Origin of the sequence: Enterobacter soli (genome assembly GCF_964208575.1) — a bacterium.
GTDB lineage: Bacteria > Pseudomonadota > Gammaproteobacteria > Enterobacterales > Enterobacteriaceae > Enterobacter > Enterobacter soli_A.
On the sequence record NZ_CAXOFU010000020.1, the window covers coordinates 56,953 to 98,591 of the forward strand.

Genomic DNA, 41,639 nt, shown 5'->3' on the forward strand with positions numbered 1-41,639 from the left:
CCCTACGGTCTGCCACCACAGAGTCTTCATCGGTTACTGTTCTCTTTTTTCACAAGGAGGTTGCACATGCTAACAGTGCCTGGCTTGTGCTGGCTATGCCGAATGCCGCTCGCCCTGAGCGGATGGGGGATCTGTTCGGTGTGTACGCGGGCGCTGGTCACGCCCGCCGTCGGGTGTCCGCAGTGCGGTTTATCCGCCATCCACCGCGCGGTGCCCTGCGGGCGCTGCCTGCAAAAGCCGCCGCCGTGGAGTGCGCTGGTGGCGGTGGCGGACTATGTGCCCCCGCTCAGCGGGCTGGTGCATCAGCTTAAGTTTTCCCATCAGAGCGCCCTGGCCACTCCGCTAGCCCGCGCCCTGCTGCTGGCGGTGCTGCAGGCGCGCCGCACAAGCCAATTGCCCCGCGTCGACAGGCTGGTGAGCGTGCCGCTCTATCGGCGTCGCCACTGGCGGCGCGGCTATAATCAGAGCGATGTGCTGTGCAGCCCGCTTGCGCGCTGGCTCGGCTGTGATTATCAGGCCAGCGCCGTGACGCGCGTGCGGCCCACCGCCGTTCAGCATCGGCTCAGCGCGCGGCTGCGCAAAAAGAACCTAAAAAACGCCTTTCGTCTTGAATTGCCGGTGAAAGGCCTCCATATCGCCATCGTGGATGATGTCGTCACCACGGGCAGTACCGTTGCTGAACTTTCCCGACTGCTTTTGCGAAGCGGCGCCGCGTCGGTTCAGGTATGGTGTCTGTGCCGTACCTTGTAGCCCTTCTTCAATGGGCGTATGATTATACCCAGGTAATTTAGTCAACTATTAGGCCAAAGCTATGATCCGTATTTCCGATTCTGCACAAGCGCACTTTGCCAAACTGCTGGCAAATCAGGAAGAAGGGACGCAGATCCGCGTGTTTGTGATCAATCCAGGCACTCCGAATGCAGAATGTGGTGTCTCTTATTGTCCTCCGGACGCGGTGGAAGCAACCGACACTGCCCTTAAGTTTGAACAGCTCACCGCCTATGTTGATGAGCTGAGCGCACCGTATCTTGAAGATGCGGAAATCGATTTTGTGACGGACCAGCTCGGCTCACAGCTGACGCTGAAGGCGCCAAACGCCAAAATGCGTAAAGTGTCTGACGATGCGCCGCTGATGGAGCGCGTTGAGTATCTGCTCCAATCCCAGATCAACCCGCAGCTGGCCGGTCACGGCGGTCGCGTTTCCCTGATGGAAATCACCGAAGACGGTCTGGCTATTCTGCAGTTCGGCGGCGGCTGTAACGGCTGTTCCATGGTCGACGTGACCCTGAAAGAAGGGATCGAGAAGCAGCTGCTGAACGAATTCCCTGAGCTGAAAGGGGTTCGCGATCTGACCGAACACCAGCGCGGCGAGCACTCTTACTACTAAGTGCCCGTCTGCTTTTACAACAAAAGCAATGCGGTCTGGTGCCCTCACCCCGGCCCTCTCCCACAGGGAGAGGGAGAAAACGCTTTAAACGGTAACCCTCGGGTTACCGTTTTGCTTTTATTGCCCTCCTCCCCAGATGTTGACCTGTGTCTCATAATTCAAATTTTGCCATCCAGGGTGATTCTCAATCGCTCTATGTTACCCGTATCATTCTCATGGGCACTAAGCACACTCATAACAGCCGACTAAACTTAATCGTTTCTAAGGCATCAGTATTAGTGCCGTTATCGCTCTGTTCCCAGTTGGGACAACCGGAATTTGTCGTTGAAACAATGACGTTACCCATAACAATTCAAAGGCCAGGTAAATCATGCCATTAGTCATCGTCGCTATCGGTGTAGTCTTATTACTGCTCTTGATGATCCGTTTCAAAATGAACGGATTTATCGCTCTGGTTCTGGTGGCACTTGCAGTCGGTCTGATGCAAGGGATGCCGCTGGTAAAAGTTATCAGCTCCATTAAAGCAGGTGTTGGCGGCACGCTCGGCAGCCTGGCGCTGATCATGGGCTTCGGCGCTATGCTCGGCAAAATGCTGGCAGACTGCGGCGGTGCGCAGCGTATCGCGACCACGCTGATTGCCAAATTCGGCAAAAAGCACATCCAGTGGGCCGTGGTGTTAACCGGTTTTACCGTCGGTTTCGCGCTGTTCTATGAAGTGGGCTTCGTGCTGATGCTGCCGCTGGTATTCACCATCGCTGCTGCGGCAAACATCCCGCTGCTGTACGTCGGTGTGCCAATGGCTGCCGCGCTGTCCGTGACCCACGGCTTCCTGCCGCCGCACCCTGGCCCAACCGCTATCGCCACCATTTTCCACGCCGACATGGGTAAAACCCTGCTGTTCGGTACGATTCTGGCGATCCCAACCGTTATCCTGGCAGGCCCGGTATTTGCCCGCACGCTGAAAAGCATCGATAAGCCGATCCCGGAAGGCCTGTACAACGCGAAAACCTTCACCGAAGAAGAGATGCCGGGCTTTGGCGTCAGCGTCTGGACCTCTCTGGTGCCGGTGGTGCTGATGGCGATGCGCGCCGTTGCTGAGATGGTGCTGCCAAAAGGCCACGCGTTCCTCTCCGTTGCCGAATTCCTCGGCGACCCGGTGATGGCAACCCTGATTGCCGTGCTGATTGCGATGTTCACCTTCGGTCTGAACCGGGGTCGTTCAATGGATCAGATTAACGATACCCTGACCTCGTCCATCAAAATTATTGCCATGATGCTGTTGATCATCGGCGGCGGCGGCGCGTTCAAGCAGGTTCTGGTCGACAGCGGCGTGGATAAATACATCGCGTCCATGATGCACGAAACCAACCTGTCCCCAATCTTTATGGCGTGGTCTATCGCTGCGGTACTGCGTATCGCGCTGGGCTCTGCGACCGTGGCGGCGATCACCGCGGGCGGTATCGTTGCGCCGCTGATTGCGACCACCGGCGTCAGCCCTGAGCTGATGGTTATCGCGGTAGGTTCCGGCAGCGTGATTTTCTCTCACGTTAACGATCCGGGCTTCTGGCTGTTCAAGGAGTACTTCAACCTGACTATCGGTGAAACCATCAAGTCCTGGTCCATGCTGGAAACCATTATTTCCGTGTGCGGCCTGGTCGGGTGTCTGCTGCTGAATATGGCGCTCTGATGTAAAAAAGCCGGGTGGCGCTGACGCTTACCCGGCCTACATTCTATTCCCTCTCCCCCCGGGAGAGGGTTAGGGTGAGGGAAAATTACCGCTTCTTACCCACCGCCCTTCTACGCTTATCCAAATCCTTAATCAGCTTATTCACCTCAGCATCTGCGAACATCTTCTCAAGGGTGGTGGACAGCTTGCGGCGCCAGTTCTTGTACTGGTAGCTTGTGCCCGGAATGTTCACCGGGTCGGCCATATCCAGCCAGTCTTCCGGCTGCAGCCCCAGCAGCGCGCTGTTGCTGTCGGCGATATAGCGCTGCATCCCGCGGTTGAGCGTCGGGGTCATCGACATCAGCGACGCCTTGTGCCCGGCGCGTTTCGGCAGGCAGCCGTGCTTGTGCAGCGCGTCCAGCAGCCCCTGCTTGGACAGCTCGCGATCCTGATACAGCCCGCGCAACACCTCTTCGTCCGGATACAGGCCGAGGGTTTTGCCGAGGGTCAGGTCGCCGCTTTCCCAGTAGCCGCGCAGTACAGGAAGGTCATGCGTCGTCGCGACAGCCATTGATTGTTCCGGGTACGCCTGCGGCGCACGGAAGATCTTCTCGTGGTCGTTTTCAAAATAGAGCACTTTGTAAGAGTAAACGCCGCTGTCGCGCAGCTTGCTGACGATCTCAACCGGCACCGTCCCCAGATCTTCACCGATGACCATGCACTGATGGCGCTTGCTCTCCAGCGCCAGAATCGACAGCAGATCGTCCACCGGGTATTGCACGTAGGCACCGTGATCGGCCGTTTCGCCGTAGGGTATCCACCACAGGCGCAGCACCGACATCACGTGGTCGATACGCAGCGCGCCGCAGTTCTGCATGTTGGCGCGCAGCAGGTCGATGAACGGCTCGTAGGCGCGGGCGGCCATCACGTGCGGATCCATCGGCGGTAGCCCCCAGTTCTGACCGAGCGGGCCAAGAATATCCGGCGGCGCGCCCACGGAGGCTTTCAGGCAGTAAAGCTCGCGGTCGCACCAGGTCTCCGACCCGCCTTCCGCCACCCCAACGGCCAGATCGCGGTACAGGCCAATCGGCATGTTATAGCCCTGGCTCACCTGCCAGCAGGCGGCAAACTGGCTGTAGGCCAGCCACTGTAGCCACAGGTAGAACTCCACCTCGTCGGCATGTTCTTGACAGAAGGCCTTTACTTCCGGGCTATCGACGGACTGATAGGCTTCCGGCCATACCGGCCAGCCCCAGCGCATCTCGTCTTCTTTAACCTGCCAGGCATGCAGCGCGTCAAAGGCGGCCTGCCAGTAGAGGCTCTCCCCTTCCCGCAGCACAAACTCGCGGAAGGCCGTCATCTGCTCGTCGTCCCGCGTCGAGAAGCCTTTCCAGGCCAGACGCAGCCCGGCCATTTTCAGGGAGGTGACGGTGGAGTAATCCACCCAGTCGGCCTCGCGGGCGCGCCTGAGCATTTGCTGCGTGGTCGGCATCGCCCACCACGCCTGCGCCTCTTTGCTGTTTTTGAAATCGTCCAGCGCGGTAACGTCGATATAAATCACGTTCAGCCAGCGGCGTGAAGACGGGCTGTACGGGCTGGCGCTTTCCGGGTTCGCCGGATAGAGCGCGTGAATAGGGTTAAGGCCGATAAACGCGCCGCCGCGCTCGCCCACCTCGGCAAGCATCTTTTTCAGATCGCCGAAATCGCCGATGCCCCAGTTGTTGTCGGAGCGCAGCGTATAGAGCTGCACGCACGCGCCCCACAGCTTTTTGCCTTCGAGCAGCGCCTGCGGCTCGTAGCAGCGCTGCGGCGCCACGATCACCCGGCAGTGATAGCGCTTATCGTCCTGAGTCAGGGTTAAGGTGTGGTAGCCCTCCGGCAGCTTTGCCGGAAGGTTAACGGTTTTGCCAGCGGTGGCGTGGCCTTTGTGCTGATGCCCCTCTTCGGTGGTGAGCATCCAGGTAAACTCGCCGCGCCCCTCCACCGCCAGCGGCATCTTTTTGCCCGCGGTGAACAGTTTCACGTTCGGCACCGGGGCAGCCGACGCTTTCGCGTCGGACTTATGCATGGCATCCAGCAAACGTCTTTTGGTGTCAGCGCCAATTGACTGTGGTTTGCCGTGAGCATTGATGTAACTGAGGCTGATACCCGCCGCCTGCGCGGCACTGTCCAGACGTTTGCTATCCATTGCGCTTCCTTAGCGTTTTGCCTGCCAGATACGAGTCTGATAATCACGGATGGAACGGTCAGAGCTGAACATCCCGCAGCGGGCGGTGTTCAGAATGCACGCGCGGGTCCAGGCTTCCTGGTCACGGTACAGCACATCCACCTGCTTCTGCGCCTCAACGTAGGCGGTGAAGTCGGCCATCACCAGATACGGGTCGCCGCCCTGCTTGCCCAGGCTGTGCAGCATCTGGTCAAACGCGTGCTTGTCGCCGTCGCTGTATTTACCGCTCTCCAGCTCTTTGAGCACCGCATCGAGCACTTTGTCTTTCTTGCGCCATTTCAGCGGATCGTAGCCTTTCGCTTTGATGGCTTTGACCTGCTCAACGGTATTGCCGAAGATAAAGATGTTCTCTTCGCCCACCTTCTCGGCGATTTCGACGTTGGCCCCGTCCAGCGTCCCCACCGTCAGCGCGCCGTTCAGCGCCAGCTTCATGTTGCCGGTGCCGGAGGCTTCTTTACCCGCCGTGGAGATCTGCTCAGAGATGTCCGCCGCCGGGATCAGCATTTCCGCCGCAGAGACGCAGTAATCCGGCAGGAATACTACCTTCAGCTTGTCGCCCACCTGCGGATCGTTGTTGATGGCTTCCGCCACTTTGTTGATCGCCAGAATGATGTTCTTCGCCAGGTAGTAGCCCGGCGCCGCTTTCGCGCCAAACAGGAACACGCGCGGAACGCGGTCGGCCTGCGGGTTCTCGCGGATCTCTTTGTACAGCGCCAGAATGTGCAGCAGGTTCAGGTGCTGACGCTTGTACTCGTGCAGGCGTTTGATCTGGATGTCGAAAATGGCGTTCGGGTTGATCTCAATCCCGGTGCGCACCTTCACGAATTCCGCCAGGCGGGCTTTGTTCTCCAGCTTGATGGCGCGGTACTGCTCGCGGAACTTCGCGCTGTCGGCCTGTTTTTCCAGGTTGATCAGCTGATCCAGATCGTTAGCCCACTCTTTCTTCAGCGTTTTATCGAGCAGGTCGGCCAGCAGCGGGTTGCACTGCTTGATCCAGCGACGCGGCGTGATGCCGTTGGTCACGTTGTGGAACTTGGTCGGCCACAGCTGGTGGTATTCCGGGAACAGATCTTTCACCACCAGATCCGAGTGCAGCGCCGCCACGCCGTTCACCGCGAAGCCGCTCACCACGCACATGTTCGCCATGCGCACCTGTTTGTCGTGAACAACCGCCAGCTTCGCCCACACCGCGTCGTCGCCCGGCCAGGTTTTCTCCACCAACTTTTTAAAGTTGTCGTTGATCGTGTTGATGATCTGCATGTGGCGCGGCAGCAGCGTTTTCACCAGCTTCTCGTCCCAGCACTCCAGCGCTTCCGGCATCAGGGTGTGGTTGGTGTAGGCGAAGGTGCGGCTGGTAATCGCCCATGCGTCATCCCAGCTCAGCTGATGCTCGTCAATCAGCACGCGCAGCAGTTCAGGAATGGCAATCGTCGGGTGGGTGTCGTTCAGCTGAATCACTTCGAAGTCCGGCAGCTGCGCCAGCTTGCGGCCCGCCAGATGATGGCGGCGCAGAATATCCGCCACGGAGCAGGCGCACTGGAAGTACTGCTGCATCAGGCGCAGCTTTTTGCCTGCCAGATGGTTGTCGTTCGGGTAGAGCACTTTGGTCAGCTTTTCGGCGTCGATACCCTGCTGCTCGGCGCGCAGGAAATCGCCGTCGTTGAATTTGGTCAGGTTGAACGGATGCGCGTGCTTGGCCTGCCACAGGCGCAGCGGCTGCGCCACGCCGTTACGGTAGCCGAGAACCGGCAGATCCCAGGCTTCACCGGTGAGGGTGAACGCTGGCTCCCACAGCCCCTGCTTCGTCACTTTGCCACCAATCCCCACCTGCACGTCGAGCTGCGCGTTGTGGCGGAACCACGGATAGGTGTTGCGGTGCCAGTCGTCCGGCGCCTCCATCTGATGGCCGTCGGCAAAGGACTGGCGGAACAGGCCGTACTGATAGTTCAGGCCATAGCCAATCGCCGACTGCCCGACGGTCGCCATGGAGTCCAGGAAACAGGCCGCCAGACGCCCCAGCCCGCCGTTGCCCAGCGCCGGATCGATCTCTTCTTCCAGCAGGTCGGTCAGGTTGATGTCATGCTCTTTCAGCACATCGCCCACCTCCTGATACCAGCCCAGGTTCAGCAGGTTGTTGCCGGTCAGACGGCCAATCAGGAATTCCATCGAAATGTAGTTTACGTGACGCTGGCCCTTCGCAGGCTTTGCCACAGGTTGAGCATCCAGCTGCTCGGCGAGCGCACCGCTCACGGCCTGCCACCACTGGTGAGGCGTCATCTCGTTTGCAGCATGTAAACCAAAACGCTGCCACTGACGCGTCAGGGCAGCCTGAAATTGAACTTTGTTGAAGGTAGGCTGTGACATAGGGAATCGGCATCCTGTAGAGAGAAAAAGAGATTTGCGTTAGTGTGCCTGGCTCATTTCTCCTCTTCCTCCTCCTGCCGGGGATTAGACAGGGAGGAGTAGCGGGGATGAGCGTAAAAGTGTGATCGAGGCCACTAAGTGAGCATAGCTGGAGTGTGCAGGGTTACCGGAAAGATAACCCGGAAGAGTGTCAAAAAAATGAAATGCGGTTTCGCGGGAAATTACTCCGCGCGGAAATGATTACTTACGTTGAATAATATTTTTGGAAATCAGGTTAGTCTCAGAACACTATTTAAGTGGGTCAACTTTACCGAAAGTTTATTAACTTTGAAGTCACAATAACTCACTGAAACCAGTTTCAGTTTAAGCGCACTAAATGCATACAATCCAGCATCCACGCGGCATGAACGCCATTTGAGAAAGTTCCAGCGACGATAAGAATGTTTTGTGACAGAGTGCAAATTCAGAGGCACAAAACCCAGACATAACTTGCAATAGTTCCCTTTCTGGCCGACCTTATATCTATTAATTACGAAGCGCAAAAAAAATAAATTCTCTCGTTCCCCACAGTGAAGTGAAAACTATGTTGATTCCGTCCAAATTAAGTCGCCCGGTTCGTCTTGACCACACGGTGGTTCGCGAGCGTCTGCTGGCTAAACTTTCCGGCGCGCATAATTTCCGACTGGCGCTGGTTACGAGCCCTGCAGGTTATGGAAAAACAACGCTCATTTCGCAATGGGCGGCAGGTAAAAGCGATCTGGGCTGGTACTCCCTTGACGAGGGCGATAACCAGCAGGAGCGTTTTGCCAGCTATTTGATTGCCGCTATTCAGCAGGCGACTAACGGGCATTGCGTCACCAGCGAGGTGATGGTGCAAAAGCGCCAGTATGCGAGCCTGTCCTCTCTTTTCTCACAGCTCTTTATTGAACTCGCCGAATGGCATCGCCCGCTGTACGTGGTGATTGATGATTACCATCTGATTACCAACCCGGTGATTCACGAGTCGATGCGCTTTTTCCTGCGCCACCAGCCCGAAAACCTCACGCTGGTGGTGCTGTCGCGCAACCTGCCGCAGCTCGGCATTGCTAACCTGCGCGTGCGCGATCAGCTTCTGGAAGTGGGCAGCCAGCAGCTCGCCTTTACCCATCAGGAAGCCAAGCAGTTCTTCGACTGCCGCCTGACGTCGCCTATTGAAGCCTCCGAAAGCAGCCGCCTGTGCGACGACGTTGCCGGTTGGGCGACCGCGCTGCAGCTCATTGCGTTATCCGCTCGCCAGAACAACAGCCCGGCGCACCAGTCGGCGCGTCGTTTGTCCGGCATTAACGCCAGCCATCTTTCCGATTACCTGGTGGATGAAGTGCTGGACAGCGTCGATCTCTCCACCCGCCATTTCCTGCTGAAAAGCTCTCTGCTGCGCTCCATGAATGACGCGCTGATTGTCCGCGTCACCGGCACCGAGAACGGCCAGCTGCAGCTTGAAGAGATTGAGCGTCAGGGTCTGTTCCTGACGCGTATGGACGATAACGGCGAGTGGTTTAGCTATCATCCGCTGTTCGGCAGTTTCCTGCGCCAGCGCTGCCAGTGGGAGCTGGCCGTCGAGCTGCCGGAGATCCACCGCGCCGCGGCGGAAAGCTGGATGGCGCAAGGCTTCCCGAGCGAGGCCATTCACCACGCCCTCGCGGCGGGCGACGCCAGTATGCTGCGCGATATTCTGCTTAACCACGCGTGGGGATTGTTCAACCATAGCGAGCTGACCCTGCTGGAAGAGTCCTTAAAGGCGCTGCCGTGGGAAAGCCTGCTGGAAAACCCGCGTCTGGTGCTGCTACAGGCCTGGCTAATGCAGAGCCAGCACCGCTACAGCGAAGTGAACACCCTGCTGGCGCGCGCCGAGCAGGAGATGGAAAGCGAAATGGATCCGACCCTGCACGGCGAGTTTAACGCGCTGCGTGCTCAGGTGGCGATCAACGACGGCGACCCGGACGAGGCCGAACGGCTGGCGATGGTGGCGCTCGACGAACTGCCGCTGGCGAATTTCTACAGCCGCATTGTGGCGACGTCGGTACACGGCGAGGTGCTGCACTGTAAAGGCGATCTCACCCGCTCGCTGGCGTTAATGCAGCAAACGGAACAGATGGCGCGCCGTCACGACGTCTGGCATTACGCCCTGTGGAGCCTGATCCAGCAAAGCGAAATCCTGTTTGCGCAGGGCTTCCTCCAGGCGGCCTGGGAAAACCAGGAGAAGGCCTTCCAGCTTATCCGCGATCAGCATCTGGAACAGCTGCCGATGCACGAGTTCCTGCTGCGCATTCGCGCCCAGCTGATGTGGGCCTGGTCGCGTCTGGATGAGGCAGAAAGTTCTGCGCGTCACGGCCTCGACGTGCTGTCCGGCTTCCAGCCGCAGCAGCAGCTTCAGTGTCTGGCGCTGCTGGTGCAGTGTTCGCTGGCGCGCGGCGATCTGGACAACGCCCGCAACCATCTCAACCGTCTGGAAAACCTGCTCGGTAACGGTCAGTACCACAGCGACTGGGTATCCAACGCCGATAAGGTTCGCGTCATTTACTGGCAGATGACCGGCGACAAGAAATCTGCCGCCAACTGGCTGCGCCACACGCCGAAGCCGGAATTCGCCAACAACCACTTCCTGCAAAGCCAGTGGCGCAACATCGCCCGCGTGCAGATCCTGCTCGGCGAGTTTGAGCCCGCGGAGATTGTGCTGGAAGAGTTAAACGAGAACGCGCGCAGCCTGCGGCTGATGAGCGATCTGAACCGCAACCTGCTGCTGTTGAACCAGCTTTACTGGCAGGCGGGGCGTAAAAACGATGCCCAGCGCGTGCTGCTGGAAGCGCTGCAGCTGGCGAACCGCACCGGGTTTATTAGCCACTTTGTGATTGAAGGTGAAGTGATGGCGCAGCAGCTGCGCCAGCTGATTCAGCTCAACACGCTGCCGGAGCTGGATCAGCATCGGGCCCAGCGCATTCTGCGGGAAATTAACCAGCACCACCGGCACAAGTTTGCCCACTTTGACGAGAATTTTGTCGAACGCCTGCTGAACCACCCGGAAGTGCCGGAACTTATCCGCACCAGCCCGCTCACCCAGCGTGAATGGCAGGTGCTGGGGCTGATCTATTCCGGTTACAGCAATGAGCAGATTGCGGGCGAGCTGGCGGTGGCGGCGACCACCATCAAAACGCACATTCGTAATTTGTATCAGAAACTCGGCGTGGCGCACCGTCAGGATGCGGTGCAGCACGCGCAGCAGCTGTTGAAGATGATGGGGTATGGGGTTTAAATCCTCTGCGGCCTGATGCCCTCACCCCGGCCCTCTCCCACGGGGAGAGGGAGAACGGCCTTTAGCACAGCTCTAGCTGCACCTTATTATCCTGGATCACCTGCATCACCCCCGCTGGCGGCATTACGTCGGTGTACACCGCATTCACCATGCTGATGCTACCCATGTTCACCATCGCGTTACGGCCAAACTTGGAGTGATCCACAACCAGCATCACGTGGCGCGAGTTCTCGATAATCGCGCGCTTGGTGCGCACCTCGTGGTAGTCAAACTCCAGCAGCGAGCCGTCGCTGTCGATGCCGCTGATCCCCAGGATGCCGAAGTCGAGGCGGAACTGAGAGATAAAATCGAGGGTCGCCTCACCGATAATCCCGCCGTCGCGGCTGCGCAGCTCGCCGCCCGCGAGGATGATGCGGAAATCATCCTTCTGCATCAGCGTGTTGGCAACGTTGAGGTTGTTGGTCACCACGCGAAGGTTTTCATGCTCCAGCAGCGCATGGGCCACCGCTTCCGGGGTGGTGCCGATATCGATAAACAGCGTTGCGCCGTTCGGGATCTGGCTTGCCACTTTACGGGCGATGCGCTCTTTTTCCGCCGTTTGCGTCGCTTTACGGTCGTGCCAGGAGGTGTTCACGGAGCTGGACGGCAGCGCCGCGCCGCCGTGGTGGCGCAAAATACGGTTCTGATCCGCGAGGTCGTTCAGGTCACGACGAATGGTTTGCGGGCTGACGGCAAACTGCTCCACCAGCTCCTCGGTACTGACGTATCCCTGCTTTTTTACCAGTTCGATAATGGCGTCATGACGCTGTGTTTGTTTCATGAAATATCCCTGGGAATTATGTTCGTTTTCGCGCATGGAGCGTGTCGGCAAAGGCCATTGCCAGCCCAACCGCCAGCCCGGTGACGTGCGCGCCGTTGGCGATGGACATACCAAACAGATCAAACCATCCGGCAATTAGCCATATTAATGCAAAGGTGATTAAACCGCGTTGCAGATAGATGCCGCTTTGCGGATCGCGCTCGCCCCTGAGCCAGACATATCCCATCAGGGCATAGACCACGCCGGACAGCCCGCCAAACCACGGGCCGCTGAACTTGTGCTGCACATAGCCGCTCAGCAGGGCGCTGATAATCGTGATGACCACCAGCTTCCCGGTGCCAAGCCGCTTCTCCACCGCGCCGCCGAGATACCACCACCACAGCAGGTTAAAGAGGATATGCATCACTGAGAAGTGCATCAGCGCGTGGGTGAAGTAGCGCCAGACGTCGAACTGCAGCGAGGGATCGTAAGGCCAGGCAAGCGCAATCATCACGCTCTGATCGCCCACCACGTTCATGATGATGAAGACGATAATACAGGCCGCCATCAGAAGCAGGGTAAATGGCCCCGCGCGCTCGCGGATGGTGGCAAGGAAAGGGAAACGGCTGTAGCGCAGCCCGCTGCCGGTATGCCCCGACTGCCAACTTGCGGCCAGATAGCGCGGATCGCCGGGATTTTCGAGAAAGCGCGCCAGCTCAGCGTTGACCCGATCGGCCTGGCTTTCGTCTGCCAGCCAGACATCGGTTTGCGTATGTTGCTGAATGGTCAGGATAACGCCCTGCGTCGCCATATAGTCGACAAACGCCTGGGCAACGCGCGGATTGGTAAAAGAGGTAATCATCAACATGGGCGGCGGTCGCTTATTTCCACACAAAAGGGGACAGTATAGAGCGAATGGTTTTAGCCGCCAAACGCGTGCTCAACTTCCGCCGGGAAATGACGATGCCAGGCGTCGAAGCCGCCGTCAACGCTGTAAACCGCATCGTAGCCCTGCTGGAGCAGGTACTGCGCGGCACCTTTGCTGCTGTTGCCGTGGTAGCACATCACCATCACCGGCGTGTCGAAGTCGTTATCGCGCATAAACGCGCCCAGCGTGTCGTTGGTCAGATGAAACGCGCCCGGCGTATGGCCCATCGCAAAACTCTGCGGATCGCGGATATCCACCAGCACCGCCGTTCCTTTGTGCATCTTCTGGTGGGCTTCTTCTACGTTAATACATTCAAAGTGTTCCATGGTGTTCTCATCTTAAATTCAGGTGTGGTGCGTTTTTCCCCTCACCCTACCCTCTCCCAGAGGGAGAGGGAAACAGATCCCCCTCTCCCCGTGGGAGAGGGCTGGGGTGAGGGCATCAGACCGCACTATTTTACCCCCTAGTGTACGTCCTGGCGGCGGGTAAACGCCATTATGTTATCCATATCACTCTAAATTGTTTTTTTGATGTTACCAAAAGCGCGATCGTTTGCTATTATGAGCGATATCGAACATTTCTGAGCTTTAACGAAAGTGCATGAGGGTGTTATGGAAACCAAAGATCTGATTGTGATAGGCGGTGGCATCAACGGTGCCGGTATTGCGGTCGATGCCGCAGGACGCGGATTGTCCGTGCTGATGCTGGAAGCTAACGATCTCGCCTGCGCGACGTCGTCCGCCAGCTCCAAGCTGATTCACGGTGGCCTGCGCTACCTGGAACACTACGAATTCCGCCTGGTCAGCGAAGCGCTGGCTGAACGCGAAGTGCTGCTGAAAATGGCCCCGCATCTGGCAATCCCGATGCGCTTCCGCCTGCCGCACCGCCCGCATCTGCGTCCGGCGTGGATGATTCGAATCGGTCTGTTTATGTACGATCACCTGGGTAAACGCACCAGTCTGCCGGGCTCCACCGGTTTGCGTTTTGGCTCAGAATCGGTTCTTAAGCCTGAAATCGTGCGCGGATTCGAATATTCCGACTGCTGGGTGGACGATGCGCGCCTGGTGCTGGCTAACGCCCAGATGGTGGCGAAGAAAGGCGGCGAGGTGAAAACCCGCACCCGCGCGACCTCTGCCCGTCGTGAAAACGGCCTGTGGATTGTCGAAGCGGAAGACGTGGATACCGGCGAGAAGTTCAGCTGGAAAGCGCGCGGCCTGGTGAACGCCACCGGCCCGTGGGTGAAGCAGTTCTTCGACGACGGCATGCAACTGAAATCCCCTTACGGCATCCGTCTGATCAAAGGCAGCCACATCGTGGTGCCGCGCGTGCATACCCAAAAGCAGGCGTACATCCTGCAAAACGAAGATAAGCGCATCGTGTTTGTTATCCCGTGGATGGACGAGTTTTCCATCATCGGCACCACCGACGTGGAGTACAAAGGCGATCCGAAAAACGTCGAGATCGACGAGAGCGAAGTGAACTACCTGCTGAAGGTCTACAACGCGCATTTCAAGAAACAGCTGGCGCGCGACGACGTGGTCTGGACCTACTCCGGCGTGCGTCCGCTGTGCGACGACGAGTCCGACTCTCCGCAGGCGATTACCCGCGATTACACCCTCGACATTCACGATGTCGACGGGCAGGCGCCGCTGCTGTCGGTGTTCGGCGGCAAGCTGACCACCTACCGCAAGCTCGCCGAGCACGCGCTGGAAAAACTGGCGCCGTACTACAAAGGCATTGGCCCGGCGTGGACGAAGGACGCCGTGCTGCCGGGTGGCGATATCGAAGGCAATCGCGACGATTTTGCCGCCAAGCTGCGCCGCCGCTACCCGTTCATCACCGAAGGGATGGCGCGCCACTACGCCCGCACCTACGGCAGCAACACGGATTTGATTCTGGGCGAGGCGAAAGCCCTGACGGATCTGGGCGAGAACTTCGGCCACGAGCTTTACGAAGCCGAGCTGCGCTATCTGGTCGAGCACGAGTGGGTTCGTCGTCTGGACGATGCGATCTGGCGTCGTACCAAAGAGGGCATGTGGCTGGATGCGGAACAGCAGTCCCGCGTGGCGCAGTGGCTGCTGCAAAACGCGGGAAAGCGTGAGCTGTCGCTGGCGTCGTAATTGTAAAAAGCCGGGTGGCGGCTCCGCCTTACCCGGCCTACAAAACTGGCGTCGTCCTGCCCCTCTCCCACAGGGAGAAGGAACAGATACTAAAAACGGCAACCTGGGTTGCCGTTTTGCTTTTATAACCGCACCGGATCGATATGCCAGATGGTGTCGGCATACTCCTTGATAGTCCTGTCCGACGAGAAATAGCCCATATTGGCGATGTTATACATCGCGGCGCTGGTCCACTTCTCCTGCTGGCGGTACAGCTCGTCAACCTTGTCCTGACAATCCACGTAGCTGCGGTAGTCCGCCAGCACCTGATAGTGATCGCCAAAGTTAATCAGCGAATCCACCAGGTCGCGGTAGCGGCTCGGCTCGTCCGGGTTAAACAGGCCGGTGGCGATCTGCGTCAGCACCTGGCGCAGCTCCTCATCCTGCTCGTAAAACTCGCGCGGCTTGTAGCCCTGCTTGCGCAGCTCTTCCACCTCTTCCGTGGTGTTGCCGAAGATAAAGATATTATCCGCCCCCACGTGCTCCAGCATTTCGACGTTCGCGCCGTCCAGCGTGCCGATGGTCAGCGCGCCGTTAAGGGCAAACTTCATGTTGCTGGTGCCGGACGCTTCCGTCCCTGCGGTGGAGATCTGCTCGGAGAGATCGGCCGCCGGGATGATCAGCTGCGCGAGGCTCACGCTGTAGTTCGGGATGAACACCACCTTCAGCTTATCGCCGATGTCCGGATCGTTGTTCACCACCTTCGCCACGTCGTTGATGAGGTGAATAATGTGCTTCGCCATGTAGTACGCGGAGGCCGCTTTCCCGGCGAAGATTTTCACGCGCGGCACCCACTCCGCCGTCGGATCGGCCTTGATGCGGTTGTAGTGGGTAATGACGTGCAGCACGTTCATCAGCTGGCGCTTGTACTCGTGGATACGCTTGATCTGCACGTCGAACAGCGCTTTCGGGTTGGCGACCACGTTAAGGTGCATGGCCAGCCACACCGACAGACGCTTTTTGTTCAGCAGCTTGGCTTCGCGCACGGCTTTATTCACCGTCGGGAAGTCAATGTGCTGCTCCAGCTCGGTCAGCTGGCTTAAGTCGGTACGCCAGGTGCGGCCGATGTTCTCATCCAGCACCTCGGACAGCGGCTGGTTCGCCAGCGCCAGCCAGCGGCGCGGCGTGACGCCGTTGGTCACGTTGCAGAAGCGGGTCGGGAAGATCTTCGCGAAGTCCGCAAACAGGGACTGCACCATCAGGTTCGAGTGCAGTTCCGACACGCCGTTGACCTTGTGGCTGATCACCACCGCCAGCCAGGCCATGCGCACGCGGCGCCCGTTGGATTCGTCGATGATCGACGCGCGGCTCAGCAGCCCGGTATCGTTCGGATACTGCTCCTGAAGGGTTTTCAGGAAGTAGTCGTTGATCTCGAAGATAATCTGCAGGTGGCGCGGCAGGATTTTACCGAGCATATCCACCGGCCAGGTTTCCAGCGCTTCGCTCATCAGCGTGTGGTTGGTGTACGAGAAGACCTGGCAGGTCACCTCAAAGGCGTCATCCCAGGTGAACTTATGCTCGTCAATCAACAGGCGCATCAGCTCAGGGATGGAGAGCACCGGGTGGGTGTCGTTGAGGTGAATCGCGGTTTTTTCCGCCAGGTTGCTGTAGGTTTTGTGCAGCTGATAGTGGCGGCTCAGGATGTCCTGCACCGTCGAGGAGACCAGGAAGTACTCCTGACGCAGGCGCAGCTCCCGGCCCGAGTAGGTCGAGTCGTCCGGGTAGAGCACGCGGGACACGTTCTCGGAGTGGTTTTTATCTTCCACCGCCGCGAAGTAGTCGCCCTGGTTAAACTTGCCGAGGTTGATTTCGCTACTCGCCTGCGCGCTCCACAGGCGCAGCGTGTTGGTGGCATCGGTGTCGTAGCCGGGGATGATCTGGTCATAGGCCACCGCCAGGATCTCTTCAGTTTCGACCCAGCGGGATTTTTTGCCTTCCTGCTGGATACGTCCGCCGAAGCGCACCTTGTAGCGGGTGTTGTGGCGTTTGAATTCCCACGGGTTGCCGTATTCCAGCCAGTAGTCCGGGGACTCTTTCTGACGCCCGTCGACGATGTTCTGTTTGAACATGCCGTAGTCGTAGCGAATGCCGTAGCCGCGCCCCGGCAGCGCCAGCGTGGCCAGCGAATCGAGGAAGCAGGCGGCAAGACGCCCCAGACCGCCGTTGCCGAGGCCCGGGTCGTTTTCTTCGTCAATCAGCTCTTCTAAATCCAGCCCCATCTCTTCCAGCGCGTTTTTGACGTCTTCGTAAATCCCGAGCGACAGCAGCGCGTTGGAAAGGGTACGGCCAATCAAAAACTCCATCGACAGGTAATAAACCTGGCGCGTTTCCTGCGAAAGCTGGGCGCGGTTCGAGCGCAGCCAGCGTTCCACCAGGCGGTCGCGCACCGCAAACAGCGTGGCATTCAGCCATTCGTGCTTGTTGGCGATGACCGGATCTTTCCCGATGGTGAACATCAGCTTATAGGCGATGGAGTGCTTTAACGCCTCAACGCTGAGGGTGGGTGAAGAGTAGCTAAATGGTGCATTCATATCAGTGACTCGCCTCGTTACATCAAGCGTTGATAGAGATCGCGGTATGACTGCGCCGCAACGTGCCAGCTAAAATCCATGGCCATCGCCTGGCGTTGAACGTAACGCCACAAAGAAGGACGGGACCACAATACGAAAGCACGCCGTATCGCCCGCAGCAGGGACCAGGCATTACTGTCTTCAAACGAAAAGCCGCTGGCGATTCCGTCTGCCAGGTTTTCCAGAGAGCTATCGGCCACCGTGTCCGCCAGCCCGCCCGTGCGGCGCACCAGCGGCAGGGTGCCGTATTTCAGGCCGTAGAGCTGGGTGAGCCCGCAGGGCTCGAAGCGGCTCGGCACCAGAATCACGTCTGCGCCGCCCATGATGCGGTGCGAGAAGGCTTCGTGATAGCCGATTTGCACCCCCACCTGCCCAGGATGTTCGGCGGCGGCGGCAAGGAAACCTTCCTGCAACACCGGGTCGCCCGCGCCGAGCAGCGCCAGCTGTCCGCCCTGCTCCAGCAGGCCCGGCAGCGCTTCCAGCACCAGATCCAGCCCTTTCTGGCTGGTCAGGCGGCTGACCACGGCAAACAGCGGCACTTTGTCGTTCACCTTCAGCCCCATCGCAATCTGCAGCTGACGTTTGTTTTCCGCTTTGTCCTCTACCGAATCACGGTTATAGCGGGACGCCAGCAGGAGGTCGGTCTCCGGGCTCCAGATTTTCTCGTCAACGCCGTTCAAAATGCCCGACAGGCGGCCTTCACGGTGACGCTGCTGCAGCAGCCCTTCCATGCCGTAGCCAAACTCCGGCTGGGTGATCTCCCGGGCGTAGGTCGGGCTGACCGCCGTAATGTGGTCGGCGTAGTACAGACCGGCCTTCAGGAAGGAGATCTGCCCGTTAAATTCCAGCCCGTGCATGTTAAAGAACGACCATGGCAGCCCGATGTCATTCATATGATGGGCGTAATACATCCCCTGATACGCCAGGTTGTGTACCGTAAAGACCGACTTGGCCGGGTGGCCGCGCGCGGCGAGGTACGCCGGGGCAAGCCCCGCGTGCCAGTCGTGCGCGTGAACCACTTCCGGGCGCCAAAACGGATCCAGCCCGGTGGCCATCTCCGCGCCAACCCAGCCGAGCAGCGCAAAGCGGTACACGTTGTCCGCGTAGGCGAACAGGTTCGTGTCGTGATACGGGCTCCCCGGTCGGTCGTACAGATGCGGGGCGTCGATCAGGTAAATCCCTACGCCGTTATAATGCCCAAACAGTAGCGTTATGCGTCCGGCGAAGGTTTCGCGGCGGGTCACCACCTGAGCATCAGGGATACCGCGCCGGATATCAGGAAAGGCGGGCAACAAGACTCGGGCATCCACACCGCCAGCAATTTGCGCCGCGGGTAACGCTCCCAGTACATCCGCCAGACCGCCCGTTTTTAACAACGGGAACATCTCTGAACACACATGTAAAACCTGCATTATCGCTCCTGTTTGACGTGCAATTTCCGTAGCATTTCCCGTGTCACTAACACGATCCCCTCTTCCGAGCGGTAGAAGCGGCGAGCATCCTCTTCCGCGTTTTCGCCAATCACCATCCCTTCAGGAATGACGCAGGCGCGGTCGATAACGCAACGACGTAAACGGCATGAACGCCCTACCCAGACGTCCGGCAATAAGACTGCCGAGTCGATATTACAGAATGAATTCACCCGCACGCGCGGGAACAGCACCGACTGCACCACCACCGAGCCGGAAATAATGCACCCGCCGGAGACCAGCGAGTTCAGCGTCATGCCGTGGCTGCCGGAGCGATCCTGCACGAATTTCGCCGGCGGCAGCGATTCCATATGGGTACGGATCGGCCAGTTCTGGTCGTACATATCCAGTTCAGGCGTCACGGAGGCCAGATCCAGGTTGGCTTTCCAGTACGCTTCCAGCGTCCCGACGTCGCGCCAGTACGGCTCTGAGTTCGGATCGGACTGCACGCAGGACAGCGGGAAAGGATGTGCATAAGCCATGCCAGCTTTGGTGATTTTTGGGATGATGTCTTTGCCGAAGTCGTGGCTGGAGCTTTCGTCTTTGTCGTCTTCTTCCAGCAGCTCGTAAAGGTAATCCGCATCAAAGACATAGATCCCCATGCTGGCGAGCGACTTGGTGTCATCCCCCGGCATGGTCGGCGGGTTAGCCGGTTTTTCCACGAAGTCGATAATCTTGTCGTCTGCGTCAACGTGCATCACGCCGAACGCCGTCGCCTCGGCAACGGGCACCGGCAGACACGCCACGGTGCAGCGCGCCTCTTTTTCGACGTGGTCGATCAGCATGTGGGAGTAGTCTTGCTTGTAGATATGGTCGCCCGCAAGAATGACGATATATTCCGCGTTGTAGCGGCGAATGATGTCGAGGTTCTGGGTAACCGCATCGGCGGTGCCGCGATACCAGTTTTCACCGTGCACGCGCTGCTGGGCAGGGAGCAGATCGACAAACTCGTTCATCTCTTCGCTGAAGAATGACCAGCCGCGCTGAATGTGCTGCACCAGCGTGTGCGACTGATACTGAGTAATGACGCCAATGCGACGAATGCCGGAGTTAAGGCAGTTAGACAGCGCAAAGTCGATAATACGGAACTTACCACCAAAGTGAACGGCCGGTTTGGCGCGCTTGATGGTCAAATCTTTCAGGCGGGTGCCGCGTCCACCCGCAAGGATCAGGGCAACTGTTTTTAATGGTAGCTGGCGGGCCAACATTAAGGGATCGTTCTTCTCTAACCTAACCATGACTAACTCCTTTTTTATCATCTCTGGAACACACACACTCCGTGCGCAGGTCCATGCCAGACTGCCATAACGACCGGGTTATCCTCTCCGGCAAAAGGTGGAATGGCGCGCCATTCCCCATCAGGTAATACAAAATCAACCACGTCCTGCGTGGCGTTTAGCGTAATAAGCCAGCGTTCCGAAAGCAGGATTTGCAGGCACGGCATACCCTGTTGCCACTCCTGCGGGCTTAACGGCTGTGCCGCTTTGTTTAACCAGACAACGTTGCCATCGCCCTCTTCCCACCACTGATTTTGGGTCAGCGCCGGGATGGTCTGGCGAAGGCGGATCAGCGCGGCGGTAAAGTGCACCAGCCCGCTGTTCGCCTTTTCCCAGTCCAGCCAGGTGAGCGTGTTATCCTGGCAGTAGGCGTTATTGTTGCCGTGCTGGCTGTGGCCATGTTCATCGCCCGCCAGCAGCATCGGCGTGCCCTGCGACAGCAGGAGCGTGGTCAACAGCGCGTGAACGCTGTCACGTCGACGCTCGATGATGTCCAGACTGCCGCCTAACCCTTCTATACCATGATTAAAGCTATGGTTATTGTTAGTACCATCGCGATTCTCTTCTCCGTTTGCCTCATTGTGTTTCTGATTGAAACAAACGCAGTCGCGAAGGGTAAAACCGTCGTGCGCCGTCACCAGATTAACGGTCGCAGAGGGCAGTTTTCCTTCACGTTTGTACAGGCTGCTGGAGCCCGCAAAGCGCCCGGCCAGCTCGCCCAGCGACAAACTTCTCTCCAGCCAGAAGCGGCGGATGCCGTCGCGGTAATGATCGTTCCACTCCGCAAACGGCGGCGGGAAGTTCCCCACCTGATAACCGCCTTCCCCCACGTCCCACGGCTCGGCAATCAGCTTGACCTGCGACAGCACCGGGCAGTTTTTTATCGCTTCAAACAGCGGCGCCTGCGGGTCGAACGAGGGAGTACGTCCCATCACGGTGGCTAAATCGAAACGAAAGCCGTCGATATGGAAGGTTTCAACCCAGTACTTCAGGCAGTCGTACGCGTATTGCATCACCGCCGGATGGTTGAGATTGAGCGTGTTACCGCAGCCGGTCCAGTTGTAGTAATCGCCATCCTCCCTTATCCAATAATAGCTACGGTTATCAATTCCGCGCAGAGAGAGCGTCGGGCCGTCGAGATCGCCTTCGGCGCTGTGGTTCAACACCACGTCGAGAATGACCTCGATACCCGCCTGGTGCAGCGCCTTCACCGCATCGCGAAACTCATCCCGCGCGTTCTCGGCCTTCACGGCATAGCGCGGCTCAAGGGCGAACATCGCCAGCGGGTTGTAGCCCCAGTAGTTGCTCAGTCCAAGCCGCTGCAGGCGCGGCTCGCTGGCAAAATGCGCCACGGGCAGCAGCTCCAGGGCGGTGATCCCCAGATGTTTGAGATAGGCAATCATCTCCGGGTGGGCGAGCGCCTTGTAGGTGCCGCGGATCGCCTTCGGGATCGACGGATGCAGGTACGTCAGCCCTTTGACGTGCGCCTCGTAGATAACCGTATTGCCCCAGGGCGTTCTCGGCGGTTTATCGTCTTCCCAGTCGTACCGCTCGCTCACCACCACGCTTTTCGGCGCAAGCGGCGCGCTGTCCCGGCTGTCCGGCTCGCCGTACCCGGCGTGGTAAATCGGATCGTCTTTAAACTCGCCGTCCACGCGGTGCGCGCACGGGTCGATCAGCAGCTTCGCCGGGTTGAACAGATGCCCCTGAGCAGGCTCCCACGGGCCATGCACGCGAAAACCGTAGTGCATTCCCGGCTTTCCTCCGGCCAGGTAGCCGTGCCAGATGTCGCCCGTGCGGGCGGGCAGGTCGTAGCGGTGCTCGTTGCCTGCGCCGTCAAACACGCAAAGCTCCACCCGCTCCGCATGGGCGGAAAAGAGGGTGAAGTTCACCCCCTTTCCGTCGAAGCTCGCCCCAGAGGGCGCGTGACTGCCTGCCGTAAGCTGCGTCATTCCCCCTCCCGCACCAGCCAGATGGTGCTCAGCGGCGGCAGCGTCAGGCTCAGGGATTGAGGTCGCCCGTGGCTTTCCATCGCATCACTCTGAACCAGACCGCCGTTGCCCGCATTGCTGCCGTGATAGTGCATAGAATCGGTATTAAGTATTTCGCGCCATTTACCCGCCTGATTGATGCCGAAGCGGTAATGATGGCGCGGAACCGGCGTAAAGTTGCTGGCCACGATAATTTCATTGCCCGCCTTGTCGCGGCGCACGAAGACAAACACCGAGCGCTCGTGATCGTCCACCACCAGCCACTCAAAGCCGTAAGGATCGAAGTCCAGCTCATGCAGCGCCTTATGGTGGCGATAGGTCAGGTTCAGGTCGCGTACCAGACGCTGAACGCCGTGGTGCCAGTTGTCGCCGCCTTCCAGCAGATGCCAGTCGAGGCTGGTGTCGTGGTTCCACTCGCGGCCCTGGGCAAATTCGTTGCCCATGAACAGCAGCTTTTTGCCCGGGAAGGCAAACAGCCAGCCGTAGTAAGCGCGCATGTTGGCAAACTTCTGCCACGCGTCGCCCGGCATGCGGTCGAGAATGGATTTTTTGCCGTGAACCACTTCATCGTGGGACAGCGGCAGCATGAAGTTTTCGGTGTAGTTATAGAGCAGCCCGAAGGTGAGCTTGTCGTGGTGATACTGACGGTACACCGGGTCGAGCTTCATGTAGTCGAGGGTGTCGTGCATCCAGCCGAGGTTCCATTTGTACCAGAACCCCAGGCCGCCCATTGACGGCGGACGAGACACGCCGGGGAAGTCGGTGGACTCTTCCGCCATGGTCACCGCGCCTTCCACCTGCTCGCCAAGAATGCGGTTGGTGTTGCGCAGGAACTCAATGGCTTCGAGGTTTTCGCGCCCGCCGTACTCGTTAGGGATCCATTCGCCCTCTTTGCGGCTGTAGTCACGGTAGATCATCGACGCCACCGCGTCGACGCGCAGGGCATCGATGCCAAAGCGTTCGATCCAGTAGAGCGCGTTGCCCACCAGGTAGTTAGTCACTTCCCGGCGGCCATAGTTGTAAATCAGGGTGTTCCAGTCCTGGTGATAGCCTTCGCGCGGGTCGCTGTGCTCGTACAAATCGGTGCCGTCGAACTCGGATAGCCCGAAGTCGTCGGACGGGAAATGGCCCGGCACCCAGTCGAGGATCACGTTCAGCCCGGCGGCGTGGGCGGCGTTGATGAAATAGCGGAAGTCGTCGCGCGTACCGAAGCGGCGCGTGGGCGCATACAGCCCGGTTGGCTGATAGCCCCAGCTGCCGTCGAACGGATGCTCGTTAACCGGCAGCAGCTCCAGATGGGTAAAGCCCATCCATTTGGCATACGGCACCAGCTGATCGGCCAGCTCGCGGTAGCTGAGCCAGAAGTTGTTATCGGTGTGGCGACGCCACGACCCGAGATGCACTTCGTACACGGAAATAGGGGCATCAAAGCGGTTGGCTTTTTTGCGCTCCTCGGTCTGGGTGACCTTTTCCGGCAGGCCGCAAATCAGCGAGGCGCTTTCCGGGCGCATCTGCGCTTCGAAGGCATACGGGTCAGCTTTAATGCGCAGCTTGCCGTGGGCATCAATCATCTCGAACTTATAGAGCTGACCGTTGTGCGCGCCGGGGATAAACAGCTCCCAGATGCCGGTTTCACGGCGCAGGCGCATCGGGTGGCGACGGCCGTCCCAGTAGTTGAACTGCCCCACCACGGACACGCGCTGGGCGTTTGGCGCCCACACGGCAAAGCGCGTTCCCGTCACGCCGTCCATCGTATCGGCATGTGCGCCAAGCGTTTCATACGGGCGGAGATGCGTCCCTTCGGACAGCAGCCAGGCATCCATCTCTTTTAGCAGCGGGCCAAAGCTGTAGGGATCGTCAATCAGGTTTTGCTGGCCGTGCCAGATAACGGCGAGCTGATAGCGAAAAGGGTTTTTACGGCGAGGCATAACGCCCGAAAAGAAGCCACGTGAATCAAGGCATTCCAGTTTACCCACCTTGCGGCCGGTTTTAGGTTCAATGACCCACACCTCTGTGGCATCAGGTAACAGTGCGCGAACCTCCAGTCCGGCGTCTGTACGGTGCATTCCCAAGACAGAAAAAGGGTCGGCAAAATGACCCGCAATAAGCGCATTAATAACGTGTCTATCCACACGATCAGACATGATACTCATCCTGTTTTTTTGTAATCGCCCATTTTTAGCGCCCGGGACGATTTTTAATGTGACCTGAACGGTGCTCCTCTCTGCCCCGTCCTACCCTCAGGTAAGAAATGATTCTTCCTTAAAGCATAGCCAACGCTTTTAATGACTCCTGATAAAAATAAGACATGTGCGTTTTACTCCATGTAGTACGCAAAAAAAGGGGTGACAATGCACCCCTGAGATTTAACAAATTATTACGCCAGCTGGCGCAGCATTCTGCGTAGCGGCTCGGCGGCGCCCCACAGGAGCTGGTCGCCGACGGTGAACGCGGAGAGATACTCCGGCCCCATGTTCAGCTTGCGCAGACGGCCGACCGGCGTTGTCAGCGTGCCGGTCACGGCAGCCGGGGTCAGTTCACGCATGGTGATGTCGCGATCGTTCGGCACCACTTTCGCCCACGGGTTGTGCGCAGCCAGCAGCTCTTCGACGGTCGGAATGGACACATCTTTTTTCAGTTTGATGGTGAAAGCCTGGCTGTGGCAGCGCAGCGCGCCGATACGCACGCACAGGCCATCCACCGGAATGGTGTTCGCGGTCGCGAGGATTTTGTTGGTCTCGGCCTGGCCTTTCCACTCTTCGCGGGTCTGGCCGTTATCAAGCTGTTTGTCGATCCACGGGATCAGTCCACCGGCCAGCGGTACGCCGAAGTTATCGACCGGCAGCTCGCCGCTGCGGGTAAGCTGAGTCACTTTGCGCTCGATATCCAGAATCGCAGACGCCGGGTTCGCCAGCTCTTCCGCCACGCTGTGGTGCAGCTGGCCCATCTGCGTCAGCAGTTCACGCATATGGCGCGCGCCGCCGCCGGACGCCGCCTGATAGGTCGCGACAGAGACCCACTCAACCAGATCCTGCGCGAACAGGCCGCCCAGAGACATCAGCATCAGGCTGACGGTACAGTTACCGCCAACGAATGTTTTCACGCCTTTGTTCAGGCCGTCGGTGATGACGTCCTGGTTAACCGGGTCAAGAATAATGATGGCATCGTCTTTCATGCGCAGCGAAGAGGCCGCGTCAATCCAGTAGCCCTGCCAGCCGCTTTCACGCAGCTTTGGATAGATTTCGTTGGTATAATCGCCGCCCTGACAAGTCACAATAATGTCGAGTGCCTTCAGCGCTTCCAGATCGAAAGCATCCTGCAACGTCCCCGTGCTGCCGCCAAATGAAGGCGCAGCCTGGCCGAGCTGGGAAGTAGAGAAGAAGACCGGGCGGATGGCGTCAAAATCGCGCTCTTCGACCATGCGTTGCATGAGTACAGAGCCGACCATTCCGCGCCAGCCGATAAAACCAACGTTTTTCATAGCATTTATTTCCTGGAGAGGTGTGTGCTGTTGTGCAAGCCAGTATTGAACTGGGATATGCTTCACCTTACAAAATGCTGCCAAAGTCGCAAGCGAAATTAATCGATGATCGCGCGGCAATCAGAAAAGCAGCTAATCATCATCATGTTGACGTTAAGTATCAGGGATAATTTACGATGAGTGATATCATTTCCGCCGCGGTTTTATTGATCCTGATTATGGATCCCCTGGGGAATTTACCTATCTTCATGTCGGTGTTAAAACACACCGAACCCAAGCGCCGCCGGGCGATCATGATCCGCGAACTGCTCATCGCCCTGCTGGTGATGTTTATCTTCCTGTTCGCGGGCGAAAAAATCCTCGCATTCCTCAATCTGCGCGCCGAAACGGTCTCAATTTCCGGCGGGATTATTCTGTTCCTGATCGCCATCAAGATGATTTTCCCGAGCGCCGAAGGCAGCAGCAGCGGCCTCCCCGCGGGTGAAGAGCCGTTTATTGTGCCGCTTGCGATCCCGCTGGTCGCCGGGCCGACGATTCTGGCGACGCTGATGCTGCTGTCGCACCAGTACCCGAATCAGATGAGCCACCTGGTGATTGCCCTGCTGATCGCCTGGGGCGGGACGTTTATCATCCTGCTGCAGTCGTCGCTGTTCCTGCGTCTGCTGGGCGAAAAAGGGGTGAACGCGCTGGAAAGGCTGATGGGGTTGATTCTGGTAATGATGGCCACCCAGATGTTCCTGGACGGGATTCGGGCGTGGATGAAGGGCTAGCAAGGTAAAAGCAAAAAAACAGCCCGGAATCATTTTCATGATTCCGGGCTGGTATCCTTTCGCTTTTTATCGAAGAACTGGCACCACGACTGAGGTGGGAGAAGAACTTTCGATTAGCTACACGGAGGATTATATCGACCCATCTTTTTTATAGCAAGGAATACAATGTATGTACGGAGTACATACACAATGCATATTCAAAGCTGTAAGCTATGTTCAAGAAGCCATTCATTTTATAGAGATTAATGTTCTAAAGATTTAAAATGTCCTCTCTAAATCCTACAGATAATTAATACCATGCCAGAGACCTATGATTACGCTGAACCCATAAGATTACTAAGCCGAATTCGACTCAGTAGTTACACGACCTCGCTGTCGACCCAAACCGATGCTCAGCTTTTAGGGGCATATTGTTGGAATCTTGCCATCGTTGGGGCATTTTATCCTCTAATTCAACTTGTAGAAGTCGCACTCCGCAACGCCCTTCACCATGTCACATCCGCCAAATATCAGGGGGCTAACGGCGAATATTGGTTCAATCTTGTGCCGAACCGACAGGACACCGATGAAAACGGCCAGCCGATAACAGCCGAGCAGGTGCGTAAATTTAACGACAGCATAAAAACTGCAAAGAAGAGTGTCAGGCGCAACCTTGAAAACAAAGGGATCGCAAATCCAATCCCCACCGTTGATCAAGTCATTTCACAGTGCGATTTCGCTACTTGGGAATATCTGCTGGATAAGCATTTTTACGATGGCTCAGATAAGCGTTTTCTTTGGCCTCACGAGCTCACGCGAGTGTTTCGCAAACTTCCTAGAGTTCATGAAACAAAAAATCCCATGTTTCATCAGCGAGATGCTATTCGTCGTCGTATTGAGGAAGTCCGCTCGTTTAGAAATCGCATATCGCATAACGAACCCGCATGGATGGTGGGGAGTGTTCACAACAAGCAGGGCGTAATAGAACAATTAATAGATAAGCTGAATAGCATCATGGAGTTGCTTTTCTGGATATCACCAAAATTTAAAAAGTATGTTATGGATGTGGGTATTGAGTCACGCATTCGCCAGATTTTGTGCATGAAAGAACTTGAACGATACATGCATTCTTATGAACGTTATGAGGTAGCTGATTTAGATAAAATCAGTGCGTTACTGGCCGAATCAAACAATAAAAATCGCCGATGCTATTTCCAGCTCAAAGGTATACCCGGGATTTTATCACCATCTAACTCTTACCTGCTGCAATGAAAAAGGGCTTCGAAAAGAAGCCCTTTTTAACCTAACAAATATTAACTCAGCAGCGTAAACGCAATCATCCCGACAATCGCACCCGTGGTGCCGAGGATGGTTTCCATCAGCGTCCAGGTTTTCAGAGTTTGCGCTTCGGTGGCGCCGGTAAACTTACCGAACAGCCAGAAGCCTGCGTCGTTCACGTGGGACACCACAATCGAGCCGCCCGCGATACAAATCGACAGCGCCGCCATCTGCGCACCGGAGTAGTTCAGCTGTTCAATCACCGGCATCACCAGACCTACGGCGGTTAAGCACGCAACGGTCGCGGAGCCCTGAATGATACGCACCGCAGCCGCCAGCACAAAGCAGGTCACCGCAATCGGCAGGCCCATCCCGGTCAGCGCTTCGCCCAGTGCCGGGCCCACGCCGGAATCCACCAGCACCTGCTTGAACACGCCGCCTGCGCCAATCACCAGCAGGATAATCCCCGCCGGCTGCAGCGCAGCGCCGCAGATTTCCATCACGCGGTCTTTCGGCATCCCCTGACGCATCGCCAGGCCGTAAATGGCGACCAGACACGCCACCAGGATCGCGGTGAACGGGTGACCGATAAACTCGAACCACTCGTAGGCGCTTGACCCCACCGGCACAAAGCGCGCGGCGATGGTTTTCAGCCCCACCAGCACCAGCGGCAGCAGGATCAGCGACAGGCTGAAGGCGAAGGACGGCATTTTGCCTTCGCCCAGATGCGGCTCGGTAATGTCGTCAGGAATATGCAGCTCAACGTAGCGGCTGATGAAGTTGCCCCACAGCGGACCGGCGATAATCATCCCCGGAATGGCGGCGCACAGGCCAATGAGGATCATCCAGCCAAAATCCGCGTGCATCTGCGACGCAAGCAGCATCGGCGCGGGCCCCGGCAGCAGGAAGGCTGCGGCAGCCGCCACGCCCGCAAACAGCGGAATGACCAGCTTCACAAGGTTAGTGCCGGTATGGCGCGCCATCGAGAACGCTACGCTTATCAGCAGCACAACTGCCACCTCGAAGAACAGCGGCAGCGCACAAATCAGACCGGCCAGGCCAATCGCATAGTGCGCGCGGCTGTGCCCAAAGGATTTCAGCATCTTGACGGCAATCTGATCGACCGCCCCCGTCTCATGCAAAATCTTGCCAAACATTGCGCCAAGCGCCACGACAATCGCCAGGAAGCCCAGCGTGCCGCCCATCCCTTTTTCCATGGTCGCTGCGATTTTGTCGAGCGGCATGCCGGAAAAGAGACCTGCACCAATAGAAACCACCATCAAAGCAACGAAGGCGTGCATACGCGCTTTCATCACTAAAAACAGCAGCAGCAACACGGAGCCGACTGCCGTTAAAACAAGCGTTAATGTACTCAAAACTTACTGCCTTTTTTTAATGACCTCGATGGTGCTGGCGACAACACCTTCCAGTGACTGATCGATATCAACCACTAATACGTCTTTCTCGTCTTCACCCGGCTCCTGGAGCGCTTCGAACTGCGTCACCAGCATCTGGGTTTTGAAGAAGTGACCTTTACGCGCTTTCAGACGGCTTTCAATCACGTCGAAATCGCCTTTCAGGTAGATGAAAGAGAGGTTCGGGTTGCCGTCGCGCAGCAGGTCGCGGTAGGTTTTTTTCAGCGCGGAACAGACAATCAAAGAGACTTTATTGGTGCGCTGCATTGCGAACGCGGCGTCATTCAGCGCCTGCAGCCACGGCTTGCGGTCGTCGTCGTTCAGCGGCTCGCCGGAGGCCATTTTCATGATGTTGCTGCGCGGATGGAGGAAGTCGCCATCAAGAAACGCGGCCTGAAGCTGATGCGCCACTTCGCTGGCGACGGCTGACTTACCGCTACCGGAAACGCCCATCAGAACGTAAACGTGGTGATCGTGATTAGTCGTGCTCAAAGGGTGTCCCTCAGTCAATTGTTACGGGTAACAGTTATCGGTAACATTGTCCTGCCGGGGCAAAAGAGAAGCAATATCCAAACGTGCGAGAAATGAATAAGTGTGACCTACTTCAAATTTGTCAGACTTAAATAGATCCGCCCGGTGACAAGGTGAAACCTAAATCTAACATTTTAGGGGTAACCGCCTCGCCACGAATGCGCGCCAGCAGGCGTTCTGCGCCAATCCGCCCCATGCGTTCACGCGGGGTCAGGACGCTCGCCAGACGCGGTTCCATCACCTGGCCGATGTCGTGGCCGTGGAAACCGGCAATCGCCATATCATCAGGAATTTTTAACCCCAGACGCTGGCACTCAAACGCCGCCCCGACCGCAAGGTCGTCATTGGTACAGAAAATACCGTCCAGTTGCGGATACTCGCGTCGCGCCTGGCGCATCAGCTCAATGCCGGAGGTATAGGAAGAGGACTGCTCCACCATCACGCTGTACGGCGTTAAGTTTGCGTCGAGCATCGCCTGCTCGTATCCCTTCTGTTTGATGATAGTACGTTCATCAAGACGCGCCCCCAGATACGCCACGTGACGATGGCCGCGCGCAATGATGGCCGCCGTCATCTGGCGCGCCGCTTCGAAGTTATCAAAGCCTACGGCGATATCGAGACACGGAGACTGGCTGTCCATCAGCTCCACCACCGGAATGCCCGCCACTTCAATCATTTTCAGCGTGCGCGGGGTGTGGGTACGCTCGGTTAGGATCAGGCCGTCGATGTTCCAGGAAAGCATCGATTCAAGACGTTCTTCTTCCAGTTCCGGTTTGTAGCCGTAGTGCGCCAGCATGGTCTGGTAGCCAAACGCGTCGGTAACGCTTTCGATACCGCGCAAAACTTCGGCGAAGACCTGGTTGGTCAGAGAAGGTAACAGGACGCCCACCGCACGGCTGGTCGCATTGGAGAGAATATCGGGTGCGCGGTTGGGGATATAACCCAGTTCATCGAGAGCAGCGGCAATCTTGCCTCGTAACGCCACGGAAACCTGCTCCGGGTTACGTAAAAAGCGGCTGACCGTCATCTTGGTCACGCCAACGCGATCGGCTACATCCTGAAGTACGGGGCGTTTCTTTTTCATCGTCCTGAGAAATCTTGAAGGGAAAGATTTGCTCAGTTTATCACGGACAAAGCCCAACCTTCCCCTTTCAGAGGGAAGGTTGGGCATTTATTTATGATTTATTAAACCGGCGGCAGGTCGAACAGCAGGATTTCACTTTCGCTGTCGGCGTGGACGGAGAGCGCCTGCTCATCCCAGATTGCCAGACCGTCGGCGGTGGTAGCTTTGGTGCCGTTAATGGTCACGTCGCCCTTCACAACCTGGATCCACACGCGGCGGTTCGCGGCAATCTGATGCACAGACTGTTCGTTTTTCGCCAGCGCCCAGCGGTAAAGCTCCATATCCTGATGCACTTTCAGGGAACCGTCACGCGCATCCGGGGACAGCACCAGCTGTTTGCCCTGCAGCGCGTCGAAGCGGCGCTGCTCGTAGCGCGGCGTGATGCCGGTTTCTTCTGGAATGATCCAGATTTGATACAGGTGCAGCTTTTCCGTTTTGCTCGGGTTGTACTCGGAGTGACGGATCCCGGTGCCCGCACTCATAATCTGGAATTCACCCGCCGGAACCTGCTCTTCGTTACCCATGCTGTCTTTGTGCGCCACGGCGCCTTCGAGCACATAGGTCAGGATTTCCATGTCTTTGTGCGGGTGAGTACCGAAGCCCTGGCCTGCATCGATCACGTCGTCGTTAATGACGCGAAGCGCGGAGAAGCCCATGAAGTTCGGGTCGTAGTAATCGGCAAACGAGAATGAATGCCATGAGTCCAGCCAGCCATGATTCGCGTGACCACGTTCGTTTGCTTTGCGTAAGTAGATCATTGTTTTCACCCTCAGTTCGTTTTGATGGAGTAAGTGTGGACCCAATCCGCCTGGGATCATAGAGGGTGAAAATTGACTCCTCTGTTCAAAAATTATGAACAAGCGCAGAGGAGCCGATTTTGCTTATCTGGCGAGGGTTACCGTGGCAGGTGAAGCCTGTTCGAAGGCGCGTTCGAGGAGTTCGAGGTTGGTGGTAACGTCAGATTCCTTGACGTAATTCGGCGCGCCGGTCGTGAGGGTGTCATACAGCGCATCATACACGCGACCGTAGTCCCCCGGCTCGGCGGCAAGTTCCTCTTTTACCGTCACGCCGTCGCTGTTCACATACTCCAGCACGCCAACGGAATCATCCGCCGCGAAGCCCGGCTCGCCCGGCATGATGTTGGCCTTCAGGCTGGTTTCCTGCTGGTCGATTCCGTATTTGATAAACGAGCCCTGGGTGCCGTGGACGATAAATTTCGGGTACTCGATTTTGACCAGGTGGCTGGTTTTGACGATCGCTTTCAGGTCGCCGTAGAACAGCTGCGCCTCAAAGGTGTCGTCCGGGTTCGCTTTATTGCGCAGGCTGCGGATGTCGTAGGCAACGCGCTCCGGGCGACCAAACAGGGAGATAATCTGGTCCATGGTGTGAACGCCCAGGCCGTAGAATGAGCCGTCCTGCGGCAGGCCGGGCTTGGTTTCCGCCACCGGGCGGTAGTAGTCGAAGTGGCTCTCGATTTCCACGATTTTCCCGAGCTTGCCGCTCTCAATCGCCTTTTTCGCCGTCAGGAAGCAGCTGTCAAAGCGACGGTTCTGATACGGCGTGACGGTCAGCCCTTTGCTTTTCGCCAGCGCGAACAGCGTCTTTGCTTCGGCAAGCGTGGGGGTGAACGGTTTTTCCACCAGCACGTTTTTACCGGCTTCGAGGGCGCGCTTCGCGTAGTCAAAATGGCTGTCGGCGTGGGTACAGACGATAACCAGCTTCACCTGCGGGTCGTTAAGCACTTCATCGAGATCGCTGGTGAAGTGAATGTGGGAATACTGCGGGGCTTGCTCTTCCGGCTTCGGGCTGCGGCGGTAAACGTGCGCCACGTGCCAGCTGTCTTTGCGGTGAAGGATATAGGGAAGATGATAGCGGGTCGTGCTCTTGCCAAATCCAATAAATGCGCAATGTAACGTCATAGCTCACTCCTTGTTAAGGTCACTCCCTCCACCATAGCGCAACCTCGCGCCAATATTAAGAAAAGTACTTTAACAAATCTGAAAAGCACGGCATTAGCCTTGACCGTGCTGCGAAAAAACAGGATAAGGTGGCGCTCAACGTCATGTTCCGCGAAGGGAGTCGCGACCATTTTCTATGGAAAGAAAACATCTCGCCTTTAGCAGTGCGCTTCTCTTCTGGCTGATCGCCCTGGTCGTCTGGTGCTTCGATGCCCGGCAACTGGCGTGGTTTTTCGCGGCCTTGTCTTTACTGACGTTTATTCTCCCCCCTTTATTCAGGCAGGTTATTGTTATGTTTAAGAAAAGCAAAGTTGTTGAAGTCCAGACGCCAGACGTGACTCCGTTAGCCCCCGCTGCCGAGAAAGAGCCTGCCGTCGAAAAGCACGGGACCACGGTGATCGCCAGCGACGTGCGCTTTGAGGGCAATATTGTATCTGGCGGTCACGTCTACGTTCACGGCGAGCTTATCGGCAATATCGACGCGAAAGAGAGCCTGATCAAAATCATGCGCGGCGGCCGGGTGGAGGGAAACATCACCAGCCGGGAGCTGATCGTCGACGGCAGCGTTATCGGTCAGTGCAGCAGCGACACCATTGAAATTTGCGAGCACGGCCAGATGTCCGGCACGATCGCCTACCGCACGCTGGCGGTGAAGAAAGGCGGCGTGTTCACCGGCAACGCCGACATGCTGCCTGCGGTGGTTGAGAAGAACAACGTGGTTGGCCTGGTGAAAGAGAGTGAGCCCGCAGCCACAGTTACCCCAAAAACCACCGACGCCAAAAAAGCCAAATAGCTGAAAAAAGAGCAAAAAAAAGCCAGCTATACGCTGGCTAAAGTAATACTGGAAGCAATGTGAGCAATGTCGTGCTTTCAGGGTCTCGTTGAGGTGTTCCTGAATGCAGTGCAATAATAATCATTCTCATTCGCACCTGTCCACTACTTTTTGCAAAAATTAGCGGTTGACGCAAATTTCAAAGTCGACGATGTTGGAAGCGACCGTTAACTAACTGAGGATTAAGGAATGAGTGAGATAGTGATACGCCACGCTGAACCGAAAGATGCCGAAGCCTTGCGCCAGAACTATATGCATCCGGGAGTGTATTGCGACACGCTACAGCTACCTCATCCTTCCCTCGAAATGTGGCAGGAACGCCTCGCCCCGAAACCGGGACAAAAACGCCTGGTTGCCTGCATCGATGAGAAAATTGTCGGCGACCTGGCGCTGCAGGTGGAACCCAACCCGCGCCGCAGCCACGTGGCAACCTTTGGCATCAGCGTGGCGGCTGACGCGCAGGGAAAAGGCGTAGGCAGCGCCCTGATGCGCGAGATGATCAACCTGTGCGACAACTGGATGCGCGTTGAGCGTATCGAATTGACGGTGTACGCCGATAATCCTCCCGCGCTGGCGCTGTACCGCAAGTTTGGGTTTGAAATTGAAGGGACGGGCAAGAAGTTTGCCCTGCGCAACGGCGAGCTGGTTGATGCGTATTATATGGCGCGCGTGAAGTAGTTTGTTGCCCTCACCCTAACCCTCTCCCACAGGGAGAGGGAATGAAAAACGTAGGCCGGGTAAGGCGAAGCCGCCACCCGGCAACAATACATCAATATCCAGCGGTTAAATCATCCACCGAACGCGGATCCGATGCGCCAAACAGTGCGCCGTCCGGCCCGACCATGATGCTCTGGGTGCTGCCCATCGCCTCTTTCACCGCCACCTTCTGCCCGCGCTGCTCCAGCAGCTTAATCGTATCCGGGCTAAAGCCCTTCTCGACGCGCAGCTCGTCCGGCAGCCACTGGTGGTGGAAACGCGGCGCGTTGGTGGCTTCCGCCACGTTCATGCCAAAGTCGATGCTGTTCACCACCATTTGCAGCACGGTGGTGATAATCCGGCTGCCGCCAGGGCTACCGGTCACCAGCCAGGTTTTACCGTCTTTCACCACAATGGTCGGGGACATGGACGACAGCGGGCGTTTCTTCGGCCCCACCGCGTTGGCATCGCCGCCCACCAGCCCGTAGACGTTCGGCACGCCCGGTTTCGCGGAGAAGTCGTCCATCTCGTTGTTCAGCAGAATGCCGCTGTTGCCCGCCACAATCCCGGTGCCGAAGGTGGTGTTGAGCGTATAGGTCACCGCCACCGCGTTGCCGTCTTTGTCCACCACTGAGAAGTGCGTGGTCTGGTTGCTCTCATACGGCGCCAGCTTGCCGGGACGGATTTCGCTCGACGGCTTAGCCTTGTTGATGTCGATCTCGTCTGCAATGGCTTTGGCATAGGCTTTGTTGGTCAGCGCCTGCCACGGCACCTTCACGAAGTCCGGGTCGCCGAGATACTCCGAGCGGTCGGCGTAGGCGCGCTTTTCCGCTTCCGCCATCACCTGCATCGCGTCCGCGCTGCCGAAGCCGAACTTGTGCATATCGAAGTTTTCAAGAATGTTGAGGATCTGCACGATGTGGATCCCGCCGGAAGACGGAGGCGGCATGGAGAACACCTGATACCCGCGATAGTCGCCGCTGATGGGCTCGCGCTCCACTGCTTTGTACTCCGCCAGATCCGCTTTGGTGATAAGCCCGCCGTTCTTTTTCATCTCGTCGGCAATCTGGTCGGCAATCGCCCCTTTGTAGAAAGCATCCGGCCCGTTTTCGGCAATCAGCTCCAGGCTTTTAGCGAGGTTCTTCTGCACCAGCCTGTCGCCCTTCTTCAGCGGCTCGCCGTCTTTCCAGAAGATGGCCTTGCTGTTTTCGTGATTCGGAATCACTTCGCTGCCGTAGGTTTTGAGATCGTCCGCCAGCGCATCGTTCACCACAAAGCCGTCGCGCGCCAGCTTAATGGCAGGCTGCACCACTTTGTTCAGCGGCAGGGTGCCGTATTTTTCCAGCGCCAGGGAGAAGCCCGCCACGGTGCCCGGCGTGCCGGAGGCGAGATGTGAGGTCAGGGATTTTTTGCTGTCCGGGTTGCCCCCATCGTCGAGGAACATATCCCGCGACGCCTGATTTGGCGCCATTTCGCGGAAGTCGATGGCGGTGGTTTTGCCCTCTTTGGTGCGCAGCATCATAAAGCCGCCGCCGCCCAGGTTACCCGCCTGCGGATGGGTCACCGCCAGCGCGTAGCCGACCGCCACCGCCGCATCCACCGCGTTACCGCCCTGCCTGAGAATATCGACGCCCACCCGCGTTGCCAGAGCGTCCACGGAGGCCACCATGCCATGCGTCGCCCGCACGGGATGGAAAACATCTTCCTCCACGCCGTAGGAGACTGGCGGTGCCGCGGGCGGGTTAGCCGCCGCGTAAAACGTGCCGCCTGCCATTAAGGCGGCAATCGCTACCCAGCGCAAAAACGTTGGTTTCATCATTATTGTTCTCCAGGTGAAGGGGTCCATATTCCCCGCTTAAGCCTGGTTCACAACTCCTAAAAAATCATCGTTATGCTGGATTCAGGGTAAACTTAAGAGAAGCCTCAAAGGAGGAAATAACCATGAAACGCTTACTGCTTCTGACCGCGCTGCTTCCCTTCGCCGCGCTCGCACAGCCCATTAATACGCTGAACAACCCTAACCAGCAGGGTTACGTCATCCCCAGCCAGCAGCGAATGCAAAACGAGATGATGAGCCAGCAACAGCAGCAGAAAGGGATGCTCAACCAGCAGTTGAAAACCCAGACTCAAATCCAGCAGCAGAGCCTGCAAAACCAGATGAACAGCAATACCCAGCGCATCCAGCAGGGTCAGGTGCGCGAGCAGCCGCTGCAGAACAAAAACGGCGGGATGTTAGGTGGGATGTCGTCGTCGGGTAGCGGCCAGCAGCACATGCTGCCGCCGCAGTCGAACGGCAGTATGCTTAATAATCCGCAGAACTAAAGTTCGGGCCAATCAGGTCAATGGCATCGGTACAGATGCTGTCCACGCCCCAGCGCAGCAGTTCGGCCGCGCGCTGGGGTTTGTTGACGGTATAGACCAGAATATGCAGCCCGACCTCTTTCAGCATTCTCACCCGCGCTTCATCCAGCAGCTTATGGTTCAGGTGGATAGACACGCAGCCTAAGCGCGCGGTCAGCGCGCGCCAGTCGTCCCGCCACGCGTCCAGCAGCAGCCCTCGCGGAAGCTCCGGCGCGGCCTCCTGTGCCGCTTCCAGCGCGTCAATTTCAAACGACGACAGCAGCGGCGCGGTCATCCCTTCCCACAGCTCGCGCGCGGCAAGCGCAATCACTTTGCCGGTAAGCGGCCCGGTGCCGGTAGTGGGTTTGATTTCAATGTTCGCCATCATGCCGTGCTGACGGCAGCGGTCAGCCACCTCCGCCAGCAGCGGCAGCGGCTCGCCTTTGAACTCGCCGCTGTACCAGCTTCCGGCGTCCACCTTCAGCAGATCGCGCCACGGCAACGCCCCCGCCACGCCCCAGCCGTTACTGGTGCGCTCGAGGTTGTCGTCGTGCAGCAGGAAAATTTCGCCATCTTTCGACAGCTTGGCGTCAAACTCGATCATCGTATGACCGAAACGCGCGCCCACATCGATAGCCGCCAGGGTGTTCTCCGGCGCCAGCTTGCCGCCGCCGCGGTGGGCGACAATGTGGGGATAAGGCCAGTTGCTCATAGTCGTTGTCCTGTTTCACCGTCAAAGTAGTGCAGGTGATTTTCCGGCAGATGCAGCCACAGCGTGCTGCCTGCTTTTGGCCGTTCCTGATGCGCGAGGCGCACCACCAGCTTCTGCTCGCCCCAGCGTCCGTGCGCCAGGTTGTCTGCGCCGAGCATCTCCAGCGTGTCCATCACCAGCGGCACGCCGCCTTCCGCCTGGGTAGCGAGCGCAATATGCTCCGGGCGGATGCCGAGCGTTATTTTACGCCCGGCGTAGCCGCGATAGTACCAGCCAATCGGCAATGCCATCCCGCTTTCCATCTCAAAATGCGTGCCCGCGCTGCTGATACGCCCTTCCAGCAGGTTCATCGCCGGGCTGCCGATAAAGCTCGCCACAAAGCGGGTGGCCGGCTTTTCGTACACTTCGACCGGAGTGCCAATCTGCTCGGCAATCCCTTTGTTCATCACCATAACGCGCTGGGCGAGGGTCATGGCCTCCACCTGATCGTGGGTGACGTAGAGGGAGGTGGTTTTCAGGCGGCGATGGAGCTGCTGCAGCTCAAGACGCATCTGCACGCGCAGCTTGGCGTCGAGGTTGGAGAGCGGTTCGTCGAACAGGAACACCGCCGGGTCGCGCACGATGGCGCGGCCCATCGCCACGCGCTGACGCTGGCCGCCGGAGAGCTCGCGCGGACGGCGCTTCAGCAGGCCATCAAGTTCAAGAATGCGCGCCGCCTCTTTGACGCGCTCCTCGATATGCCCTTTGCCCATCCCGCGGATTTTCAGCCCCCAGGCCATGTTCTCTTCCACGCTCATGTGCGGGTAAAGGGCGTAGTTCTGGAACACCATCGCGATGCCCCTGTCTTTCGGCTCCATCTCGGTGACGCGCTGGCGATCGATCCAGATATCCCCGGAGGTTACGCGCTCCAGCCCCGCCACCATGCGCAGCAGCGTCGATTTGCCGCAGCCGGACGGGCCGACCATCACGATGAACTCTCCGTCCGCCACGTCGAGCGTCAGCGGCTGAATGACCTGGGTTTTGCCGTCCCAGCTTTTGGTTACTGCCTGAAGTTTTAAACCTGCCATCTTATTTCTCGCTATCGACCAGGCCGCGGACAAACGCGCGCTGCATGGCTAAAACAATGACTACGGGTGGGATAAGGGTGAGCAGCATCGCCGCCATCACCTGGTTCCAGAGGGTGGTGCCTTCGCCGGTGGCGATCATGCCCTTGATGCCCGCCACGGCGGTGCCGAGGTTGACGTCCTGGATAATCAGCAGCGGCCACAGGTACTGGTTCCAGCCGTAGATAAAGGTGATCACAAACAGCGCCGCGAGGTTGGTTTTCGACAGCGGCAGCACGATGTCGCGGAAGAAGCGCATCGGCGACGCGCCGTCGATGCGCGCGGCTTCAATCAGCTCGTCCGGCAGGGTCATAAAGAACTGGCGAAACAGGAAGGTGGCGGTCGCCGAGGCCATCAGCGGCAGGGTTAAGCCCGCGTAGCTGTCGAGCATCTTCAGATTGGCGATCACTTCCACCGTCGGGAAGATACGCACCTCCACCGGCAGCATCAGGGTGATGAAAATCATCCAGAAGAACAGGTTACGCAGCGGAAAGCGGAACCAGACGATGGCGAAGGCCGAGAGCATCGACACCGTGATTTTGCCCACGGTGATGCCGAACGCCATGATGAAGCTGTTGAGCATCATCAGCCAGAACGGCGCGCTGTTGGCGCCCACGCCCTGGGTCCAGATGGTCTTCATGTTCTCGAACAGATGCGTGCCGGGAACAAGCGTCATCGGCGTATCAAACACCGCTTTGGTATCCAGCGTGGCGGCAACAAAGGCCACGTACAGCGGGAACAGGATGACGACGATCCCCAGAATCAGCATGGTATGGCTGAAAATCGTCAGCCCGCGACGGTTCTCAATCATTGGTAGCGCACCTTACTTTCGACATAGCGGAACTGCACCACCGTGAGGATGATGACCAGGAACATCAGCACCACCGACTGGGCGGCGGAGGCCGACAGATCGAGCCCGGCAAACCCTTCGCGGTAGATTTTATAGATAAGCGTAGTGGTGGCCTGCACCGGGCCGCCCGCGGTGGCGGCGTCGATCACCGGGAAGGTGTCGAAGAACGCGTACACCAGGTTGACCACCAGCAGGAAGAAGCTCACCGGGGCGATCAGCGGCAGCGCCAGCTTAAAGAAGCGGCGGATCGGCCCTGCGCCGTCAATCGCGGCGGCTTCCACCAGCGAACGCGGGATGGACTGCAGCGCGGCGAAGAAGAACAGGAAGTTGTAGCTGATCTGCTTCCACACCGAGGCGAATACCACCAGGAACATCGCCTGACCGCTGTTCTGGGCGTGGTTCCAGTCGTAGCCGAATTCGGCCAGAAAATGGGTGATCAGTCCGCGTCCTGGGTTAAACAGGAAGATCCACAGCACCGCGGCCACGGCGGGCGCCACGGCGTAGGGCAGCAGCATCAGCGTCTGATAGATACGGCTGCCGCGCACCACGTAATCCACCAGCGCAGCGAAGAACAGCGAGGCGACGAGGCCGCTGACGGTGACCAGGGCGCTGAATTTGATCGTCGTCCAGAAGGCGTCGATGTAGTAGCTGTCGTGCCAGAGGGCGGCGAAGTTAGCCAGGCCAACGAACTGGCTGGACAGCCCAAAGGGATCGACGCTTTGCACCGAGTACCACAGCGCTTCGCCCGCGGGCCAGATGAAGAAGATAACGGTGATGACCAGCTGCGGCGCGACCAGCAAATAGGGCAGCCAGCGGGAGCGGAACACCGGACGGGATGATGACATTAAGATTTGGTTCCTGAACAATGCCGGATGGCGGTTTCGGTTTTCTCCCTCTCCCCGTGGGAGAGGGTTGGGGTGAGGGCATCAGGCCGCATTAATCCGTAGGCCCGGTAAGCGGAGCGCCACCGGGCATTTTTTTTACGACTTCGTCGACTGCTCAAAGCGGCGCAGCAGCTGATTACCACGCTCTACCGCCGAATCCAGCGCCTGCTGCGGCGTCTTCTTACCAGTCCACACGCTTTCCAGCTCTTCATCCACGATGGTGCGGATCTGCGGCATGTTGCCCAGGCGCAGGCCTTTGGTGAACGGCAACGGCGGCTTGTTCAGCATCTGACGCGTGGCGATATCCGCGCCCGGGTTCTTGTCATAGAAGCCCTGCTCGCGGGTCAGGTCATACGCGGCTTTGGTGATCGGCAGGTAGCCGGTCTTCTGGTGCCACTCGGCGGCGTTTTCCGGCTTCGCCAGGAAGTCGAGAAACTCGGCTACGCCCTTGTAGGTGCCGCTGTCTTTGCCCTGCATCACCCACAGGCTCGCCCCGCCGATGATGGCGTTCTGCGGCGCGCCCTTCACGTCGGCGTCGTAAGGCATCATGCCCACGCCGTAGTTGAATTTGGCGTAGTGGCGGATGTCCGCCAGCGAGCCGGACGAGGCGGTGGTAATGGCGCAGTCGCCGTTGTAGAACTTCTCGGTGGATTCGTCTTTACGCCCGAAGTAGCTGAAATCCCCCTTCTTGTTCAGCTCCTGCAGCAGCGCGATGTGCTTCACCTGCTCGGGCTTGTTGAATTCCAGAACCGCGTCGGTGCCGTCGAAGCCGTTGTTTTTAGTGGCCACCGGCAGGCCGTGCCAGGCGCTGAAGTTCTCAATCTGGATCCAGCCCTGCCAGCCGCTCGCATAGCCGCACTTCATCCCCGCCGCTTTCAGCCTGGCGGTGTACTCCGCCAGATCCTGCCAGGTTTTTGGCGGCTGCTCGGGATCTAACCCGGCTTTTTTGAAGGCGTCTTTGTTGTAGTACAGCACCGGGGTGGAGCTGTTAAACGGCTGGGACAGCAGATGCCCGGTTTTGGAATCGGTGTAGTAACCGGCGACGGTCGGGACGAACTGCGACTCGTCGAATTTGATGCCCGCATCGTTAAATACTTCGTACACTGGCTTGATGGCTTTGGAGGCCATCATGGTGGCGGTGCCCACTTCATAAACCTGTAACAGGGCTGGCGCGTTGCCGGTACGGAACGCGGCGATGCCCGCGCTCAGGCTCTGCTCGTAGTTGCCTTTGTACACCGGCACAATTTTGTAATCCGGGTGGGTGTCGTTGAAACGCTGCGCCAGGGAGTCAACCTCTTTACCCAACTCCCCTTCCATTGAATGCCAGAACGGAATGGTGGTGACAGCCATTGCGTTCGTCGCAAAAGCCAGACCCAGTGCCAGACCCAAAGCTGTGTGTCGTAACGATGTCATTGTCATCTCTCTTATTGTGCCGGATGCGCGATATCACGCGTTTTATGCTCGCGAGGTAACATGACATGCTCGAATGACAGAAAAATAACCGTTTATTTACAGAGATGTGACAGCCAGGCGTCAGGGGGATGATGGTTGTGTGAAGGGG

General features: G+C 58.0%; 33 protein-coding genes (1 of these 33 running past the window's edge). 10 read left to right on the forward strand and 23 right to left on the reverse strand.

The window, feature by feature from the left end:
• On the reverse strand, positions 1–30 hold the 5' end (the start) of the coding sequence (gene bioH, locus AB6V08_RS18375; protein ID WP_368544245.1) for a pimeloyl-ACP methyl ester esterase BioH. It extends 744 nt beyond the left edge of the window; 30 of the gene's 774 nt are visible here — the first part of the coding sequence; its start codon is at positions 28–30; the stop codon falls past the left edge of the window.
• Between the two features lie 36 nt (positions 31–66).
• On the opposite strand from bioH, the gene gntX reads away from it, so the two are divergent.
• The 3 genes from gntX to gntT all read left to right on the forward strand — a co-directional run bounded on the left by gntX (position 67) and on the right by gntT (position 3,074).
• Positions 67–750: a DNA utilization protein GntX gene (gene gntX, locus AB6V08_RS18380; protein WP_368544246.1), complete on the forward strand. Its 684-nt coding sequence runs from the start codon at positions 67–69 to the stop codon at positions 748–750.
• Between the two features lie 61 nt (positions 751–811).
• On the forward strand, positions 812–1,387 hold the full coding sequence (gene nfuA, locus AB6V08_RS18385) for a Fe-S biogenesis protein NfuA (protein ID WP_003861601.1): 576 nt from the start codon (positions 812–814) through the stop codon (positions 1,385–1,387).
• A 370-nt stretch (positions 1,388–1,757) separates the two neighbouring features.
• Entirely contained in the window at positions 1,758–3,074 is a 1,317-nt protein-coding gene (gene gntT, locus AB6V08_RS18390; RefSeq protein ID WP_368544247.1) for a gluconate transporter, read from the forward strand.
• An 85-nt stretch (positions 3,075–3,159) separates the two neighbouring features.
• On the opposite strand, the gene malQ is transcribed toward gntT, so the two are convergent.
• Both malQ and malP read right to left on the reverse strand, forming a co-directional pair.
• Positions 3,160–5,241, reverse strand: a complete 2,082-nt coding sequence (gene malQ / locus AB6V08_RS18395; protein WP_368544248.1) for a 4-alpha-glucanotransferase — start codon at positions 5,239–5,241, stop codon at positions 3,160–3,162.
• Positions 5,242–5,250: 9 nt separating this feature from the next.
• Positions 5,251–7,644 (reverse strand): maltodextrin phosphorylase, encoded by a 2,394-nt coding sequence (gene malP, locus AB6V08_RS18400; RefSeq protein ID WP_368544249.1) that lies wholly within the window; start codon positions 7,642–7,644, stop codon positions 5,251–5,253.
• A gap of 583 nt (positions 7,645–8,227) precedes the next feature.
• On the opposite strand from malP, the gene malT reads away from it, so the two are divergent.
• Positions 8,228–10,933 carry an HTH-type transcriptional regulator MalT gene (gene malT, locus AB6V08_RS18405; protein ID WP_368544250.1) on the forward strand — a complete coding sequence of 902 codons (2,706 nt, stop codon included), beginning with the start codon at positions 8,228–8,230 and terminating at the stop codon, positions 10,931–10,933.
• 61 nt (positions 10,934–10,994) lie between these two features.
• Here malT and AB6V08_RS18410 read toward each other — a convergent pair whose 3' ends face one another.
• From AB6V08_RS18410 to glpE, 3 genes are read right to left on the reverse strand one after another with little or no spacing between them, the layout of a single operon-like run.
• A complete protein-coding gene (locus AB6V08_RS18410) occupies positions 10,995–11,753 on the reverse strand; it encodes a DeoR/GlpR family transcriptional regulator (protein ID WP_368544251.1) in 759 nt (252 codons plus the stop codon).
• A 16-nt stretch (positions 11,754–11,769) separates the two neighbouring features.
• Entirely contained in the window at positions 11,770–12,600 is an 831-nt protein-coding gene (glpG, locus tag AB6V08_RS18415; protein WP_368544252.1) for a rhomboid family intramembrane serine protease GlpG, read from the reverse strand.
• A 53-nt stretch (positions 12,601–12,653) separates the two neighbouring features.
• The gene (gene glpE / locus AB6V08_RS18420; protein ID WP_368544253.1) at positions 12,654–12,986 is read right to left on the reverse strand and encodes a thiosulfate sulfurtransferase GlpE; all 333 of its coding nucleotides are present in this window, start codon (positions 12,984–12,986) and stop codon (positions 12,654–12,656) included.
• Between the two features lie 285 nt (positions 12,987–13,271).
• On the opposite strand from glpE, the gene glpD reads away from it, so the two are divergent.
• Positions 13,272–14,780 (forward strand): glycerol-3-phosphate dehydrogenase, encoded by a 1,509-nt coding sequence (gene glpD, locus AB6V08_RS18425; protein WP_368544254.1) that lies wholly within the window; start codon positions 13,272–13,274, stop codon positions 14,778–14,780.
• Between the two features lie 122 nt (positions 14,781–14,902).
• Here glpD and glgP read toward each other — a convergent pair whose 3' ends face one another.
• From glgP to asd, 6 genes are all read right to left on the reverse strand, one after another.
• On the reverse strand, positions 14,903–17,350 hold the full coding sequence (gene glgP / locus AB6V08_RS18430) for a glycogen phosphorylase (RefSeq protein ID WP_368544255.1): 2,448 nt from the start codon (positions 17,348–17,350) through the stop codon (positions 14,903–14,905).
• 17 nt (positions 17,351–17,367) lie between these two features.
• Positions 17,368–18,801, reverse strand: coding sequence for a glycogen synthase GlgA (gene glgA / locus AB6V08_RS18435; protein ID WP_368544256.1), 1,434 nt, complete (start codon positions 18,799–18,801; stop codon positions 17,368–17,370).
• Positions 18,801–20,096, reverse strand: a complete 1,296-nt coding sequence (gene glgC / locus AB6V08_RS18440) for a glucose-1-phosphate adenylyltransferase (protein WP_368544257.1) — start codon at positions 20,094–20,096, stop codon at positions 18,801–18,803. Before glgC ends, glgA begins: the two co-directional genes overlap by 1 nt.
• A 17-nt stretch (positions 20,097–20,113) precedes the next feature.
• Positions 20,114–22,087 carry a glycogen debranching protein GlgX gene (gene glgX / locus AB6V08_RS18445; RefSeq protein ID WP_368544258.1) on the reverse strand — a complete coding sequence of 658 codons (1,974 nt, stop codon included), beginning with the start codon at positions 22,085–22,087 and terminating at the stop codon, positions 20,114–20,116.
• Positions 22,084–24,270, reverse strand: coding sequence for a 1,4-alpha-glucan branching enzyme (glgB, locus tag AB6V08_RS18450; RefSeq protein WP_368544259.1), 2,187 nt, complete (start codon positions 24,268–24,270; stop codon positions 22,084–22,086). Before glgB ends, glgX begins: the two co-directional genes overlap by 4 nt.
• Before the next feature lie 233 nt (positions 24,271–24,503).
• The gene (asd, locus tag AB6V08_RS18455; protein WP_368544260.1) at positions 24,504–25,607 is read right to left on the reverse strand and encodes an aspartate-semialdehyde dehydrogenase; all 1,104 of its coding nucleotides are present in this window, start codon (positions 25,605–25,607) and stop codon (positions 24,504–24,506) included.
• Between the two features lie 176 nt (positions 25,608–25,783).
• On the opposite strand from asd, the gene AB6V08_RS18460 reads away from it, so the two are divergent.
• Both AB6V08_RS18460 and AB6V08_RS18465 read left to right on the forward strand, forming a co-directional pair.
• On the forward strand, positions 25,784–26,377 hold the full coding sequence (locus AB6V08_RS18460) for a YhgN family NAAT transporter (RefSeq protein WP_368544261.1): 594 nt from the start codon (positions 25,784–25,786) through the stop codon (positions 26,375–26,377).
• Between the two features lie 297 nt (positions 26,378–26,674).
• Positions 26,675–27,628 carry a hypothetical protein gene (locus tag AB6V08_RS18465; RefSeq protein WP_368544262.1) on the forward strand — a complete coding sequence of 318 codons (954 nt, stop codon included), beginning with the start codon at positions 26,675–26,677 and terminating at the stop codon, positions 27,626–27,628.
• Positions 27,629–27,669: 41 nt separating this feature from the next.
• Here AB6V08_RS18465 and gntU read toward each other — a convergent pair whose 3' ends face one another.
• The 5 genes from gntU to AB6V08_RS18490 form a co-directional block, all read right to left on the reverse strand.
• Complete coding sequence (gene gntU, locus AB6V08_RS18470; RefSeq protein WP_368544263.1) at positions 27,670–29,010, reverse strand: gluconate transporter; 1,341 nt, start codon at positions 29,008–29,010, stop codon at positions 27,670–27,672.
• Positions 29,011–29,013: 3 nt separating this feature from the next.
• A complete protein-coding gene (gene gntK / locus AB6V08_RS18475) occupies positions 29,014–29,541 on the reverse strand; it encodes a gluconokinase (RefSeq protein ID WP_368544264.1) in 528 nt (175 codons plus the stop codon).
• Positions 29,542–29,668: 127 nt separating this feature from the next.
• Positions 29,669–30,664: a gluconate operon transcriptional repressor GntR gene (gntR, locus tag AB6V08_RS18480; RefSeq protein ID WP_165466562.1), complete on the reverse strand. Its 996-nt coding sequence runs from the start codon at positions 30,662–30,664 to the stop codon at positions 29,669–29,671.
• Positions 30,665–30,765: 101 nt separating this feature from the next.
• Positions 30,766–31,461, reverse strand: coding sequence for a pirin family protein (locus AB6V08_RS18485; RefSeq protein ID WP_368544266.1), 696 nt, complete (start codon positions 31,459–31,461; stop codon positions 30,766–30,768).
• 123 nt (positions 31,462–31,584) lie between these two features.
• Positions 31,585–32,622, reverse strand: a complete 1,038-nt coding sequence (locus tag AB6V08_RS18490) for an oxidoreductase (protein ID WP_368544267.1) — start codon at positions 32,620–32,622, stop codon at positions 31,585–31,587.
• Positions 32,623–32,797: 175 nt separating this feature from the next.
• Between AB6V08_RS18490 and AB6V08_RS18495 the strand changes: the two genes are divergently transcribed.
• Both AB6V08_RS18495 and yhhY read left to right on the forward strand, forming a co-directional pair.
• On the forward strand, positions 32,798–33,454 hold the full coding sequence (locus tag AB6V08_RS18495) for a polymer-forming cytoskeletal protein (protein ID WP_368544268.1): 657 nt from the start codon (positions 32,798–32,800) through the stop codon (positions 33,452–33,454).
• A 228-nt stretch (positions 33,455–33,682) separates the two neighbouring features.
• Positions 33,683–34,171 carry an N-acetyltransferase gene (yhhY, locus tag AB6V08_RS18500; protein ID WP_368544269.1) on the forward strand — a complete coding sequence of 163 codons (489 nt, stop codon included), beginning with the start codon at positions 33,683–33,685 and terminating at the stop codon, positions 34,169–34,171.
• Between the two features lie 91 nt (positions 34,172–34,262).
• Here the strand turns inward: yhhY and ggt are convergent, their stop codons facing one another.
• Positions 34,263–36,008 (reverse strand): gamma-glutamyltransferase, encoded by a 1,746-nt coding sequence (gene ggt / locus AB6V08_RS18505; RefSeq protein WP_368544270.1) that lies wholly within the window; start codon positions 36,006–36,008, stop codon positions 34,263–34,265.
• A gap of 122 nt (positions 36,009–36,130) precedes the next feature.
• On the opposite strand from ggt, the gene AB6V08_RS18510 reads away from it, so the two are divergent.
• Positions 36,131–36,511 (forward strand): DUF2756 family protein, encoded by a 381-nt coding sequence (locus AB6V08_RS18510; protein WP_368544271.1) that lies wholly within the window; start codon positions 36,131–36,133, stop codon positions 36,509–36,511.
• On the opposite strand, the gene ugpQ is transcribed toward AB6V08_RS18510, so the two are convergent.
• The 5 genes from ugpQ to ugpB form a co-directional block, all read right to left on the reverse strand.
• On the reverse strand, positions 36,492–37,241 hold the full coding sequence (ugpQ, locus tag AB6V08_RS18515; RefSeq protein WP_368544273.1) for a glycerophosphodiester phosphodiesterase: 750 nt from the start codon (positions 37,239–37,241) through the stop codon (positions 36,492–36,494). The two genes, AB6V08_RS18510 and ugpQ, sit on opposite strands and share 20 nt — an antisense overlap.
• Entirely contained in the window at positions 37,238–38,308 is a 1,071-nt protein-coding gene (locus AB6V08_RS18520; protein WP_368544274.1) for a sn-glycerol-3-phosphate import ATP-binding protein UgpC, read from the reverse strand. The genes ugpQ and AB6V08_RS18520 overlap by 4 nt, the downstream gene beginning before the upstream one ends.
• 1 nt (position 38,309) lies before the next feature.
• Entirely contained in the window at positions 38,310–39,155 is an 846-nt protein-coding gene (ugpE, locus tag AB6V08_RS18525; RefSeq protein WP_368544275.1) for a sn-glycerol-3-phosphate ABC transporter permease UgpE, read from the reverse strand.
• Positions 39,152–40,039, reverse strand: a complete 888-nt coding sequence (gene ugpA, locus AB6V08_RS18530) for a sn-glycerol-3-phosphate ABC transporter permease UgpA (RefSeq protein ID WP_368544276.1) — start codon at positions 40,037–40,039, stop codon at positions 39,152–39,154. The genes ugpE and ugpA overlap by 4 nt, the downstream gene beginning before the upstream one ends.
• A 135-nt stretch (positions 40,040–40,174) precedes the next feature.
• Complete coding sequence (ugpB, locus tag AB6V08_RS18535; protein ID WP_368544277.1) at positions 40,175–41,491, reverse strand: sn-glycerol-3-phosphate ABC transporter substrate-binding protein UgpB; 1,317 nt, start codon at positions 41,489–41,491, stop codon at positions 40,175–40,177.
• Positions 41,492–41,639: the final 148 nt, after the last annotated feature.

Coding starts and splice junctions, on each gene's coding strand:
- AB6V08_RS18460 (WP_368544261.1), top strand. CDS start 25,784: ATGAGTGATATCATTTCCGCCGCGGTTTTATTGATCCTGATTATGGAT.
- asd (WP_368544260.1), bottom strand. CDS start 25,607: ATGAAAAACGTTGGTTTTATCGGCTGGCGCGGAATGGTCGGCTCTGTA.
- glgX (WP_368544258.1), bottom strand. CDS start 22,087: ATGACGCAGCTTACGGCAGGCAGTCACGCGCCCTCTGGGGCGAGCTTC.
- glgC (WP_368544257.1), bottom strand. CDS start 20,096: ATGGTTAGGTTAGAGAAGAACGATCCCTTAATGTTGGCCCGCCAGCTA.
- ugpA (WP_368544276.1), bottom strand. CDS start 40,039: ATGTCATCATCCCGTCCGGTGTTCCGCTCCCGCTGGCTGCCCTATTTG.
- ggt (WP_368544270.1), bottom strand. CDS start 36,008: ATGATGAAACCAACGTTTTTGCGCTGGGTAGCGATTGCCGCCTTAATG.
- gntR (WP_165466562.1), bottom strand. CDS start 30,664: ATGAAAAAGAAACGCCCCGTACTTCAGGATGTAGCCGATCGCGTTGGC.
- AB6V08_RS18510 (WP_368544271.1), top strand. CDS start 36,131: ATGAAACGCTTACTGCTTCTGACCGCGCTGCTTCCCTTCGCCGCGCTC.
- gntT (WP_368544247.1), top strand. CDS start 1,758: ATGCCATTAGTCATCGTCGCTATCGGTGTAGTCTTATTACTGCTCTTG.
- ugpB (WP_368544277.1), bottom strand. CDS start 41,491: ATGACATCGTTACGACACACAGCTTTGGGTCTGGCACTGGGTCTGGCT.
- ugpE (WP_368544275.1), bottom strand. CDS start 39,155: ATGATTGAGAACCGTCGCGGGCTGACGATTTTCAGCCATACCATGCTG.
- AB6V08_RS18490 (WP_368544267.1), bottom strand. CDS start 32,622: ATGACGTTACATTGCGCATTTATTGGATTTGGCAAGAGCACGACCCGC.
- AB6V08_RS18520 (WP_368544274.1), bottom strand. CDS start 38,308: ATGGCAGGTTTAAAACTTCAGGCAGTAACCAAAAGCTGGGACGGCAAA.
- malQ (WP_368544248.1), bottom strand. CDS start 5,241: ATGGATAGCAAACGTCTGGACAGTGCCGCGCAGGCGGCGGGTATCAGC.
- AB6V08_RS18485 (WP_368544266.1), bottom strand. CDS start 31,461: ATGATCTACTTACGCAAAGCAAACGAACGTGGTCACGCGAATCATGGC.
- glgA (WP_368544256.1), bottom strand. CDS start 18,801: ATGCAGGTTTTACATGTGTGTTCAGAGATGTTCCCGTTGTTAAAAACG.
- AB6V08_RS18465 (WP_368544262.1), top strand. CDS start 26,675: ATGCCAGAGACCTATGATTACGCTGAACCCATAAGATTACTAAGCCGA.
- AB6V08_RS18410 (WP_368544251.1), bottom strand. CDS start 11,753: ATGAAACAAACACAGCGTCATGACGCCATTATCGAACTGGTAAAAAAG.
- glgB (WP_368544259.1), bottom strand. CDS start 24,270: ATGTCTGATCGTGTGGATAGACACGTTATTAATGCGCTTATTGCGGGT.
- glpE (WP_368544253.1), bottom strand. CDS start 12,986: ATGGAACACTTTGAATGTATTAACGTAGAAGAAGCCCACCAGAAGATG.
- AB6V08_RS18495 (WP_368544268.1), top strand. CDS start 32,798: ATGGAAAGAAAACATCTCGCCTTTAGCAGTGCGCTTCTCTTCTGGCTG.
- malT (WP_368544250.1), top strand. CDS start 8,228: ATGTTGATTCCGTCCAAATTAAGTCGCCCGGTTCGTCTTGACCACACG.
- yhhY (WP_368544269.1), top strand. CDS start 33,683: ATGAGTGAGATAGTGATACGCCACGCTGAACCGAAAGATGCCGAAGCC.
- nfuA (WP_003861601.1), top strand. CDS start 812: ATGATCCGTATTTCCGATTCTGCACAAGCGCACTTTGCCAAACTGCTG.
- gntX (WP_368544246.1), top strand. CDS start 67: ATGCTAACAGTGCCTGGCTTGTGCTGGCTATGCCGAATGCCGCTCGCC.
- malP (WP_368544249.1), bottom strand. CDS start 7,644: ATGTCACAGCCTACCTTCAACAAAGTTCAATTTCAGGCTGCCCTGACG.
- glpG (WP_368544252.1), bottom strand. CDS start 12,600: ATGTTGATGATTACCTCTTTTACCAATCCGCGCGTTGCCCAGGCGTTT.
- glgP (WP_368544255.1), bottom strand. CDS start 17,350: ATGAATGCACCATTTAGCTACTCTTCACCCACCCTCAGCGTTGAGGCG.
- ugpQ (WP_368544273.1), bottom strand. CDS start 37,241: ATGAGCAACTGGCCTTATCCCCACATTGTCGCCCACCGCGGCGGCGGC.
- glpD (WP_368544254.1), top strand. CDS start 13,272: ATGGAAACCAAAGATCTGATTGTGATAGGCGGTGGCATCAACGGTGCC.